Annotated in this window: 53 protein-coding genes and 1 tRNA gene (1 of these 54 running past the window's edge); 26 read left to right on the top strand and 28 right to left on the bottom strand. The window is 57.6% G+C overall.

Translation table 11 applies throughout. The features are described 5' to 3' along the window. Window positions 1-60 carry the 5' end (the start) of an NADP-dependent succinate-semialdehyde dehydrogenase gene (gene gabD, locus ABRP31_RS00270; RefSeq protein WP_349971318.1) on the bottom strand. The gene continues 1,383 nt to the left of window position 1, outside the view, so 60 of the gene's 1,443 nt are visible here — the first part of the coding sequence; its start codon is at window positions 58-60; its stop codon lies beyond the left edge, outside the window. Window positions 61-412: 352 nt separating this feature from the next. Between gabD and ABRP31_RS00265 the strand changes: the two genes are divergently transcribed. Next, window positions 413-489 (top strand) — tRNA-Arg (locus tag ABRP31_RS00265). A gap of 213 nt (window positions 490-702) precedes the next feature. On the opposite strand, the gene ABRP31_RS00260 is transcribed toward ABRP31_RS00265, so the two are convergent. After that, the gene (locus tag ABRP31_RS00260) at window positions 703-1,185 is read right to left on the bottom strand and encodes a hypothetical protein (RefSeq protein ID WP_349971317.1); all 483 of its coding nucleotides are present in this window, start codon (window positions 1,183-1,185) and stop codon (window positions 703-705) included. Between the two features lie 260 nt (window positions 1,186-1,445). On the opposite strand from ABRP31_RS00260, the gene ABRP31_RS00255 reads away from it, so the two are divergent. From ABRP31_RS00255 to ABRP31_RS00195, 13 genes are all read left to right on the top strand, one after another. Then, window positions 1,446-2,582 (top strand): S-type pyocin domain-containing protein, encoded by a 1,137-nt coding sequence (locus ABRP31_RS00255; RefSeq protein WP_349971316.1) that lies wholly within the window; start codon window positions 1,446-1,448, stop codon window positions 2,580-2,582. Between the two features lie 18 nt (window positions 2,583-2,600). Further along, window positions 2,601-2,840 (top strand): pyocin S6 family toxin immunity protein, encoded by a 240-nt coding sequence (locus ABRP31_RS00250; RefSeq protein WP_349971315.1) that lies wholly within the window; start codon window positions 2,601-2,603, stop codon window positions 2,838-2,840. Between the two features lie 370 nt (window positions 2,841-3,210). Next, window positions 3,211-3,450, top strand: a complete 240-nt coding sequence (locus ABRP31_RS00245; protein WP_349971314.1) for a pyocin S6 family toxin immunity protein — start codon at window positions 3,211-3,213, stop codon at window positions 3,448-3,450. A gap of 24 nt (window positions 3,451-3,474) precedes the next feature. Next, window positions 3,475-3,744, top strand: coding sequence for a pyocin S6 family toxin immunity protein (locus tag ABRP31_RS00240; protein ID WP_349971313.1), 270 nt, complete (start codon window positions 3,475-3,477; stop codon window positions 3,742-3,744). Window positions 3,745-4,062: 318 nt separating this feature from the next. Then, window positions 4,063-4,353: a DUF6124 family protein gene (locus ABRP31_RS00235; protein ID WP_349971312.1), complete on the top strand. Its 291-nt coding sequence runs from the start codon at window positions 4,063-4,065 to the stop codon at window positions 4,351-4,353. Between the two features lie 272 nt (window positions 4,354-4,625). Beyond that, a complete protein-coding gene (locus ABRP31_RS00230; protein ID WP_349971311.1) occupies window positions 4,626-5,540 on the top strand; it encodes a LysR substrate-binding domain-containing protein in 915 nt (304 codons plus the stop codon). Between the two features lie 330 nt (window positions 5,541-5,870). Beyond that, window positions 5,871-7,178 (top strand): MFS transporter, encoded by a 1,308-nt coding sequence (locus tag ABRP31_RS00225; protein ID WP_372489298.1) that lies wholly within the window; start codon window positions 5,871-5,873, stop codon window positions 7,176-7,178. Beyond that, window positions 7,175-8,434, top strand: a complete 1,260-nt coding sequence (locus tag ABRP31_RS00220) for an amidohydrolase family protein (protein ID WP_349971308.1) — start codon at window positions 7,175-7,177, stop codon at window positions 8,432-8,434. The genes ABRP31_RS00225 and ABRP31_RS00220 overlap by 4 nt, the downstream gene beginning before the upstream one ends. Before the next feature lie 515 nt (window positions 8,435-8,949). Further along, window positions 8,950-10,302, top strand: a complete 1,353-nt coding sequence (locus ABRP31_RS00215; RefSeq protein WP_349971307.1) for a cytochrome c — start codon at window positions 8,950-8,952, stop codon at window positions 10,300-10,302. Window positions 10,303-10,305: 3 nt separating this feature from the next. Next, window positions 10,306-10,860 (top strand): sugar dehydrogenase complex small subunit, encoded by a 555-nt coding sequence (locus ABRP31_RS00210; RefSeq protein WP_087271711.1) that lies wholly within the window; start codon window positions 10,306-10,308, stop codon window positions 10,858-10,860. After that, entirely contained in the window at window positions 10,857-12,491 is a 1,635-nt protein-coding gene (locus tag ABRP31_RS00205; RefSeq protein ID WP_087271708.1) for a GMC family oxidoreductase, read from the top strand. The genes ABRP31_RS00210 and ABRP31_RS00205 overlap by 4 nt, the downstream gene beginning before the upstream one ends. A gap of 211 nt (window positions 12,492-12,702) precedes the next feature. After that, the gene (locus ABRP31_RS00200; protein ID WP_349971305.1) at window positions 12,703-13,464 is read left to right on the top strand and encodes a hypothetical protein; all 762 of its coding nucleotides are present in this window, start codon (window positions 12,703-12,705) and stop codon (window positions 13,462-13,464) included. A 422-nt stretch (window positions 13,465-13,886) separates the two neighbouring features. Continuing rightward, entirely contained in the window at window positions 13,887-15,233 is a 1,347-nt protein-coding gene (locus ABRP31_RS00195; protein WP_087271701.1) for an MFS transporter, read from the top strand. A 112-nt stretch (window positions 15,234-15,345) separates the two neighbouring features. On the opposite strand, the gene ABRP31_RS00190 is transcribed toward ABRP31_RS00195, so the two are convergent. Next, window positions 15,346-15,852: a GNAT family N-acetyltransferase gene (locus tag ABRP31_RS00190; protein ID WP_349971304.1), complete on the bottom strand. Its 507-nt coding sequence runs from the start codon at window positions 15,850-15,852 to the stop codon at window positions 15,346-15,348. Between the two features lie 346 nt (window positions 15,853-16,198). On the opposite strand from ABRP31_RS00190, the gene ABRP31_RS00185 reads away from it, so the two are divergent. The 5 genes from ABRP31_RS00185 to ABRP31_RS00165 all read left to right on the top strand — a co-directional run bounded on the left by ABRP31_RS00185 (window position 16,199) and on the right by ABRP31_RS00165 (window position 20,757). Then, complete coding sequence (locus ABRP31_RS00185; protein WP_349971303.1) at window positions 16,199-17,596, top strand: hypothetical protein; 1,398 nt, start codon at window positions 16,199-16,201, stop codon at window positions 17,594-17,596. Between the two features lie 12 nt (window positions 17,597-17,608). Beyond that, the gene (locus ABRP31_RS00180) at window positions 17,609-17,980 is read left to right on the top strand and encodes a YcfL family protein (RefSeq protein ID WP_349971302.1); all 372 of its coding nucleotides are present in this window, start codon (window positions 17,609-17,611) and stop codon (window positions 17,978-17,980) included. A 38-nt stretch (window positions 17,981-18,018) separates the two neighbouring features. Continuing rightward, a complete protein-coding gene (gene lpoB, locus ABRP31_RS00175) occupies window positions 18,019-18,606 on the top strand; it encodes a penicillin-binding protein activator LpoB (RefSeq protein ID WP_087271690.1) in 588 nt (195 codons plus the stop codon). A gap of 3 nt (window positions 18,607-18,609) precedes the next feature. After that, window positions 18,610-19,350, top strand: coding sequence for a penicillin-binding protein activator LpoB (locus ABRP31_RS00170; protein ID WP_349971301.1), 741 nt, complete (start codon window positions 18,610-18,612; stop codon window positions 19,348-19,350). Between the two features lie 165 nt (window positions 19,351-19,515). Then, window positions 19,516-20,757, top strand: coding sequence for a nucleoside recognition domain-containing protein (locus ABRP31_RS00165; RefSeq protein ID WP_087271686.1), 1,242 nt, complete (start codon window positions 19,516-19,518; stop codon window positions 20,755-20,757). A 9-nt stretch (window positions 20,758-20,766) separates the two neighbouring features. Here the strand turns inward: ABRP31_RS00165 and ABRP31_RS00160 are convergent, their stop codons facing one another. The 5 genes from ABRP31_RS00160 to ABRP31_RS00140 form a co-directional block, all read right to left on the bottom strand. Further along, window positions 20,767-21,972 (bottom strand): DUF5924 family protein, encoded by a 1,206-nt coding sequence (locus ABRP31_RS00160; RefSeq protein WP_349971300.1) that lies wholly within the window; start codon window positions 21,970-21,972, stop codon window positions 20,767-20,769. A gap of 240 nt (window positions 21,973-22,212) precedes the next feature. Then, on the bottom strand, window positions 22,213-23,604 hold the full coding sequence (locus tag ABRP31_RS00155; RefSeq protein WP_349971299.1) for a pitrilysin family protein: 1,392 nt from the start codon (window positions 23,602-23,604) through the stop codon (window positions 22,213-22,215). A 72-nt stretch (window positions 23,605-23,676) separates the two neighbouring features. Continuing rightward, window positions 23,677-25,329 carry a Na/Pi cotransporter family protein gene (locus ABRP31_RS00150; protein ID WP_087271678.1) on the bottom strand — a complete coding sequence of 551 codons (1,653 nt, stop codon included), beginning with the start codon at window positions 25,327-25,329 and terminating at the stop codon, window positions 23,677-23,679. Between the two features lie 338 nt (window positions 25,330-25,667). Beyond that, window positions 25,668-26,435 (bottom strand): TerC family protein, encoded by a 768-nt coding sequence (locus ABRP31_RS00145; RefSeq protein WP_087271675.1) that lies wholly within the window; start codon window positions 26,433-26,435, stop codon window positions 25,668-25,670. Window positions 26,436-26,522: 87 nt separating this feature from the next. Next, entirely contained in the window at window positions 26,523-27,830 is a 1,308-nt protein-coding gene (locus tag ABRP31_RS00140) for a CitMHS family transporter (RefSeq protein WP_087271672.1), read from the bottom strand. Window positions 27,831-28,159: 329 nt separating this feature from the next. Between ABRP31_RS00140 and ABRP31_RS00135 the strand changes: the two genes are divergently transcribed. Beyond that, a complete protein-coding gene (locus tag ABRP31_RS00135; RefSeq protein WP_349971296.1) occupies window positions 28,160-28,561 on the top strand; it encodes a GFA family protein in 402 nt (133 codons plus the stop codon). A gap of 305 nt (window positions 28,562-28,866) precedes the next feature. Here the strand turns inward: ABRP31_RS00135 and ABRP31_RS00130 are convergent, their stop codons facing one another. From ABRP31_RS00130 to exbB, 6 genes are all read right to left on the bottom strand, one after another. Continuing rightward, the gene (locus tag ABRP31_RS00130; protein ID WP_087271665.1) at window positions 28,867-30,264 is read right to left on the bottom strand and encodes an aminoacyl-tRNA deacylase and HDOD domain-containing protein; all 1,398 of its coding nucleotides are present in this window, start codon (window positions 30,262-30,264) and stop codon (window positions 28,867-28,869) included. Window positions 30,265-30,351: 87 nt separating this feature from the next. Beyond that, complete coding sequence (recG, locus tag ABRP31_RS00125) at window positions 30,352-32,427, bottom strand: ATP-dependent DNA helicase RecG (protein ID WP_087271662.1); 2,076 nt, start codon at window positions 32,425-32,427, stop codon at window positions 30,352-30,354. An 8-nt stretch (window positions 32,428-32,435) separates the two neighbouring features. Beyond that, a complete protein-coding gene (locus tag ABRP31_RS00120) occupies window positions 32,436-33,359 on the bottom strand; it encodes a hydrogen peroxide-inducible genes activator (RefSeq protein WP_027900033.1) in 924 nt (307 codons plus the stop codon). 91 nt (window positions 33,360-33,450) lie between these two features. Then, entirely contained in the window at window positions 33,451-34,194 is a 744-nt protein-coding gene (locus ABRP31_RS00115; protein ID WP_349971295.1) for a TonB family protein, read from the bottom strand. Then, on the bottom strand, window positions 34,191-34,616 hold the full coding sequence (gene exbD, locus ABRP31_RS00110) for a TonB system transport protein ExbD (RefSeq protein ID WP_087271656.1): 426 nt from the start codon (window positions 34,614-34,616) through the stop codon (window positions 34,191-34,193). The genes ABRP31_RS00115 and exbD overlap by 4 nt, the downstream gene beginning before the upstream one ends. A 3-nt stretch (window positions 34,617-34,619) precedes the next feature. Then, entirely contained in the window at window positions 34,620-35,603 is a 984-nt protein-coding gene (exbB, locus tag ABRP31_RS00105) for a tonB-system energizer ExbB (RefSeq protein ID WP_087271653.1), read from the bottom strand. A gap of 215 nt (window positions 35,604-35,818) precedes the next feature. Here exbB and ABRP31_RS00100 point away from each other — a divergent pair, with 215 nt between their 5' ends. After that, complete coding sequence (locus ABRP31_RS00100) at window positions 35,819-36,673, top strand: NAD-dependent epimerase/dehydratase family protein (RefSeq protein WP_349971294.1); 855 nt, start codon at window positions 35,819-35,821, stop codon at window positions 36,671-36,673. A 157-nt stretch (window positions 36,674-36,830) separates the two neighbouring features. Here the strand turns inward: ABRP31_RS00100 and ABRP31_RS00095 are convergent, their stop codons facing one another. The 6 genes from ABRP31_RS00095 to ABRP31_RS00070 form a co-directional block, all read right to left on the bottom strand. Next, complete coding sequence (locus tag ABRP31_RS00095; protein WP_349971293.1) at window positions 36,831-37,565, bottom strand: hypothetical protein; 735 nt, start codon at window positions 37,563-37,565, stop codon at window positions 36,831-36,833. A gap of 58 nt (window positions 37,566-37,623) precedes the next feature. After that, on the bottom strand, window positions 37,624-38,004 hold the full coding sequence (locus tag ABRP31_RS00090) for a RidA family protein (RefSeq protein ID WP_087271644.1): 381 nt from the start codon (window positions 38,002-38,004) through the stop codon (window positions 37,624-37,626). Between the two features lie 24 nt (window positions 38,005-38,028). Next, entirely contained in the window at window positions 38,029-40,134 is a 2,106-nt protein-coding gene (spoT, locus tag ABRP31_RS00085; RefSeq protein WP_087271641.1) for a bifunctional GTP diphosphokinase/guanosine-3',5'-bis pyrophosphate 3'-pyrophosphohydrolase, read from the bottom strand. A 60-nt stretch (window positions 40,135-40,194) separates the two neighbouring features. Then, window positions 40,195-40,458, bottom strand: a complete 264-nt coding sequence (rpoZ, locus tag ABRP31_RS00080; protein ID WP_002551500.1) for a DNA-directed RNA polymerase subunit omega — start codon at window positions 40,456-40,458, stop codon at window positions 40,195-40,197. Window positions 40,459-40,604: 146 nt separating this feature from the next. Beyond that, window positions 40,605-41,225, bottom strand: a complete 621-nt coding sequence (gene gmk, locus ABRP31_RS00075) for a guanylate kinase (RefSeq protein WP_095093001.1) — start codon at window positions 41,223-41,225, stop codon at window positions 40,605-40,607. A gap of 13 nt (window positions 41,226-41,238) precedes the next feature. Continuing rightward, entirely contained in the window at window positions 41,239-42,102 is an 864-nt protein-coding gene (locus tag ABRP31_RS00070) for a YicC/YloC family endoribonuclease (RefSeq protein WP_349971292.1), read from the bottom strand. A 289-nt stretch (window positions 42,103-42,391) separates the two neighbouring features. On the opposite strand from ABRP31_RS00070, the gene rph reads away from it, so the two are divergent. Together rph and ABRP31_RS00060 are read left to right on the top strand one after the other, a co-directional pair. Next, complete coding sequence (gene rph, locus ABRP31_RS00065; RefSeq protein WP_027900043.1) at window positions 42,392-43,114, top strand: ribonuclease PH; 723 nt, start codon at window positions 42,392-42,394, stop codon at window positions 43,112-43,114. Window positions 43,115-43,139: 25 nt separating this feature from the next. After that, window positions 43,140-43,508, top strand: a complete 369-nt coding sequence (locus tag ABRP31_RS00060; protein ID WP_349971291.1) for a DUF4870 domain-containing protein — start codon at window positions 43,140-43,142, stop codon at window positions 43,506-43,508. Between the two features lie 192 nt (window positions 43,509-43,700). Here the strand turns inward: ABRP31_RS00060 and ABRP31_RS00055 are convergent, their stop codons facing one another. Then, window positions 43,701-44,480: an exodeoxyribonuclease III gene (locus ABRP31_RS00055; RefSeq protein WP_087271629.1), complete on the bottom strand. Its 780-nt coding sequence runs from the start codon at window positions 44,478-44,480 to the stop codon at window positions 43,701-43,703. Window positions 44,481-44,562: 82 nt separating this feature from the next. Between ABRP31_RS00055 and pyrE the strand changes: the two genes are divergently transcribed. Then, on the top strand, window positions 44,563-45,204 hold the full coding sequence (gene pyrE / locus ABRP31_RS00050) for an orotate phosphoribosyltransferase (protein WP_087271626.1): 642 nt from the start codon (window positions 44,563-44,565) through the stop codon (window positions 45,202-45,204). Window positions 45,205-45,271: 67 nt separating this feature from the next. After that, a complete protein-coding gene (locus ABRP31_RS00045) occupies window positions 45,272-45,853 on the top strand; it encodes a DUF4124 domain-containing protein (RefSeq protein WP_349971341.1) in 582 nt (193 codons plus the stop codon). Window positions 45,854-45,874: 21 nt separating this feature from the next. On the opposite strand, the gene ABRP31_RS00040 is transcribed toward ABRP31_RS00045, so the two are convergent. The 5 genes from ABRP31_RS00040 to coaBC form a co-directional block, all read right to left on the bottom strand. Continuing rightward, window positions 45,875-48,091, bottom strand: coding sequence for a hypothetical protein (locus ABRP31_RS00040; RefSeq protein ID WP_349971290.1), 2,217 nt, complete (start codon window positions 48,089-48,091; stop codon window positions 45,875-45,877). 696 nt (window positions 48,092-48,787) lie between these two features. Continuing rightward, window positions 48,788-49,693 (bottom strand): acetylglutamate kinase, encoded by a 906-nt coding sequence (argB, locus tag ABRP31_RS00035; RefSeq protein WP_087271620.1) that lies wholly within the window; start codon window positions 49,691-49,693, stop codon window positions 48,788-48,790. Window positions 49,694-49,721: 28 nt separating this feature from the next. After that, the gene (locus ABRP31_RS00030; protein WP_349971289.1) at window positions 49,722-52,319 is read right to left on the bottom strand and encodes a phosphomannomutase/phosphoglucomutase; all 2,598 of its coding nucleotides are present in this window, start codon (window positions 52,317-52,319) and stop codon (window positions 49,722-49,724) included. 98 nt (window positions 52,320-52,417) lie between these two features. Next, on the bottom strand, window positions 52,418-52,873 hold the full coding sequence (gene dut / locus ABRP31_RS00025) for a dUTP diphosphatase (protein WP_349971288.1): 456 nt from the start codon (window positions 52,871-52,873) through the stop codon (window positions 52,418-52,420). A gap of 6 nt (window positions 52,874-52,879) precedes the next feature. Beyond that, window positions 52,880-54,088 (bottom strand): bifunctional phosphopantothenoylcysteine decarboxylase/phosphopantothenate--cysteine ligase CoaBC, encoded by a 1,209-nt coding sequence (coaBC, locus tag ABRP31_RS00020; RefSeq protein ID WP_087271616.1) that lies wholly within the window; start codon window positions 54,086-54,088, stop codon window positions 52,880-52,882. A 133-nt stretch (window positions 54,089-54,221) separates the two neighbouring features. Here coaBC and radC point away from each other — a divergent pair, with 133 nt between their 5' ends. Next, complete coding sequence (gene radC, locus ABRP31_RS00015) at window positions 54,222-54,896, top strand: DNA repair protein RadC (protein WP_087271612.1); 675 nt, start codon at window positions 54,222-54,224, stop codon at window positions 54,894-54,896. Between the two features lie 148 nt (window positions 54,897-55,044). Here radC and ABRP31_RS00010 read toward each other — a convergent pair whose 3' ends face one another. Both ABRP31_RS00010 and rep read right to left on the bottom strand, forming a co-directional pair. Then, on the bottom strand, window positions 55,045-55,617 hold the full coding sequence (locus ABRP31_RS00010; protein WP_349971287.1) for a xanthine phosphoribosyltransferase: 573 nt from the start codon (window positions 55,615-55,617) through the stop codon (window positions 55,045-55,047). Between the two features lie 44 nt (window positions 55,618-55,661). Continuing rightward, window positions 55,662-57,671: a DNA helicase Rep gene (rep, locus tag ABRP31_RS00005; RefSeq protein WP_349971286.1), complete on the bottom strand. Its 2,010-nt coding sequence runs from the start codon at window positions 57,669-57,671 to the stop codon at window positions 55,662-55,664.

Here is a 57,671-nt window from a genome sequence, read left to right as displayed (position 1 = left end):
CAGCCAGGTGCCATTGATATAGGCTTGCTGGCGGAACAACTTGGAATCTTTGAGCTGCATGTCGGCCTCCGCTTTGATATACCGAAAATGCGCCGCACACAGGCGGTGCAAGTTTTTGATCGTTCAAAAGGCGCCTCGAACAAGGCCGCCATCAGGAAATCATTCGCCGGCCCCCGCAACGCAGGGTCACAAAGTGCAGGAAAACCGGACAAGAGCGTTTGAAATCTCAAACGAATCCTAGGGACTGCTAGGTCAAAGGACAATAGGCCGTTCGAAAAAAAGAACGCAATTGCCAACATCCGCCCGATTTTCTGATCAGCGTCGTCCAAATACCTTGAAACGTGCAAAATCAACAACAGCACTCACCAGCATGGACGCCCGCCAACCAGATGAGTATCATGGCGCCCGCATTGCACCAGTAGCTCAGCTGGATAGAGTACTGCCCTCCGAAGGCAGGGGTCGTGGGTTCGAATCCCGCCTGGTGCACCATATTTGATTTCAGGGCTGATTGATGGCCTGAGATTCACTCAAAGCCCGCCTTGTGCGGGCTTTGTTGTTTTTGCTGGAAAGTTTCGCTGAGGCTTGTGCGGAAATCGCACCAATCAGCAATCAGCAATCAGCAATCAGCAATCAGCAATCAGCAATCGCCTTGAATCGTCCTACCGGTCAGTGTCCCGCGGCCAGTGCAATATCTCTGACCGCTCAGCGGTTGATGTACAGGCTGTTCATCTTCATGCCGCCGCGCATTTTCTTGACGCCCGGCTCCATGTCGGCCGGGCATACGCCTTGAAAGCTGCCATTGACGATGGTGCGTTGCGTCTCGGTTTTTCCGTTCAATTCGAACGAAGTGTCGGCCGTCAATATGTACGATTTCGTCAGATCGCCCTTGAACGAGGCGGCCAGCTTCGCGTCTGGGCAGCTGGATATAAAGCTGTAGCCGTCGCCGTTACCGCTTTTTGACTCGATCTTGCATTCCTGTTCGAAGTTGGCCCACAAGTCGTCGTCAATCAGACGGTCCTTTGCCTGGTCGACGCAAATTTCCCAGGAAAACGGCGAGGTGGCCGGTGTCACTTTCCACAAGCCTGAAGCGCGTTGCATACGCTGGGATGATTCATCGGCCGCTACCGGCATTGTGACCGCAAGCGCTATGACTGGAATCGAAAACAGTATCGCGGCGTACTTCATTACGTATCCCTTCTGTAAAACAATAAATTTAACACTGAAATAGAAGCGCGCTGCGCCATTCGTAGATGGCATGCGCTGTTCAAGGCTCTCTAATACTTCACTCGATACTCGACCTTTGGCTGAACTCGGTCAGCATCCAGCCGGATATTGCAGACCGGGCAAGCAAACCTGAAACCTCCAGTTACCGAGCGTTTATTGACCCTCACGAGGCTAATCGGCACCCTGCGCGCCCCGACATTAAGGACAGTCTCGGTCGCGTTATGAGAAAGGACGATCTGAAAAAAGATCCATTCGAAGAGCCATGGTATGCCCAGTATTTTGGGGGCGGCAGCTCTTGGGGTGGACGAGTAAGGCCTGCCCAGCCTCCGGAGCCGGTCTACATCGAAAAAGACTACTGGCCCGCGCCTAAACCCCGCACAGACTTGATCTTCGCCAAGTCGTGTATCGATGCAAATTGGTGCCAGACAGACGCAGGCACCAGCACCGAACCCGCCTCCAATTTCGGCGAGGTCATGGTCGCCGGAGCGATGGCCATACCGGTTACCAACGCGGCTGTTGCAACAAAGGTAGGGGCAGAGCTGGCGCTGGGCCGAGTCACTGGCGGCGGCATCATGCAACGAGGTTTGACCTGGGCAATCCGCGGCGCGAGCCTGCCCGCCAGTGTGTTCATTCTCGGCATGCTCCCGACCAAAATGGGCGACGGCACGCTGTACACCGACGAGCAACTGCGCAACATGACCCGCGCGCCCACTCGCGTGCGCTTTCAGTTTCGTCAGGATGCAGAAGGCGTTTTGCAGGTTTACGGCATTCACACCGGACCGACAGGCGACGATTCGGTCCGCACCGTGCAAGCCGCCTGGAACGCCGACCAAACGGCACTGGAAGCCAAGCTCAACGGCATTACGATTCTCTGGACACCCAAACGCGGCCCGCTGGGCGAAATGCCGCCCCTGATCTACCCCGAAAACAGCGGCGAACAACTGGGCACCATCCTCGTCCACCCGATCCCGGAAAACACCGACAGCCAGATCGAAGGCTTCCCCGGCGAAGACATCACCACCGACGACTGCATCGTGGTGTTCCCGGCGGATACTGGGTTGAAGTCGATGTATGTGGTGTTTGCTCGGCCGGTTGGTGGGGATCATAGCTATCATTCAGCGCCTAAAAGACTGAAGGGCTTTCCGGATGCGATGCCGGTGAAAAAGAAATCAAGCGTCCAAGGCGGTGGGAAAAAACGCTCTCGGTGGAAAGATCGTAAAGGGCGTATTTATGAGTGGGATTATGAGAATGGCAGAGTAGAAATATACGACCGTCAAGGTAAGCACTTAGGAGAATTTGATCCCGACACGGGAGAACGAACGAAAGATGCTGAGGCTGGACGCACGACACCAAAATGACTCAAAAGGAAAAAAATCATGTTCTTGGAAATCACCGGTTTTTTGATAGACGACAGCGAAGACGACTCACTCAAATTTGAACTCGATGTGGACCCCGAGTTTGAGCAGGGAGTCATGAAGGTATTGGGCTGGGAAAGCCTGGAAGCAGAGGCCGATGGTGAACTTCCTTTGACAGCCACGCAGGTCGAAGCGATTGCCGCGTTGATCAAAAAGCCGCTACCGATGGACCTAGACCTTTTCATCGGTGTAAGGCCATAGCGAGGAATGCCGGAAATCTGCTGTGTGGTGAACTACAAAATCGAAGCGTTCGACAACGAGACCAGGTTCTTGGCTTTTGAAGTCGCCGTCCCTAAGGATTGCGATGCACGACTTGCGCGAATCATGAGGTGGTCAGAACCTCAACGAGGCGATGAAGGCTATGACATAAGTGCCGAACAGGCGGCAGCTATTGAAGCTCTCATCGGCAGCCCGTTTTACGATGACAGACATATTTTTCAGCTTACTTGTAATGCTGATTAACGGTGAAATCAGAGAAGACACTGAAAACAGTCGATATCGTCGATATCAGGCAAGAAAATAGGCTCGCCAAAAAACGGTGAAACCTAACCGGACCGGAAGGACAACAGCTATGTTTTTATGGATCTCCGGATTTTTAAAAGATGACGCTGAGGACGATGCGTTGAAATTCGACCTCGTAGTGAAGCCTGAATATGAAAACGCTGTATTGAAGATTCTTGGATGGGAAAGCTTGGAGGAGAGCCATGATGGCGAATGGCTTTTATCTATGGAACAACTGGATCAAGTATTCGCAGCGGTCAACGAACCATTACCAAGCGAACTAGACGTCTTCATCGGCGTTCGAGCGTAACAACTAAGATGTAACGGAGATACGTTGAAGGTCATATTTCTTTGGATCAGTGGCTTTTACTCAGATTCTGATACGGACGAATCTTTAAAATACGGCATGGACGTACCGCCAGAGCTAGAGCAAAGAGTGCTCGATGCAATGGGTTGGGCGTCAATGCAGCATGTCCCGCCGGATGAGCATCTTCTGACAAAAGATCAGGTTGAGGCCGTGATGAAGACACTTGGTGATCCCGTCAGAAATGACTTGGTTTACTACATAGGTCTGAGCGTAAAACACATTCCGCGGCCAAGCTGATTTACGGAATCCCCCTACATCCTCCGTCCACGTCACATCCTTGTCGCTCCCGCCCCACAACCCTAAAGTCCACCCCGTCGACGCAAACGTAGCGACCGGGCTTGGCGGTCCGACAGATATAGGCGAAAAGCAGCGCCCCGACTTAAGATGGCAGGCGCTGTTTTTTCGCGTGTGGCCTGGCTTTATGACGGGTTGCGCGGGGACTCTTTCGGGAGTGCCGGGTTCCTATATCTCCGGTCCGCCAACCTTGTGCAATCCGTCACCCTTTTCTGCTTGGCGGCAGAGATGACGGTTCATCAAGATATAGGAACGCGAACCATGACTACCTTTGACGACTTACACCCAACCAAAACCCTCGGCACCACCACCTTTTCCAACTACGGCCCATCCCGTCAGCCGCTGTTTCGCATCAATCCCGACATCCCCATCGAATCCGCACTGGAGCACGCTTCAAGCTTATTGGCCTGTATCCATGAATTGAGCCTCGACGCCGCGATGGGTGATGCAAGCAAGCAGAGTGTCTGGGCGGTTCATCATTTGAGTGATATGGCGAAGGCGATTCTGGACGATGCGTTGTCTGGGAGTGCTGCACGACATCTGATGGATTGACGCTGGCTAATGGCAGATTTCTCGGTCTGGACAGGTTGACTCGGTAAGCTGCCCATCCTGCGTGCGAAGCTAGTTTCGAACCAGACGGCACGTTGAAGATGCACCGCGTTATCGTTCATCGCAAGCAAGCTCAGGTCCCACAGGTATTTGCGCAAGGTATTGCTGACACAGCGGCCGCTCTCTCAAGGATCAACGAGGCGAATCCTGCTGGAGGTGAAACCTCGGCGTTTTTTTGTTCTGATGGCGGGACTTCACGACTGTCCGGACTCCCCATGCGCATCGAACCCCTGCCGCCGCTGCAAACCCTGATCGCTTTCGAGGCGGCGGTGCGCCATGGCAGTTTTACTCGTGCTGCCACTGAGCTGCATCTGACGCAAAGCGCGATCAGCCGGCAGGTGCAGCAGCTTGAGGAGTTTCTGGGGCGGGCGTTATTTCGGCGTGAGCACAAACGCATTCATTTAACGGTGGCCGGGCAGGTGTATGCCGAGCAGGTGCATCGTGTACTTGCCCAATGCGCTGAAGCGACGGCGCAGGTCATGACCCACAGCGGCGAGCAGGAGCTGACGCTGGCTTGTTCCAGTGGTGTCGCGGCGTTGTGGCTGGGGCCGTTGATGGGGCGTTATGCCGATGAGTTTCCCAATGTGGATGTGCGCCTGCGGGTGGTCGACGGGCTGGATTCGCTGGTGCGGGCGGAGTTCGATCTGGCGGTGTATTTCCTGCGTTCCGGGTCGCCGCCGGGGCTGGACAGTCGGCTGTTGTTTGCTGAGTCGGTGGGGGCGTATTGCGCGCCGGGCTATCTGCAAGGCCAAGTGCTCAAGCCACAAGCGTTGTTCGAACATCGCCTGTTGATGCTTGAGGATGGTCAGCGCCAGTGGCTGTCCTGGACAGACTGGTTTGCTCGCCAGGGTATCGATGCTTCGGCGATTCCTAAACGCCTGACGGTCAACAACTACCCGGTGATGGTGGACCTGGCCATCGAAGGTCGCGGCATTGTGTTGGGGTGGAAGCCGATGATTGACGGGCATCTGAAATCCGGTGCGCTGGTGCCTGCGTGTGACGTCCATGTGGGTGAGATCGGTGGTTATTATTTGCTCAATCCGTCGGGGCAGTTTCCGAGTCGTGCGGCACGGTCTTTTGAGCAGTGGTTGACGGTTCAGAGCTCCGGGGCTGAATACGACGCTTTGTAGGAGCTCACGAGTACCGCGAGGCAGCGATCGCGGTCTGCCTGAAAAACCGCCATCGCGGCCTCGCGGTGCTCGTGCGCTCCTACAGGTTATATGTTTGCTGCGCGACAGCGGGGTGTCAGGGGCGCCGAGCGATATCCTAAAGATCCGCGCCCTCCTGCATGCGCTCAGCGCATGCATATCTTCCCAATGAGCGTTTTCCTGCATTCAATTTCGCGAGTTATTCTCGGGCCTACAAGGGCATAAGACCCTGACGATGTTTCACCCGATTGCTTCTCTGCCCCACTCGTGCGCGGGACCACTCCCTGCGTAATTTGCATGCAGGAGTTCAACGTGAACGCTATAAAAAACACGCCAACCCACAACCAGAAAGCACGCAAAGCCGTCATCGCGACTGTGATCGGCAACGGTCTTGAATGGTTCGACTTCACGGTCTACAGCTTCTTCTCGGTCATCATCGCCAAGGTGTTTTTCCCCACCGACAGCGAACTCACCTCTTATCTACTGGCATTGGCGACTTTCGGCGTAGGCTTTTTCATGCGTCCGGTCGGCGGCATCGTGCTGGGTGTTTATGGTGACAAGCACGGGCGTAAAGCCGCGCTGTCACTGACCATCCTGTTGATGGCGCTGGGTACGCTGATCATTGCGATCACCCCAAGCTACGCGCAAATCGGTTTGATCGCGCCGGTGCTGATCGTCCTCGCACGGCTGCTGCAAGGCTTCTCCGCGGGCGGTGAAATGGGCAGCGCGACGGCGTTTCTGACCGAGCACGCGCCAGACGGCAAGAAAGCGTTTTACTCCAGCTGGATTCAGGCCAGTATCGGCGTCGCCGTGCTGCTGGGCTCCACGCTGGGCGCCATCCTCTCGAACTACCTGACTCAGGCGCAGCTGGAAAGCTGGGGCTGGCGGATCCCGTTCATCATCGGCACGCTGATCGGGCCGGTCGGCTTCTACATTCGTAGCCGCATCGACGAAACCCCGGTCTACAAAGAATCCAAAACCACTGAATCGCCACTGCGGGAAGTGTTCCGTACTTACCCAAGGGAAACCCTGATCAGCTTCTCGCTGGTCGTGCTGTGGACGGTCTGCACCTACGCGATTCTGTTCTACATCCCGTCCTATTCGACCCGGGTTCTGGGCCTGCCAAGCGGCGTGGGTTTCAGCGCCGGGATGATGGGCGGCGCGGTGTTGATCGTGGCCACGCCCATTGTCGGCATGCTGGCTGACAAAACCGGTCGCAGGCCGTGGCTGCTGGGTTCGGCGGCAGCAATTTTCGTCGCGGCTTATCCGATGTTCCTGTTCATCAACCAGATGCCGGGGCTGGCCTCGCTGCTGATTTTTGAAGTGGTGATGGGCCTGCTGATCGCCGGTTATATCGGTTCGATTCTGGCCGCGTTCAGCGAACTGCTGCCGACTCACGTGCTGTCCACCGGCCTGTCCGTGGCCTACAACTTTGCGGTCACGATCTTCGGCGGTTTCGCCACGTTCACTATTACCTGGCTGATCGCCAACACCGGCAGCAATGTCGCGCCAGCCTTCTACATCATGTTCGCGGCAATGGTCAGCGGTTGTGGCGCGTTTCTGTACCGCGACCGCAAGACCACCGCCAATGCCACCTTCAAAGGAGCCGCTCTGCAATGAGTACTCAAAACACTGCACACCTGATCCTGCGCAACGGCCAACTGCTCGACCTGAACAAAGGCGAATTGCTGGGCGGTCTGGAAGTTGTGATCGAGGGTGGACGCATCAGCGCTGTTCGCCCACAAAATGACGCTGCCGAAGCCGATGCCCAAGTCATCGATCTGAATGGCCGCACGCTGATGCCCGGCCTGATCGACTGCCACGTTCACGTGCTGGCCTCCAATGCCAACCTGGGCATGAACGCCCTACAACCCAACGCCATCATCATGTACCGCGCCCTGCCGATTCTTGAAGCGATGCTCAATCGCGGCTTCACCACGGTGCGTGACGCGGGTGGTGCCGACTGGGCGCTGGCTCGCTCTATCGCGCTGGGCCTCGTGCCGGGACCACGTATTTTTGCAGCGGGTAAAGCGCTGTCCCAAACCGGTGGTCACGGCGACATGCGCGCTCGTGGTGAGTTGCTGCTGAGCGAGCCGTGTTCGTGCTGCTTCCGTGCTGGCGCTATCGCCCGCGTCGTGGACGGCGTTGATAACGTGCGTCTGGCCGTGCGTGAAGAACTGCAACAAGGCGCCAACCAGATCAAGATCATGGCTTCGGGCGGCGTGTCTTCACCGACAGACCCGATTGCCAACACGCAGTACAGCGAGGCGGAAATCCGCGCCATCGTTGATGAAGCCGAGGCCGCCAATACTTACGTGATGGCTCACGCTTACACCGCTCGGGCGATTCGTCGCGCTATTGAATGTGGCGTGCGCACCATCGAGCACGGCAACCTGGTTGACGCCGACACCGCAAAACTCATGGCCGAAAAAGGCGCGTTCGCGGTGCCGACTCAGGTCACCTACGAGATGCTTGCCAAGCATGGCGCCGAAGCCGGTCTGCCACCTGATTCCGTGGCCAAGATTGAAGACGTACGGCTGGCCGGTCGCAACGCGCTGAGGCTGTTCGCGGAAGCGGGCGTGGAAATGGGCTACGGTTCGGACCTGCTGGGCGACATGCACCAATACCAAAGCCATGAGCTGCAGATCCGCGCCGAAGTGCTGGGCAACCTCGCTGCCCTGCGCAGCGCGACCACCGTCGCGGCCAAAATCCTGCAGCGCGAAGGCCAACTGGGCTGCATCGCCGAAGGCGCTATCGCCGACCTGCTGGTGGTCGACGGCAACCCGCTGGAGTCCATTGAGTGCCTGGTGGGCCAAGGGGAAAACCTGGCAATGATCATTCAGGAAGGCAGCATCAAGAAGAACACCTTGGTGTAAGTGCTGAAGTGTTTCGAAGCCCGCCTTGTGCGGGCTTTTTTGGTTCTGGAAACGCTGCCTGTGAATCAGACTCCTGGGTCCGTCGAGGCACCGCGTCATCGTTCATTGCAGGCAAGCCTAGCTTCCAATGAGCCCGCGATTTCCCGACCTTTGAAGAAATTCGCACAAACGTTCCAAAGATTGTCTCGGCCAAGTCATACAGTCGTCGTACATCTAGCCCATACGGGCCGGGGCCTGTAGCCGAAATGCCCGATTTAGAGCCTTCGACGATTCAAAATTAGCATGGCACTTTGCCTGCTTTGGATGTTGCAAGATGTTACAGATCGTGAAACATTCCCCCCGTTTTCGTGCGACAACTTGTCGCTAGCGCTGAATCGACGTCTTCCGTGAGCGTCGTTTCCGACCAGGCGCACCACTAGCCTCCGAACCTGAAAAAGCCACGGCTGCAGTTGCCTAAGGTAGACAAATACATGTCTTGTTTTACTCGAGAAAGACAGCGGATCAGAGGTGCCTGTATGGGTCTGCTGACGCTGATGTTGTGCCTGGCGGGTTCCGCCAATGGCCAAGAGCTGGAGGCCAATGCGTCTGCCGGTAAACGTGTGGCGATCGCCTCTGACTGCGTCGCGTGTCACACCACGCCTGGCGGCAAACCATTCGCTGGCGGTTACCCGCTCAATTCGCCAATGGGTGTGATTTATTCGACCAACATCACCCCGTCTAAAACCAACGGTATCGGCAACTACAGCCAAGAGCAGTTCGCTCGTGCGGTGCGCGACGGTGTGACGCCGGATGGCACGCATCTGTACCCCGCGATGCCTTACACCTCGTATTCGAAGATCACCGACAGCGATATCGCCGCGCTTTACGACTACTTCATGCATGAAGTACCGGCTGTGGACACGCCATCGCCGAAAACTGAACTGGCGTTCCCGTTCAACATTCGTGCATCGATGATCGGCTGGAACCTGTTGTTCCACGACACCACACGCTTCACGCCGGACGCCAGCAAATCTGCCGAGGTCAACCGCGGCGATTATCTGGTCAACGCGCTGGCTCACTGCGACACGTGCCACACGCCACGTAACTTCCTGATGGCCGCTGACAATAGCAAGCCACTGGGCGGCGGTGCGTTGGGCGCCTGGTATGCGCCTAACATCAGCTCGGACAAAGTCAGCGGCATCGGCGCCTGGTCCAGCGATGAGATCGTCGCTTATCTGCGCACCGGGCATGTGGAAGGCAAGGCGCAGGCCGCAGGCCCGATGGCTGAAGCGGTCGAGCACAGCCTGCAGTACTTGCCGGATACCGACCTGAAGGCGATTGCGGCCTATCTGAAGCAAACCGCTCCGGTTAATTCGGGTGAGAAGAAAGCCCGCCACGAATTTGGCCAAGCCTCCACCGACGAACTAACTCTGCGTGGCGGCAAACCGGAAGACAATCCGGGCTGGCACGTGTTCAGCGGGACCTGTGCCAACTGCCACCAACCTAATGGTCAGGGCAACAAAGAATATCCATCGCTGTTCAACAACACGGCCACCAGCCGTGCTGACAACCTGGTCGCGACCATCGTCTACGGCGTGCATCGCACCGTCGATGGCGTGGCAGTCGACATGCCTGGTTTTGGTCCCGATGGCTTCTTCACTGATCGTTTGACCGATCAGGAAATTGCCGACGTCAGTAACTATGTCCTGTCGCACTACGGCAACCCGGACCAGAAAGTGACCGCTGCCGATGTCGCCCAAACCCGAGCGGGCGGCCCAACGGCTCCGCTGGCGACCCTGGCCAGGTTCACGATCCCGGCAATCATCCTCGTGGTTCTGCTGATCGGCCTGGTGGTATGGCTGATCGCACGCCGCCGCAAGGAGGTCTGAGCAATGGATACTTCAATGACTGACAAGCAAGCATCGACTCAACCTGAATCGCCGGCTGGCGTCTCGCGCCGTAATTTGCTGCGCGGCTCTGTCGCACTGGGCCTGATGGGTCTGGTGGGCGGCATGCTGCCGTGGCAATCGGTACTGGCTGCAGAGCAGTCGAGCGCCGACTTTATTGCGCTGTCGCAGTTTCTGGTGAGCCGTCCGGTCAATCCGGTATTGGCTGCGCGCTACTACACGGCCCTGGCCAAACGCGCACCGAACTTCGCGGGTAATGCTGCCGCTCTGAAGCAGCTGATTGCCGACAACAACCTCAAGCATGTCGATGAATACCTGAAGCTGGCCAACCCTGACGCGTCCCTCAAGGCGACCGCGACCAGCATCATTGCCGCCTGGTATCTGGGGATCGTTGGCGAAGCCGCCGACGCGGAACTCGTCGCCTTCTCCGAAGCGATGATGTACCTCCCGACCCACGGCACCCTCATCGTCCCAACTTACGGCAGCGGCCCGGCAACCTGGGGTCCCAAGCCAGCAGATACCAAGGATTCCAGAATATGAGCAGCGGTGATTTCGACGCCGATGTGGTGATTATCGGCTCCGGCGTAATGGGCGGCCTGATCGCCAGCGAACTGGCCAAAGCCAAAAAATCAGTGATTGTGCTGGAAGCAGGTCCACGGGTTAACCGACGCGATATCGTCGAGACCTTCCGCAATGCGCCGATCAAACTGTCGCTGGCCAACGCCAAGCTGCAAGGTGCCGGCTCGCCGTATCCAAGCCTGCCGCACGCGCCGTCCACTTATGGCGACTACCTGCAGCAAGTCGGGCCGGTGAAGTACAACACGTCCTACCTTCGCGTTGTCGGCGGCACCACTTGGCACTTCGGTTCGTCGCTGTGGCGCATGCTGCCTAACGACTTCCGTCTCAAGTCCCTGTACGGACGCGGTCGCGACTGGCCCATCAGCTACGACGAACTGGAACCGTTCTACGCTCGCGCCGAAACCGAGCTAGGTGTGTCAGGCGTCGACGGTCAGGATGAAAGCGGTCAGGGTGGCGCTGCATTCCCGCCCCGCTCGATCCCTTACCCGATGGAAGGCCTCAAGCCGAGCTACATGTTCAAGCGTCTCTCTGAACTGCTCAGCAAAGGCGGCTACAACCCGATTCTGGAACCCAACGGACGCGCCACTCGTCCGTACGGCAAGCGTCCGCCGTGTGCAGGCAACAACAACTGCAATCCGGTATGTCCGATTGCCGCCAAGTACGATGGCTCCATGCACATCGACGAGGCCGAGAAGCATGGCGCCAAGGTCATGGATAACTCGGTGGTTTACAAGATAGAGGCCGACGATAGCGGCAAGATCACCTCTATCTGGTACATGAAACCGGACAAATCCAAGCACCAGCTCAAGGCCCGTTACTTCGTGCTGGCGGCCTACGGCATCGAGTCGCCAAAGCTGTTGCTGATGTCCACCTCTGAGAAATATCCGAACGGCATCGCCAACTCCTCCGACCAGGTCGGTCGTAACCTGATGGACCACACCGGCATCAGCATGAACGTGATGACCAAGGAAGACATGTGGCCGGGCGAAGGGCCTACGCAACTGCTGGTTTATCTGAACAGCCGCGACGGTGCATTCCGCAAGGATTACCCGAGCTACAAGATCAAGGTACGTAACACCGTGCCGACCTCGCAGATCACTTCGAACCTGATCGCCAAAGGCGTGCTCGGCTCCAAGCTGGATGAAGGCATTCGTCTGCAATCGGCGCGCTCGCTGAACTGGGCGGTGGACTTCGAAACCTTGCCGCTGCCGGAGAACCGCGTAACGCCGAGCAAGACCAAGTTCGACGCAATTGGCCTGCCAGTTCCGGAGATCTATTACAGCGTGCCGGACTACTGGCATGCCGGTAAGGAAAAGGCGCTGGAGGACTTCAAAAACTTCGCCAAGCTGCTCGACGCGGACATCCTCAGCACCGACGTTGGCTTCCAGAACCGCCAGCACATCATGGGCACCACCATCATGGGCGACGATCCGAAGGATTCGGTTGTCGACCGCGATTGCCGCACCCACGATCACCCGAACCTGTTCATCGCGGGTACCAGCGTCATGGCCTCCTCGTCCAGCGTTAACCCAACGCTGACCGGTGCGGCGCTGAGCCTGCGGATTGCGGATGAGTTGCTGAAAGAGGTTTAAGAACCCTGGCGATTCATCTCTGGATCGCCATACCGTGTAGGAGCTGCCGAGGGCTGCGAGCGCATTTGCTGACTCACCGCGAATCGCGGCCTTCGGCAGCTCCTACAGGGGTCAAACCCAAAATCCGTAACGCTGGCGAAACACTTTCAATCGGTTTAACCTCGCTACTCCCTGGCGCAATGGATGCGCAGCCCACATCAAGGAAGAGTGCATGGATCCCAGCGAGAGCCAGTCTCGGGACAAACTCAATCCATTTGAGCGTCTGAGCGCTCCAACTCAGGACGTGCCTCGAGCGTATAGACGTTATCCCTCCAAGCCTTCGCGGCTTTACCGACGTATCTTTGTGCCGTTGTTGTTCATCGTTGCTGCGGGCTATCTGCTGATGCATTTCAATGACCGTCTGCAAAGCGTTATTCAACAAGTCACTGCCCATCGAAATCCTACGCCCACCTTGCCTGCCAGTTCCAATCCGGTACCCCCGATGTATACGCGTGACGCCTTGGTTGCCCCCAAACCGCTGGCCGACTGCATCAAACCGGACAACATCATTGATGAAGCCGTCGCCACCTGCCGCTTTGGACAATTCCCCCGCACAGCCCGGAATCCAGACGCAAGCGGGATGGTGAGTGCGTCCTACCTGGCGAAGTACCAAAGCGAGCAGCAACAAACCGCACGCACCAAACGCGTCACGGCCTCTAACGTCGAGCGCGGCACTGTCTGGCAATGGGACGGCAAACGCACCTACGCAGCCGAATGGACCGTCAAGGACAACCGCATCGACGGCAGCAGCGTCTGCGCCAACTATCGGCGTGGCTCGATCGAGCACCGCGAATGCCGCAAAGGCGCCAAAGTTTACTTCCGGGAAAAATGCCGCGAATGGGGCAAGCGTCGGGACAAAGACGGCAGCGACGCCAGCCAGGCTATCGAAGAGCGATTTTGTTCTGCCGGTCACGGCTTCAATCCGCTGAGTTAGACGCGCGTTGCGATGGCGCATATGCCGTCATGAATTGCACACATTGCTAGCAATCCATCCCGGCTGTATTTTTTTGACTATTTCTTTCGACATCTTTTGTAACGCTCTGCCCCCTATAAACTGGGGACGACGCGTAATCAGCTGCGTCATCCCGCCACAGGTGGCGCGGTCTAGAGCGGTTGCCATCATCGTCCCCAGATGGGATAAATAAAAAGCAAACGGGCTCGAAAATCTATAAAAAACATAGATTCATGGGTCATTGAAGTCGTATAGCGGCGATCCTGCATCAGATGAAAGTCCACACGTTATGTGTTCGCGCATTTGCCAACAGCGTGTCGGGCAACCCTGCCTTTCAACCTCATTGAGGCCATTCATACGGCGTCACCAAACGCCGTGCTGTACCTAAAAGAAGGACCGGAAAATTGAGCGATCAATCCACTCCGAACACTGCACTCGCCAGATTCTGCGAGAAAACCGGCATCCCCTATCCCATGTTCTGGGGCTTCGTCGGCCTGCTGATCTTCATGATCGGCGATGGCGTCGAGTTGGGTTATCTCTCCCCCTTCCTCAGCGAACGCGGCATGCCTGCCGATGAAATCGCCATGGTCTTCACCATCTACGGTGTCACTGTCGGTATCTCCTCCTGGCTGGCGGGCGCGCTCTCGAACATTTGGGGTCCCAAGCGCGTAATGATTCTTGGCTTGCTGATCTGGAGCGCCTTCGAGGTGCTGTTCCTGATCTACGGCCTGCAAAAACTCAGCTACCCCATGATCCTCCTGACCTACGGCCTGCGTGGCTTCGGCTACCCATTGTTCGCCTACGGTTTTCTGGTCTGGATCGCAGCCGCCACTCCGTCACGCAAAATGGGTATGGCTGTGGGTTGGTTCTGGGTTGCCTATGCAGCCGGTCTGCCGACCCTTGGCTCACTGGTCGCGAGCGTCAGCATCCCGCTGATTGGTGCCATGGCGACGTTCTGGCTGTCTTTCGCACTGGTAGTGGTCGGCGGCGTGATCGGACTGGTGGGCATGCGCGACGCTCACGGCATGAAGCGTCTGGCCCCCGAAGGCGAAAAACCTCTGGTCTCGATGGCCAAGAACATCACCATCATGTGGGAAATGCCCAAAGTGTCGCTTGCCGGTCTGGTGCGCGTGATCAACACCTCGTCGATGTTCGGCTTCCTGGTGATCATGCCGGGCTTCTTCATGCACACCGTAGGCTTCAGCCTCGAAGAATGGCTGCGACTGCTGACCATCGTGTTTGTGTTCAACATCATCGGCAACCTCGCTTCCAGCATCATCAGTACCCGGATCGGTTATCGCAACACGATCCTGTGGCTGGGCGCCGTCGGCAGCACGATCAGCACGCCGCTGTTCTTCTTCATGCCGCAGGCGTTCCCGAATGACTTCCTGATCGCATCCATTTTTGGTGCCCTCTACGGTTTGACGCTGGCCTGTTTCGTGCCGCTTTCGGCACTCGCGCCAGCCCTCGCTCCGCAGAACAAAGCTGCCGCATTGTCTGTCTTGAGCCTTGGCGCAGGTGCTTCGACCTGGGTCGGCCCAGCCGTCGTCGCGATCTTCCAGGACAGCTTCGGTCTGGCTGGCGTGGTCTGGGCATTCACTGGCCTGTACGCCCTGAGCGCAGTCATGACCGCCTTCCTGCGCGACCCGGAACCGGTGTTCGAACCGACGCTGACCAAGACCAAGCGCAAAGTTAAAGTCCGCGCGCCACGTCTTGATTATCGTTGGGCGCATGCGGAGCAGAATAGGTAAGAGTTTTCGCAAACCTTGTGGGAGCAGGGCTTGCCCGCGACACAGTTACCGCGGATTTCAAGCTCACCGCGTCAGCTTTATCGCGGGCGAGCCCTGCTCCCACAAAAGCGACTCAGGCTCTGCGCAGCACATAAAACTTGCTGTCCACCTTCATCACCGGAAAGCTCTCCGGCAACGCTTCTTTCGCCACGTCCACAAACCCGTGTTTTTCGTAAAACCGGTGTGCAGCGAGGAATTTGTCGGTAGTGCCCAGATAAATTTCCTGCACGCCCCGTTGCCACGCCTCTTCAAGCAATGTGCTGAGCAACTGCGCCGCCACCCCAAACTCACGGCCACGAAAGGGCGCTGCGACGAACATTTTGCGCAGGGCTGTTTGCTGTGCGCCGATGTCTTTGAGGCCGATGGTACCGATCACCTGGCCTTCATGCTTGGCAACCCAGAAGTCGCCGTTACCGACCTGATAGAAGTCGGGGATGGCTTGTAGATCCGGTTGGTCTTCGGCGGTTATGGCGATGCCGAATTCTTCACGCTGAATGGGCAGGATGACGTCGATCACGCCCTGGCGGTCGGCGGGCTGGAAACGGCAAATCTGGATATCGCTGGCGATTGAGGCTGGCAAAACAGGGGTCTCCTTGATCTCAACACAACAACTGGAAATCAAGATACTTGCATAGCGGCGTCGTTCGCATAACCCCCTCTTGAATCAGGGTAAAGACACACAGTGATGACCTAAATGTGTGAGGCAATTCTCTTCACCAGCGTAGGAATTGGCCTAAAAACCTGTGAGCCATCAAAAAGCCATTGTCAGCGCTGGAATGCCGCTTATAATCCCGCGCCCTTGGCTGCAAACGACATCCGCTCGCAACAAGGACCTCATGAGTAGCCAACAAACGGCTGCTTACTCAAACGGATTTGTATAGCGGCTGACTCAGTCCCTGCTATCGATTTCAGGGAATGAACACTCCATGTCTTCTCGTGCCTTGACTGCGCTTGCGCTGTTTGCCGCTGTGCAACTGGCGGGCTGCTCTGCCTTCCGTAGCTACGACACCGAACTCAAAGAAACCAACCTGCAGCTTGCCAGTGGCAACGTTGACGGTGCGTTGGGCGTGCTGGAGAAGAACAACACCAGCGCCGACAAGGATCTGCTTTATTACTTCGAGAAGGGCGAACTGCTACGCGCCAAAGGCGACCTGGCTGGCAGTCAGACCGCGTGGCGCAGCGCAGATCAGGTGGTGTATCAGTGGGAAGAGTCGGTCAAGCTCGATACCGACAAGTACCTGGCCCAGTTCGGTAGTTTTCTGGTCAACGACAAGGTCCGTCGTTACGAAGGTTACGACTACGAGAAAGTCATGCTGACCACGCAGATGGCTTTGAACCTGCTGGCGAAGAACGACTTCGAAGGCGCCCGCGTCGAGATCAAGAAGACTCACGAACGTGAAGCAGTAATCGCAGAGCTGCGTGACAAGGAATATCTCAAGAGCGAAGAGGAAGCCGAGACCAAAGGCGTAAAAACCCAGTTCAAGGACCTGCAGGGCTATCCCGTAGCTTCCCTTGACGCCCCAGAAGTCGTGGGTCTGAAAAACAGTTACCAGAGTGCGTTCAGCCATTACCTGTCCGGCTTCGTATACGAAGCCATGGGCGAAAAAGGCCTCGCTGCACCGGGCTATCGCAAAGCAGCCGAGCTGCGCCCGAACACCCCACTGCTGGATGAAGCGCTGCTCAAGCTTGACGACAAGGAAAGCAAAGACGGCTATAGCGAAGTGCTGATCGTGGTGCAGAGCGGCTTTGCTCCAGCCCGTGATTCGGTGCGTATTCCGCTGCCATTGCCAATCAGCGGCAATCTGGTGATTACTCCGCTGTCGTTCCCGGTGATCAAACCCGACACCACCACAGCAGCCTTCACCCAGATCGGCCTCGACGGCCAGCAGATCAACCTGACCAAGCTCAACAGCACCACTGACATGTCCCGCCGCGCCCTGCGCGATGACATGCCGGGGATCATTCTGCGTACCACGGTTCGCGCCATTACTCGCGGCGTCGCACAGAAGCAGATCAATGATGTGAATCCGCTGGCCGGTCTGGCCGTGGGCATCGCCTCAGCCATTACCGAGGGGGCAGACACTCGCACATGGCGCACGCTGCCCGATAACACGCAAGTTGCCCGCCTGCGTCTGCCACAAGGCATGCACACCGTAATCCTGCCTTCCACCACCGGCGGCACTCACGTGCAGGTCAAGGTTGATCAGCGCTATCAAGTCGTCGCCCTGCGGGCAATTGGCAATCAGGTTTACACCGATGGCCTGATGGCTCAGGTAACGCCATCGACTGCGCCACAAGCCATCGCGACCACCAAACAACCCTGACGGAGACCTTCCATGCGTATCAAGATTCTTGGCGTGCTTGCTCTGGCCCTGCTCGCCGGATGCGCCACCCCACCGCCACCTGCGCCTGGCAGTGCCGCCAGCAAAGTGGTGTCGATGGGCAACATGAAAAACATTGAGGTGGGCGCCATGCGCGTCGCCCGTGAAAACGGTTTCCTGACCGTCAATGTGCAGCTCAATAACACCAGCAGTTACAACAAGCAGATGTACTACCGCTTCGCCTGGCTGGGGAACGATGGTTTCCCGGTGTCCGACGCCGAGAGCTGGAAGAGCACGACGCTGTACGGCAATCAGACCAGCTACCTGCCGGCGATTGCACCGACGCCGAAAGCCACTGACTTTCGCCTCGAAGTGAAGACGCCTTGATCCGCCTCCCATATTGCTCAGTTGAAGAGAACTACCGCATGTTTATCCGCTTTTGCTCCATCGCCGCTGTCGCCCTGCTGGCTACAGGTTGCGCCAACAACTCGCCATCGCTGGGCAGCAAGAACATCAGCTACGGCGACACTAAAGCTGTTGAAACCGTCACCAACGAATTCGGCTCCACCGACCTGCAAATGATCGCCGAGTCCATGACCCGCTCCCTGGCTCAATCCGGGATCCTGCAAGGTCGTCCGGTTGTTCAGGTCTACGACGTGAAGAACAAGACCAGCGAGTACATTGATACCCGCGAAATCACCACGTCGATCAAAACCCAGTTGATGAAGTCCGGCACTGCCCGCTTCGCCAGCGATAACACCGAAATGCAGAGCCAGGTCGACCAGCTCAAGTTGCAGAACCAGAGCGGCCTGTACAAGAAATCGACGGTCAGCAAGACGGGCAACATGATCGCTGCCAAATACCGTCTCGAAGGCTCGATCAGTTCCATCGTCAAGCGCAGTGCTGATTACAAAGACGTCTTCTACAAATTCAGCCTGCAACTGATCGATGTAGAAAGCGGTCTGGCCGAATGGATGGACGAGAAAGAAATCCGCAAAACCACGGAGCGTTAAACAATGCGTGCATGGATGGGTATCGTCGGCCTGATGTGCGCCTTTGGCGTTCAGGCTGCACCGAAAATCGCGGTGACGGATTTGGCTTTTCAGGAACGTGTGGAGGCTTATATCCACACCGTTTCGGCAAAGAGCAACATGCAAGCTAGCTACTACAATGCCAGCGGGTCATCCAGCTACGAAGAGTACGAGGCGCGCTACAGCTACATCGAGCAGAGCGAGCTGCGCAAATTCAGCGGTGACATCAAGGGCGAGATTCTCAAGTCCGGCATGTTCCAGCTGGTGCAGGGAACACCGTACACCGCCAAATCCAAAGAAGACGTTTATGACGTCATCAAGCGCATCAAGAACGGCAGCTTCAAGGGCGCGGATTACGTGTTGTTCGGCACCGTATCGGATATCGACTTTCAGCAGGACATCGGTGAGCTGGCGAACACCAACAGCTATTCGGCGATTCTTGGCCTGACGCTGGTGGCCGATTTCAGCTTGATCAACACCCGCACCTTTGAAATCACCTCGGCATTCACTGCGATGGGTGAAGGTCAGGACACCAAGCTGGTAAACAGCCGCGACATCAAGGTTTCACTGAATCGTCCCCGCGTGGTGCGCGATGTGTCCAAGTCCATTGGTGTAGATGTTGCCCGCCAACTGCGCGAGCAGCTGCGTGGCGAAGTGGAATACACCGGGCAGCCACTGCCACAAAACAACCTGCCAAGGGATGAAGCGCCGAAGATTCTGCGCTAACACATCAAGCGGACACGCTCTATGCAGGCGCTACCGAAGGCGGCGAGTCAGGAAAATCCTTTCGCAGCCTTCGGCAGCACCTACAAAAGAGTAAGGCGACGTCGCAAGGGTTTGTTGTTTGCCCCCGCACCGCTATCATCGCGGCATCTTGCGGGGGACTTGTGAATGCTTAACGCTCTATGGCTCGGTTTTTTCCTGATTGCAGCAATCTCCGCATTCGGCCAGTGGCTGATTGGTGGTAACGCTGGAATTTTTGCGGCCATGGTTGAAAGTATCTTCGCCATGGCCAAGCTGTCGGTTGAAGTCATGGTGCTGCTGTTCGGCACGCTGACGCTGTGGCTGGGTTTTCTGCGGATTGCGGAGAAAGCCGGAATCGTCGATTGGCTGGCAAAAGTCCTGGGGCCGTTGTTCCTGCGCTTGATGCCGGAAGTGCCTGCGGGTCACCCTGCCCTTGGCCTGATCACGCTGAACTTCGCCGCCAACGCGTTGGGCCTGGATAACGCGGCAACGCCTATCGGCCTCAAGGCCATGCGCTCCCTGCAGGAACTCAATCCTAGCCAGACTGCCGCCAGTAACGCACAGATTCTGTTTCTGGTACTCAACGCCTCTTCGCTAACCCTGCTACCCGTCTCGATTTTCATGTATCGCGCGCAGCAAGGCGCAGTCGACCCCACCCTGGTGTTCTTGCCGATCCTGCTGGCCACCAGTGCCTCAACGCTGGTGGGCTTATTGTCCGTGGCGTTCATGCAGCGCCTGCGACTGTGGGACCCGGTCGTGCTGGCCTACTTGATTCCCGGCGCATTGATCCTCGGCGGCTTCATGGCATTGCTGGCAACGATGTCGGCGGCAGCTTTGGCGGGTCTCTCTTCCATCCTCGGCAATCTGACACTGTTCGGCCTGATCATCCTGTTTCTGGTGATCGGTGCGCTGCGTAAGGTGCAGGTCTATGAAGCGTTCGTTGAAGGCGCGAAGGAAGGTTTTGACGTCGCCAAAGGCTTGCTGCCGTATCTGGTGGCCATGCTCTGTGCCGTCGGTGTGCTGCGAGCCTCGGGCGCTTTGGACCTGGGCCTGGAAGGCATTCGGCATCTGGTTCAGTGGTTGGGGCTGGATACACGCTTTGTCGATGCGTTACCCACTGCGATGGTCAAGCCGTTCTCGGGCAGCGCCGCCCGGGCACTGCTTATCGAGACCATGCAAACCCAAGGTGTGGACAGCTTTGCAGCACTGGCTGCCGCGACGATTCAGGGCAGTACCGAAACCACCTTCTATGTACTGGCGGTGTACTTCGGTGCCGTCGGCATTCAGCGCGCACGTCACGCTGTAGGCTGCGCGCTGTTGGCCGAACTTGCCGGCGTGATCGCTGCAATCATGGTCACTTACTGGTTCTTCGGCGCAACTGCGCAGTAAGCGTCAGGGTTACTGAGCGGCGGGCTCGGCATTATCAGGTTTGGCATCAGGCTCGGCCGCCTCAGGCTGAGCCTTTTCAGGCTCTTTTGCCTCGGGCTCTGAACGCTGCGGCGCAGGCTCATCAGCCGCACTGTTGCGGTCATCGCCACCCGGTTTGAGACGGATTATCCGGCCAGAAGGTCGAGTGACAGGCGCCTGATCAGTCTCGGTCACTTCGAAACGCAGCACGCCGATCATCTGCCCGTCTTCGGTCAGCACCCTCACCTGCCACTTACCTACAGCGTCCTGTGGGAAATTGCGTTTGTGGGTCCACGCTCGGTAGCCTTCTTTGCGGCCACCATGAATATCCAGCGCAATCCGGTCGACTTCTTTGCCGTTGTGCCGCCACACGTGGTAAATCCGCTCATCCAGACCACGCGGCGCATTGATCGCGGTGTAGGCATACAGACCACTGGTGCGCACCTGTTTAGCGCTGACCTCAGTGACACTGTCGGTTGGGGTGCGGTTCTTGTTATCAAAATCAGTACTGACCGCCACTTCGGTGAGCCACAGCGTCGCGGGCGGTACCCAGGAGCGCAGCAACCAGCCAGCGCCGCCAATCATCAAAATCGTGACCACCACCCCTACTCCGCGCCGCCAACTGGTGACCGGAAAACTCGATATCAGGCTGGGGAATGACAGCAGCATCGCGATGCCCAGCGACAGCTTGTAACTCTCCGCGGTGGTCAGGTGCAGGATGATCGGCAGCGCAGTGAGCAACGCCGCGAACAGCGTCAGCGTGTGCAAGGCCATGAACAGCCAGCGCCGCGGAGCGAGCCATTTGTAGTACAACGGATCAATGATGGAAATCAGCCCCGCCGCACCCAGCATCCCGGTAAAAATCGCCTGGGCGCTGTTCCACGTGGTGGTGATGAAGAAGAACGGCAGAACGAAGAACAGACTTTCCTGGTGAATCATCTGCGTGCCGTAACGCAATATTCCTTCGGGAATCTTGCGTTTGAACACTTTGGTGAACAGCACCATGGCGCTGCCTTCGACCATCAGCCACAGCCAGCTAAGCAGCATCACCACAGCAATCCAGGTAGCCAGACCTTCCTGACGGTCCACCAGAATGAAGCTGGCAATACCGGAAATGAAACCACCCGCCGCAATGAGCCCCGGATAACGCTTCATCAGTTCAACGATGCGGACGATCAGGGATTTCCATTGAGGCATTTCAGCGATTCACTTGGTGGTAGGGGAAAAGGGTCAGCAGGATAACAGCGCTGCCAGCGAATTCATTGTTCGGTGTTCTGATACCGCGATCTCGGAAGCTGCGCTGGCGGCACGGCTAATACAAAACCCTGTAGGAGTGAGCTTGCTCGCGATAGCAATTCATCAATCAGAACAACTTTGCCTGATTAAACATTATCGCGAGCAAGCTCACTCCTACAGGTCCAATGTTTGCCGCGAGACTCAAGTGTCCACAACGCGCCGACGATAAGCACTTACTCGCCATCCCACCAGCAGCACCAGAAAACCCAACACGGCCGTTGTCAGCCAGAACAAACCGTCATAACTCAGCAACGACTGCTCGGTCCGCCAGTAGCTTTTCTGTTTGAGCAATTCGCGCAGCGCACGGTTGGCGTTGTCGAGGCTGACGGCCTTGTAACGCTTACCCGGATCAGCGAAGCGGCCATTCTCGTAGTCGTTGAGCGCGCCCCAGTAATAATCCGCCAATGCACTGTTGCCCTGCACCGCCCAGGCCTGCTTGGCGATGGTGGCTTGTTTGACACGGGCAAAGGCTGCCGGGTCCAGGCCGTCAGTCTGTAACCGCTCAAGCATTGCGCGAACATATTCCTTCGCTTGATCGACGTCGTCGCGCTCAAGGTCAGCATTCAGGCTCATGAAGCCGCTGCCACCGAAAACCTCACGGTCGACCCATGGCCCGTATGACAAACCATGCTTGAGGCGCAAATCACTATAGAGCGCCCATTCCAGATAGTCGCTGACCAACTCCAGCGTTTCATCGTGCTGATCGTCGAGCAACGGCTCCTTGAAAATCAGGTGCAGCCGCGCCGCATCCCCCAACGCTCCCCGAATCAGCGTGCGGTCTTTTTCAGCGTTGTCATTGGCCTCCGCCAAAGGAGGATGCTCGATAGGATCAAGCGCATCCAGCTCACCAAAAGTACGTTCGAGATAGCCGGGTAGCAGCCGATCCAGATCGCCAACCATGACCAGTGTCATGTTGTTGGGCGCGTACCAGCTACTGAATACCTCTTGCACCTGCTCCAGCGTGATGTGATCGACCTGAGGGCGCTCGGCGCACTTGAGGCCCATCTCCACAGCCAACTGACTGCTGGCGCTGTGACCCAGGTCCTTACGGTCCAGCCAGCGTTGCAAATGAGAGTAGTGACCGCCGTCCTCGCGCTCGACGATACGTTTGACGGTGTCGAGGTCGGCCTGATCGAAGTGAGTTTTGGTCATCACGTCCATTAACAGGTCCAGCACCTTGCGCTGATTCTGGGCCGGGGCCTCGATCACAAATGTGGTGTCAGTGTTGCTGGTGAACGCGTTCCAGTCACCGCCCAGCGCCTGCATGCGCTCTTCCAGGCCACCTTCACCCGCATCATCGATACCGCTGAACAGCAAATGCTCCAGCAAGTGCGGCAGCTCTTTGTCTTCACAGGGAAAATCATCGAAACCAATGCCGACCACCAAACGAATGGCCACATGACCTTTTTCATAGCCGGGCTTGAGCAGCAGTTGCAAACCGTTGGGCAGCAAATAGCCCTCGACCTGAAAACGGTCGAGAGCAGAGGAAGGCAGTGCGATCAAAAACAGACAAGCGAACAGCAGGCAACGCATAAAACATTGCTTCCTTGCGGGCCAGTATGTCTAACAGACTTCGGTGTGCCCGGTACGTTCACACCGTGTCCCTTATGCTGGCTGCTCGGGCTCGCTTTCGCTGGACAGCGCACCGGTGTCGGCGGTTTCCAGCACAGCATAGGCGCTGCTGCAAAACAGTGAGTTGAGACGCTTCATATCGGCAATCAGCTCCAGGTGCAGCGAGCTGGTTTCAAGGCTCTGCACCACTTTGCGTTGCAGGCGACTGACGTGGGCGTGCGCCAGACGCCGCTCCTGAGCGCGGAAGCGACGCTTCTCACGTAACAACTGACGAGCGCTTTCCGGATCACTGCTGAGGAACACCGACAGGCCCAGACGCAAGTTGGACAGCAACTGCGACTGCAGGCCCGCCAGCTCTTCCAGCCCGACCTCGGAGAACGAGCGCCGCTGTGAGGTTTTCTGCTGCTGGATTTTGCGCAGCATGCGCTCGATCAATCCGGCAGCCAGTTCGAGGTTGATGGTCAGCTCGATGATTTCCGCCCAGCGTCGATTGTCCTGCTCGCCGAGATCCTCGCGGGGCATCTGCGCCAGATACAGCTTGATCGCGCTGTACAGCGCTTCGACGTCATCGTTGAGGCGACGCATTTCCTGAGTCATCGAGGTTTGCGTACCGCGCAATACTTCCAGCATCGAGCCGAGCATGCCCTCGATCAAGTCACCCATACGCAGGGTTTCGCGCACCGCATTAGCCAGCGCCAGACTTGGCGTAGACAGTGCAGTCAGGTCCAGATGGCGTGGCGTGGCCAGCCCGTTGACCTCGGGACGCTCCGGCAAAATAACTGAACACAGCCGAGCCATAGGGCCGACGGTGGGGAGCATGATCAGGCAGCGGGCTGTGTTGTAGATCAGGTGGAAGCCAATAACCATGTCTTGGGGGCTGAAGCCCAGGCTGTCGATCCAGTGCACCAGCGGATCAAGTACCGGAATCACCAATAACAGGCCAAACAGTTTGTAGAGCAAGCTGCCCAACGCCACTTGGCGACCGGCAACGTTCTGCATGCTGGTGCTCAGGAAAGCCAGCATGCCACTGCCGATGTTGGCCCCTATTACCAGGCCGATCGCGACCGGCAGACTGATGATTTCAGCGCCAGCCAGCGTCGCAGTCAGCAGCACGGCGGCAAGACTGGAGTAGGAAATCATCGCGAACAACGCGCCCACCAACGCATCGAGCAACAAATCGCCGGTCAGCGAAGCGAATAGCACCTTCACGCCCGCGTTCTGGGTGATCGGTGCGGCGGCGGCGACGATCAATTGCAGCGCCAGCACAATCAGCCCCAGGCCGATTGCAACGCGCCCCATCTGACCAAGACGGGTCTGTTTGCGCGACAGGAAGAACACCACGCCCAGGAAAATGAGCAGTGGCGACAGCCAGGACAAATCGAACGTCAGGATGCGCGACATCAAGGCCGTGCCGACATCAGCACCCAGCATGATTGCCAGGGCAGGCGTCAGTGCCATCAGGCCCTGGCCGACAAATGAAGTCACCAGCATGGCGGTGGCGTTGCTGCTCTGTACAACCGCGGTCACCAGAATACCGGCGATGAATGCCAGCGGACGCTTGGACATGTTCTGGCTAATAACCTGGCGCAACTGCGCGCCGTACACGCGCAAGATGCCGGTACGAACAATGTGAGTGCCCCAGATCAGCAAGGCCACGGCCGAAAGCAAATCGAGCAGGGTCAGCATACGGAAAGCCCCCTGTGGTGTGCCCATGCGGGCAAGAAATTGAAGGTGCAGCGAATGACGCGCGTAATGGGCCTTACTAACCTTTAGTCGGCCTTTGGCTTAAATGCCAGCATTGCATGGCATTAGCCCCATTGAAACAAATCTGTAATAAATCAGCCATATACATTTCCCTGACACCACACTGCCGCGCAGCAGATATTGGACCTGTAGCACCACGCGGCCGCGATAGCGGTGTATCCGACAGACCGCCATCGCTCCCTCGCGTTGCTCATAAGCCTACAAATACTGCAAAAAAAAGGGGCGCATCAGTGCGCCCCTTTTTTCAGCGACACACCGGCTTACTGGCCCGGAACGTCCTTACGCAGTTTTACAGGCTCGCTTTGGGCCTTCTTCTTCGCATGCGCGATGCGCATTTTGATGTTGATGGCTTCAACAGCAAGCGAGAACGCCATGGCGAAGTACACGTAGCCTTTAGGCACATGCACATCAAACGCTTCGGCGATCAAGACGGTACCGACGACGATCAGGAACGACAGCGCCAGCATCTTCAGCGATGGGTGCTTCTCGATGAAGTCGCTGATGGTGCCTGCACACAGCATCATCACCAGTACGGCAACCACGATGGCAGCAACCATGACCGGCACGTGGGAAACCATGCCGACAGCGGTAATGACCGAATCCAGCGAGAACACGATGTCGATGATCGCGATCTGAATGATGGTGTAGATGAACTTGCCACCCTTGCCACCCGGTTCTTCTGCCGATTCTTCTTCGCCTTCCAGACCGTGGTAGATCTCTTGCGAGCTTTTCCACAGCAGGAACAGACCACCGAAGAACAGGATCAGGTCGCGCCCCGAAATACCCTGGCCCATTACAACGAACAGGTCAGCAGTGAGGCGCATGACCCACGTGATCGACAGCAGCAACAGGATGCGCGTGACCATGGCCAGCGCCAGGCCGAAAATCCGGGTGCGCGCCTGCATGTGCTTAGGCATGCGGCTGACCAGGATCGAGATCATGATGATGTTGTCGATGCCCAGGACGATTTCCAGGGCAGTCAGGGTAAAGAAAGCAATCCATATTTCAGGACTGGTCAGCCATTCCATTTTGTAATCCTTTGAGCGTTTAAACTTTTGCGGCCCAGGCCCGACGGTGAAGACCGGGACATGGGCCGCAAAACAAGTGAGCCGACTTTATAGACTGCTGTAGAAAGGAAAGATCCCCATCAGCAAAGCGGCAACCATTATGCACAGGCAAACCAGAACTGCCCACTTCAAGGTGAAGCGCTGGTGATCGCCGAACTCGATACCGGCCAGAGCTACCAGCAAGTAAGTCGAAGGAACCAGCGGGCTGAGCAGGTGAACCGGCTGACCGACGATGGAGGCACGAGCCATTTCCACCGGCGAAATACCGTAGTGAGCAGCCGCTTCAGTCAGTACCGGCAACACGCCAAAGTAGAACGCGTCGTTGGACATGAAGAAGGTGAACGGCATGCTGACCAGTGCAGTAATGACCGCAAGGTAAGGGCCCATTGCGTCCGGAATCACTGCCAACAGGCTCTTGGACATGGCATCAACCATCCCAGTGCCGGTCAGAATGCCGGTGAAGATACCCGCAGCGAAGATCAAACCAACCACTGACAGCACGCTACCGGCGTGAGCCGCGACACGGTCTTTCTGATCCTGCATGTTCGGGTAGTTGATGATCATCGCGATACTGAACGCGATCATGAACAGCACTGGCAGCGGCAACAGGCTCATGATCAACGAGATCATCAGCACCAGAGTCAGTGCACCGTTGAACCAGATCATCTTCGGACGGCGGGCATCCGGGAACTGCGAAACGCTGATTTCGCTGTGATCGGCTTCATCGCCCTGCAGATGCAATTCGCCCAAGCGAGCGCGCTCACGTTTGCCGTAGAAGTAGGCGATCAGCAGCAGTGCAACCACACCGGCGAACATGGCCGGAATCATCGGTACGAAAATATCGGATGCTTCCACATGCAACGCACTGGCTGCGCGAGCGGTCGGCCCACCCCATGGGGTCATGTTCATGATGCCGCCCGCCAGAATGATCAGGCCGGCCATGATCCGTGGGCTCATACCGATGCGGCTGTACAGCGGCAGCATGGCCGCGACGCAGATCATGTAAGTCGTTGCGCCGTCACCATCCAGAGAAACCACCAGTGCCAGCACCGCAGTGCCCACCGAAACTTTCATCGGGTCGCCTTTGACCCACCTCAGAATCTGACGTACGGCCGGGTCGAACAGACCGGAGTCGATCATCAACGCGAAGTACAAAATGGCGAACATCAGCATGACGCCAGTCGGCGCAAGCTTGGTGATGCCGGCGAGCATCATCGGGCCGATTTCAGTCGCGAAACCGCCGAAGATAGCAAACAGGATCGGGACCAGAATCAGAGCAATCAGCGCGGAAAGACGCTTGCTCATGATCAGGTACATGAAAGCAATGACCATGGCAAAGCCAAGGAAGGTCAACATAGTAAATACTCCAGGCGGTACGCGATTGGCTAAGGCGAAAGGCTAATCAGCTCAAAAAGAGCGGCGCAGGGAGTGGGGGCGAAAGCGGGGAATGCAGCAGGGCACTAGAGCACATCAGGGTCACCATTTGTTGTTGTTAACTGGGCCTTTGTACGTCGTGAAACGCACATGTGGCTGACCGGTCTGTTGCCGGCGGTGGGTGGATGCTAATCGGCCAAGCTTTCATTCAGCTTTCGCCGCTGAAACCTTTGAGCGACCAAGACTAAAGACGAATGTGTAACGAAGAGGTCAGAAGCTTTACCAGCCATTGCACAACGAGGGGGACAGAAATGGGCCAGATCACTACCGGCGGCTGCCATTGCGGCAACCTGCGCTATCAGTTCGATGCGCCACTGCGGGACATCGCTCACTGCCATTGCTCAATCTGCCGACGCACGTCGGGCGGGATTGTAATGACCTGGATTTCGATACCGGTCACTTCATTCGAATGGACCGAAGGCAGCCCGACCACCTACGACTCCGGCCCGACCTGCGTCCGCTACTTCTGCAATAACTGCGGTGCCCAACTGGCGTTGCTCTCGCGCAACAGCCCACAAGACATCGACGTGACTGTCGCCACCTTCGACCACCCGGAGCTGGCACCCGCCGACCGGCATATCTGGACGGAAAACCGCCTGCCGTGGCTGCATCTGGATGAGCAGTTGCCGGGGGAGGCAGAGGAGACTGTTTAAACGCAAGCGATTGTGGGAGCAGAGCTTGCTCGCGACAAGGGCACTGCGATCTAAAGTAAAACGCGTCCAGCCTTATCGCGGGCAAGCCTCGCTCCCACAGGTTTTGCGCAAGACTCAATATTGGAGCGATGACGCGGGACCGGCCGGAGGGCGAATCGCCTGCCGTGGCTGCACAGGGATCTGACACACCACAGCGTGTAAGGTGGATGTTAACTGTAGGAGCGCTTGCCCGCGATTGCGTCAGGTCAGTCGACGAAGATGTCAGCTGACTGTCCGAATCGCGGGCAAGCGCGCTCCTACAGGGATCAGCTAGAAAACTGCGAAGCCAGTTCCCGCAGCAGCACTTCAGCTTCGAGTACTTTGCGTACCGACTCTTCGGCCTTCTCGCGGGTAAGGCTCAAGCGGGCGAACAGTTCATCCGGAATCTCTTCCTTGGGGCCCGAACCGATGCCGTTCTGGCGCAACAGACGTACCGAGAGATAAACCAGGTTCGCATAGGCGCTGTGTTCGCCGTCATAAGTCGGGTCGTGCTGAAAGCGCAGGGCTGTGCATAACTCATCCGGCATATCCCAGTAGCGCATAAGCCAGGAACCCATCTGCTCACGGCTGATGCCCAGCAAATGTTGCTCCACATAGCTGTGGTGCAGATGCGGGTTGACCTCCAGTTGACGGCAGATCAACGAGAAATGCGGCGGAAATACGTGGGCCAGCAGCAGATAACCAAAGTTGTGCAGCAACCCGGCCAGATAAGTCAGGCCCGCTTCAGGGCGCTGTGCACGAGGCATCGCACGGGTAAGACCTTCGATAACCGCAGCTGTGTAAATCGACTGCTGCCAATAAGGCGTGGTCTGCTGCGGGTGATCCTTGGGCAGGCTGAGTGTCTTGCCCAAGGCCAGACCCAAGGCCAGATTGATGACCAGATCAAAACCCAAAACGCGCACGATGGCGTCTTCGACCGAGCGAATCTTGCCGGTAGACGCGTAGTAAGGCGATGCCGCCCAGCTCACCACCTGTGCCGCCAGCGCCGGATCGGTCTCGACCACGCCAGTGATGTCATCAATGGTCGCATCGGGGTCGACACGCAGCTTGATGATCTTCTGCGCGGTTTCGGCCAGTGGCGGAATTTCCAGGGTCGCTTCCAGACGCTGCTGGATGCGGCGCGCCGTAAAGGCTTGCATGGCCTGGGTGATTTCTTCGCGATCATCATCAGGACGATCAAGATTGGGATGAATCGTGCTCAGCAGCTCACCGAAATGGGCAGCGCTGGCCTTGCTCAACATGGTCTTGAAGTCTTCGCTGCTGATTTCCAGCAGGATGCCGGGCTCACCCGAGCCAATCAGCACTGACGGTTCTTGCAGCAAACGATCGTCATACAGGCACGGCGAGCTGGTCAGGGCAGGCAAGCCCGGCAGCACTTGCAGGCTGTGCTTGGCCAGCATCTTCAACATTCGCGAGTGAGGAACGGCCACCAGTTTGCGACCGGTCAGCTCGGTAATGCGGCTGAGGTCCAGCAATTGGCTTTGCGGGAACAGGATCAGAAGTGCACCAACGGCATCTTCGACCAGAACCGCCTGGACTCTACGTGCTGCTGGCAGCTGCGGGGAGTCATCAACCTCGCGGTAGCTGATCGCTAGTTTGCCAAGCAACTGCCGAATGACGGACGGGGCGTGAGGCGCTTCATCGACGTGGGCAACTTCTGTCATGACGGGTATCCAATTTCCTACAGTCGCTGAAGTATAACCAGCTTGGGTGTTTCCGGTGTGATGCGATCATCAAAGCGACGATTTGCATCACACCTGACCGTATTGCTGGCCGTGACGTAACCAGCGTTCCAGCAGCGGGCTGACATGTTGCGGCCAGCGCTCAATCAGCGCCTGAGCCGCGTCGCGCACGGCGGGCAACAGGTCTGCGTCGCGCATCAGGTCGGCCACTTTGAATTGCAACAGGCCGGTTTGCCGAGTACCGAGCATCTCGCCAGGGCCGCGCAATTCCAGATCCTTCTCGGCAATCACGAAGCCATCGTTGGTTTCACGCATGATGCCCAAACGCTGGCGGCCTATTTGCGAAAGCGGCGGATGATAAAGCAGCACGCAATGGCTGACAGCACTGCCTCGCCCAACCCGGCCGCGCAGCTGGTGCAGTTGAGCAAGGCCCAGTCGTTCGGGGTTCTCGATGATCATAAGACTGGCATTGGGCACGTCCACGCCCACCTCGATCACGGTGGTCGCCACCAGTAATTGCAGCGCACCCTGCTTGAACTCGGCCATGACGGCAGCTTTTTCAGCAGGCTTCATGCGTCCATGGATCAAACCAACCCGGAATTCACCCAAGGCGCTGGTCAGCTCTTCGAAGGAGGTTTCCGCCGCCTGACACGTCAGTTCTTCGGACTCCTCGATCAACGTGCAGACCCAATACGTCTGCCGACCTTCGGCACAGGCCGCACGTACCCGCTCAATCACTTCGATACGCCGAGTGTCGACCACCAGCACGGTATTGACCGGAGTACGTCCGGGCGGCAGCTCATCGAGGATCGAAGTGTCCAGATCCGCGTAGGCACTCATCGCCAGCGTGCGTGGAATCGGTGTGGCGGTCATGATCAGTTGGTGCGGACACATCAGGCCGCCCACACCTTTTTTTCGCAGCGCCAGACGTTGCTGCACACCAAAACGGTGTTGCTCGTCGATGATTACCAGCGCGAGATTCTTGAATTGCACTTCGTCTTGAAACAACGCATGGGTGCCGACCACCATCGGCGTGCCGCCTGCGATCTGCTCCAGAGACGAGACTCGCGCCTTACCCTTGAGCTTGCCCGCCAGCCAGGCGGTTTCAATACCCAGCGGTTCCAGCCAGCGCTTGAAGTTGATGTAGTGCTGCTCGGCAAGAATCTCGGTCGGCGCCATCAATGCGACCTGATAACCGGCCTCCAGCGCCTGCAACGCGGCCAATGCAGCCACCACGGTTTTACCCGCACCGACATCCCCCTGAATCAAACGCAGCATTGGCTCCGGCTGACTCAAGTCGTAGGCAACTTCCTTACCCACACGCTGCTGAGCACCCGTGGGCGCAAAGCCAAGATTGGCGAGAAACTGTTTCGGCAACTTTTTAGCCAACGGCAACGCCGGAGCACGTTGCGAACGCAGGCTTTCCCGCAACCGTTGCTGAGACAGTTGATGGGTCAGCAACTCCTCAAATGCCAGGCGGTGCTGGGCCCAGTGATGACCAAGGGCAAGTTCTTCAACATCGGCGTCTGCAGGCGGGTGATGCAGGTAACGGATCGCGTCATCCAGCGGCGCAAGTTGATAGTCCCGGGCGAGTTCTTCAGGCAGCCAGTCGGGCAGGCTTTTTGGCCCGAGCATGGTCAACGTTTGCTGGCTTAACTGGCGCAAGCGTTGCTGGGTCAGGCCTTCAGTCGTAGGGTAGATCGGCGTGAGCGTTTGTTCGACAGGCGCAGGCTCGCTGCCGGTCAGCGCACGGTATTCCGGGTGATAGATCTCAAGACCTGAAGCACCGGGCCGCGCCTCTCCGAAACAACGGATGTGGGTGCCGCGCTTGAGTGCGTCTTTCTGCGCGTTACTGAAGTGATAAAACCTCAGGCTCAGGCTTCCGGTGCCGTCGTTCAGACGCACCAGCAGGCTGCGTCGTTTGCCCATCACCACATCAGCGCCGCTGACTGTCCCCTCAATCACCGCGTCCTGACCGGGACGCAACTGGCCGATAGGCACGACACGGGTCCGGTCCTGATAACGCAGCGGCAAGTGAAACAATACGTCCTGCAGATTTTCCAGACCGACCTTGGCGAGCTTCTCGGCCATGGCCTCGCCGACACCCTTCAGCGCGGTGACCGAGACTTGAGACAACTCGCTCATCGGGCCACTCAGCTCGCTTGGGTTTTCGGACGTGCCACAGAGCACAGACGCACGGAGTCAGCGAGGATCTCAATCGCCTTGGGCCGCGGGAAGCTGGCGCGCCAGGCGATCGCTACGGTACGGAACGGCACCGGCGGCGTCAGCGGACGCACTTCAATCACGCCAGGCGCGTAGTGATGGCTGTCTACTGCGGACATCGGCAGGATCGAAATACCAAGACCAGACGCAACCATATGGCGAATGGTTTCCAGCGAGCTGGATTCCACCGTGGTGTGTTTGGCACCTTCGCTACCCTTGGTCAGGGTCGGGCAAGCCTCAAGCACCTGATCACGGAAGCAATGACCTTCGCCCAGCAGCAACAGGCTCTTGTCGTTGAGCGCCGAGGCGTCGATGGTTTCTTTCTGGGTCCACGGGTGATCAGCAGGCATCAGGACGTAGAACGGCTCGTCATAAAGCTGCATGGTCAGCACGTCGGCTTCGTTGAACGGCAGCGCGATGATGATCGCGTCCAGCTCACCGTTACGCAGTTTGTCGCGCAGCACGTGAGTGAAATTCTCTTCGATGTACAACGGCATTTGCGGGGCGACCCGGTGCAGTTGCGGAATCAGATGCGGGAACAGGTAAGGGCCTACGGTATAGATTGCACCGACCTTGAGTGGCGCAGTCAGCTGGTTTTTACCAGCCTGGGCCAACTCACGGATACCTTGGGCTTGTTCCAGAACCTTTTGTGCTTGAGCGACGATGCCTTCACCGACTGGCGTCAGACGCACAGCACTCTTGCTGCGCTCGAAGATAAGCACACCAAGTTCATCTTCAAGCTTTTTGACGCCCACCGATAAAGTCGGCTGGCTGACGTGACAGCGTTCGGCAGCGTGGCCGAAATGCTGTTCCTGAGCGAGGGTAACGATGTAGCGCAATTCTGTGAGAGTCATAACGTGCGTCCATGAAGTTGCGGCCCCAGCATAGCGGCTGCAATCGATAGACGCACGTTATCAAGTGACTGCGTTGTATCAAAATTGCGACTTAACGCTTATCCAGGGAATAAACGAACGGAGCCAGAATCTCGATAGTGCCGTTGTTCAACGTTTCCGCAGGAGGTTTCGGCAATGGCTGGGCACGACGGATCATCTCCATGGTGGCCCGGTCAAGCGCCGGACTGCCTGAACTGCTGGCGATCGAGTACGAAAGAACGTTGCCATCCGCATCGACCACAAAGCGCATACGGGCGACCCCTTGCGTACCACTGCGACGAGCTTGCTCCGGATACTTTTTGTACTTCGCCAGATGCTTCAGCAAATCGCTCTGCCACGTAGGTAACGCATTGCTCGGCGGCGCAGGCTGACTGGGCGGAGTTGGCGCAGCCGATTTCTCGACCTTGGCTGTCGTCGGCGGTGTATCGACCGGCTTCTCGTCGGCGGGCAAATCCTTCGGCGGCTCAGGCTTTTTCACCGGCTTTGGCGGCTGCGGCTTGGGCTTTGGCTTGACCACAGGCTTGGGCACGGCGATTTCTGCTTTCTCAACTTCAGCCACCTTGGGAATGATTTCTTCCTCGGGTGCTGGAGGCTGGGGCGGCTGAACCACTTGCGGCGGTGGTGGCGGCGCCGGTTCTGGCTCGGGTGCCAGCTCAACCATCATGGCCGCCGGAGGCAGCTCGATAGCTTCGGATGCAGGCCAACGAAGCGCGACTACAATCGCGATGGCATGCACGGCCAGCACCAACAACAGACTACCGCTATAGCGCGTCAGTTTTTGGCGCGTACTGATCATTTCTTACCAACCGTCTCTAGACCGACCAGACCGACTTTGAGGTAGCCCGCAGAACGTAAGGCGTTCATGACTTCCATCAGGTCGCCGTAATCCACGCCTTTATCCGCCTGGAAGAAAATCGTGGTGTCCTTCTTGCCCTTGGTCCTGGCATCAAGAACCTGACCCAGTTGCTCACGAGCAACCTTGTCGTCGCCCAGATACACGCTCTGGTCAGCCTTGACGCTAAGGAAGACCGGTTTCTCGGGCCTTGGCTGCGGTTTGGCGGTAGAAGCAGGCAGGTCGACTTTGATATCCACCGTCGCCAACGGCGCTGCCACCATGAAGATGATCAACAGTACCAACATGACGTCGATGAACGGCGTGACGTTGATTTCGTGGTTTTCGGCGAGATCGTCGTCGCCTTCTTTCAGATGCATGCCCAAGGTTTAGCCCACCTTGACCATGTGCGGCGATTGAGTACGGTCAGCGGTCGGCTGGTGATCAAGATCACGGCTGACCAACAACAGAACCTGTGCCGAGGCATCGGAAACCTGAGCTTTGTAACCGGCGATGGAGCGGGCGAAGACGTTGTAGATAACGACCGCTGGAATCGCAGCAACCAGACCCAATGCGGTAGCCAGCAGGGCTTCGGCGATACCCGGTGCAACAACAGCGAGGTTGGTGGTCTGGGTTTTGGCGATACCGATGAAGCTGTTCATGATGCCCCACACGGTACCGAACAGACCTACGAACGGCGCGGTCGAACCGATGGTCGCGAGAACTCCGGTACCCATGCTCATGTTACGACCGCAGGCGGCAACCAGACGCTCAAGACGGAAGCTCACGCGCTCTTTGATACCTTCACGTTCGCGGCTGTTCACCGACAAACGCATCTCTTCCATGGCGTCATGCACCAGAAGATTGGCTAGCGTGCCTTCTTTGGCTGCGCTCTCGCTGGCTTCGGACAGGGTACGAGCCTTTTTCAGATTGGCGATTTCGGTGCGCAGACGACGCTTGGCGCCCAGCAATTCGAAACCCTTGGCGATCCAGATAGTCCAGGTAATGATCGATGCGATCGCTAGACCGATCATTACGGCCTTAACGATGATGTCAGCATTCTGGTACATGCCCCAAGGCGACAGGTCGTGGGACATGCCGAGGCTGTTATCCTCTGGCTCGACAATCGCAGGGCCTTCGACGGGTGCTGCGCCGTCCTGAGCAACCGGTGCAGTGGTTTCCGCCGACGGCGCAGTGGTCGTAGCCGGAGCGGTCACTGGAGCAGGGGAAGCGGCTGGATTGGTTGGAGCAGCCTGACCAGCGAAAGCTGCAGGCGCAAGCATCAGGCTCAGCAGCAGCGCTGCAATACCACGCCATGCACGCGACAGGCTGGGTAGCTGGGTTGGCGAAGCGGGGGAGGTAGTACGTGTCATGCTGGCCGGACCTGAGTAAAGAAAATGTGGGTCGCTCTGCTACGTCGCGCTATGCGTTCGACGCCTGGAAGAGAACAAACGGGCCGGTATTATTGCAAGTAATTCTTGTTAACAAAAGTAATAGAGTATCTTTTTTTCCATCATAAGCATCTGACTGGTCAGCTTTGACCCATGTTTCAGGCCGTCTGGCCCGCATTGTTTGTAGGGAGTCCAACATGTCTACACCTTCTGTCCTGATCGCTGGCTGCGGCGATATCGGAAGCCGTCTGGCCACGCAGTTGCTGTCTCTGGGCTGGGTCGTGCATGGCTTGCGCCGCACCATTTCCTTGCTGCCCGAAGGCGTGAATGGCGTGGCTGGCGACTTGTTCAGCTCGACGATTCCCACTACTTGGCCCGCTACAGCCATCGATTATCTGGTGTATTGCGCCACGCCCACCGAGCGCGATGAGGCGGGCTATCGCGCCGCCTATGTTGAAGGCCAGCAGCGGGTGCTTCACTGGCTGAACGAGCGTGGTCAGCAACCGAAGCGGGTGATCTTTGTATCCAGCAGCGGTGTTTATGGCCAGCAAAACGGAGAGTGGGTGGACGAAACATCGCCAACCGAAGCCGACACCTTCTCAGGCAAGATCATGCTTGAGGCCGAGCAGGTCGCGCTGAACAGCGGCTTCCCAGCCACCATCGTGCGCTTGACCGGCATTTACGGCCCCGGCCGCAATGATCTGTCGAACCGGGTGCGCCAGGGTTACAGCGTGACAATCGACCCGCCGTTATATGGCAACCGGATACACGCCGACGACGCCGCGGGATTGCTCGCTTTGCTACTGAAGTCAGACGCTCAGGGTGTCGCGCTCGAGAATTGCTACATCGGGGTGGACGACGCGCCTGCCCCCCTGGCCGAAGTTGTGCAATGGATACGCGAATATCTGGGCGTGACGCATTGGGCCGAGGGTGCCGCCGTGCGCCGGGCGGGCAGTAAACGATGCCGCAATGCGAGAGCCAAAGCATTGGGCTGGGTGCCGAGGTATCCGACTTACAAGGAAGGGTATGAGGCGTTGCTGGGGTCTGATTGAACGGCGATTCTTGTAGGAGCTCACGAGCACCGCGAGGCAGCGATGGCGTCCTGTCTGATACACCGTTATCGCGGCCTCGCGGTGCTCGTGCGCTCCTACAGGTTCAATGTTTGCCTCATGACAGCGCATTGCCTGAGACAAAAAACCGTGCAGCCGATCAATTCAACTCAAGCAACCAGCGGCGCGGGCCTGGGCGTAGCTCTGGCATCTGGTCTGCTTCTGCCACATTGACGGCCTGGAAAATCTCCAGCTGCTTCCCTTTGCGAGAGAAAATCCACGGATTGCCCTGTTCGTTCTTCTCCAGCCACATGCTGTCGTACTCGCCGCTCATAGCTGCGCAATCGCCAGCCAGGCACAACGCGTAGCGGTCATTGTCCGGCAAGCCCTGAATGCTGCCATCTGGCTTGAACTGCACGGTGTTGCCCTGACCGTCGCCGCTGACGATGGTCCATTTGCCGCCCATGTAGGCGTTGTACAACGCAGCTTCGAAGCTGGCACCGGTCGGCGCACCTTCGGCAGCAGGGGTTTTCGGCTGCTCGAATCGTTGCTCCGGGCCTGATTCACTGGCGGCCTGGATTAACTGATCACCCTTGACCTGCAAGTCTTCGACGAAGTTGTAGTAATCAATGCGCAGCTTGCCATTGGCAGCGCTGGTGATTTTACCTTCGCCCACTTCAAAGCCATTGGAGTACAGAGCCTGGCTGGTTTTGGTGTCGAGCTGCCATTCCAGGTTCGGACCGTTGGCAAGCAAAGCCTGACGCAGGTTGTCGCCTTTCACGGCAGCTTCGATCGCCGCCTGATTGATCCACGTGCCATCTGGGTTGCGGTCAGCGTGGCTGGCACAGCCGCTCAAAAAAACGGCAGTCAGCGAGAGGGCAAGCGCAAAGCGCATAGCAGGTCCTTCCTTAATCAGCTGCGGCGGGGAGCCAAGGGCTAACCCCGCGAGAGTTTTATTCGATGACGAGAATCGCGTCCATCTCGACCTGCGAACCACGCGGCAATGCGGCAACACCAATAGCGGCGCGGGCCGGGTATGGCTGCTCGAAGTATTTGCCCATGATTTCGTTGACCGTGGCGAAGTTGCCCAGATCGGTGAGGAAGATGTTCAGCTTGACGATATCCTTGAACGAACCGCCCGCAGCTTCTGCAACCGACTTCAGATTTTCAAAGACCTGGACGACCTGGGCTTCGATGCCTTCAACCAGTTCCATGGTTTTAGGATCAAGTGGAATTTGCCCGGACATGTAGACGGTATTGCCAGCTTTGATCGCCTGAGAGTAAGGGCCGATGGCCGCAGGGGCTTTGTCGCTGGTGATTACGGTCTTGGTCATGAAGAACTCCTGTTGAGTGATTGGCTACGCACGCATGCGGGTAATTCGAATGACCCCGGCCAAGGCGCGCAGTTTTCGGATAACGCGGGCCAGATGCACACGGTCGTGCACGCTAACCACCAGCTGGACGACGCTGATACGACCATCGCGCTCGTCCATGCTGATTTTCTCGATATTGCCGTCGGCCGCATTGACGCTGCTGGCCAGCAAGGCGATCAAGCCGCGTTGATGCTCCAGCTCGACGCGCAACTCGACGTTGAATTCGCCCGTAACGTCCTTGGCCCAGGACAGCTGGATGCACTTTTCCGGGTTATGGCGGATTTCACTGATATTGCGGCAGTTGTCCAGATGCACAACCATGCCTTTGCCTGCCGAAAGATGACCCACGATCGGGTCGCCCGGGATCGGCGTGCAGCACTTGGCGTAACTGAGCACCAGACCTTCGGTGCCGCGAATTGCCAGCGGGCCCTCAGTGCTTGGCAGTTGCTCGCCTTCGCCCAGCAGTCGACGAGCGACCACATAGGCCATGCGATTGCCCAGACCGATATCTTCGAGGAGGTCTTCGATGACCTCGACCCGGTATTCGGCCAGCACTAGCTGTACGCGCTCGGCGGAGATTTTTTCCAGGCTGCTTTCGAAGCCGTTCAACACCTTGTTGAGCAGACGCTCGCCCAGACTGATCGACTCGGAACGACGCTGCAGTTTGAGCGCATGACGAATGTGTGTCCGTGCCTTGCCAGTGACCACAAAGTTCAGCCACGCCGGATTCGGACGTGCACCCGGTGCGCTGACAATCTCTACCGTCGAACCACTTTGCAGCGGCTCGGATAGCGGTGCCAGACGACGATTAATCCGACATGCGATGCAGCTATTGCCTACATCGGTGTGCACCGCATAAGCAAAGTCGACCGCCGTGGAGCCTTTAGGCAGCTCCATGATCCGGCCTTTAGGCGTGAAGACGTAAACCTCGTCCGGGAACAGGTCAATCTTGACGCTTTCGATGAATTCCAGGGAGTTGCCAGCACGTTGCTGCATTTCCAGCACGCCTTTGACCCACTGACGTGCGCGGGCGTGAGTGCCCTTGGGCACTTCGTCATCCGAAGATTTGTACAGCCAGTGCGCCGCGATCCCGTTGTTGGCCATCTCTTCCATCTCGCGGGTGCGGATCTGGATTTCAATGGGCACGCCATGCATGCCGAACAGCGTGGTGTGCAACGACTGGTAGCCGTTGGCCTTGGGGATCGCGATGTAATCCTTGAAGCGGCCGGGCAGGGGCTTGTACAGATTATGAACAGCACCCAGCACGCGGTAGCAGGTGTCGACCTTGTCGACGATGATGCGGAACGCGTAGACATCCATGATTTCATTGAAGGCACGGCGCTTGCCGCGCATCTTCTTGTAGATGCCGTACAGGTGTTTCTGCCGTCCGCTGACTTCGCCTTCGATTTCATCAACCGCCAGGCAATGGCTCAGGGACTCTTCGATCTTGTTGACCAGCTCTTTGCGATTGCCCCGGGCGCGCTTGACCGCCTGGCCAATTCGCGAGGAACGCATCGGGTACATGGCCTTGAAGCCGAGGTCTTCGAATTCGATGCGAATGCTATGCATGCCAAGCCGATTGGCGATGGGTGCATAGATTTCCAGGGTTTCCTTGGCGATGCGCCGACGTTTTTCTCCGGACAGCACTTCAAGCGTACGCATGTTGTGCAGGCGGTCGGCGAGCTTGACCAGAATGACGCGGATGTCGCGCGCCATGGCCATGGCCATTTTCTGGAAGTTTTCAGCCTGGGCTTCGGCCTTGGTCTCGAAATTCATCTGGGTCAGTTTGCTGACCCCGTCGACCAATTCAGCCACGGTCTCGCCAAACTGGGCGCAAAGCGCTTCTTTGGCGATGCCGGTGTCTTCGATGACGTCGTGCAGCATGGCAGCCATCAGGCTCTGATGGTCCATGTGCATGTCTGCGAGGATGTTCGCCACCGCAAGAGGATGCGTGACGTAAGCTTCACCGCTACGACGGCGTTGGCCGTCGTGGGCTTGTTCGGCGTAGAAATACGCGCGGCGGACCAGGTTTACCTGTTCCTTGCCGAGATAGGTCGAAATGCGATCGGCGAGGGCGTCTATGCTCGGCAAGGCGCTACCCCCTGCCAATGACTTTTACCCTGCGCCGTACTACGTCGACACGGCATAGGCTTAGACGGCCTCGTTGGACTCGTCTTCGAACGCCGCGAACAATGGTTCATCTTCAACGATTTCAGCTTCTGCGATTACAGCGTAATCCATCAAGCCAGCGGCGATTTCGCGCAGCGCCATAACGGTAGGCTTGTCATTTTCCCACGCCAGCTTTGGTTCTTTGCCGCCGGTTGCCAGTTGACGGGCACGCTTTGTAGAGAGCATGACCAGCTCAAAGCGGTTATCCACGTGTTCTAGGCAGTCTTCAACGGTTACGCGGGCCATGGGTATTCCTCGTAGCAAATGCGGATGCGCGATGCCCGGATGGGCGAGCGGACTCGGTAGTTTACAAGCTGCAAGCACAAAGCTTCAAGCGCCAAGCCACGAGCGGTCTTATTTAGCCCATGCTCAAGACGCTTGATGTCCTGTTTTCAGGCCAGCAACTGCTCAAGCAGACCACTGAAACGCTGCTGCTGATGGGTCTGAGTCAAGAGGTTGGCCCGGAAAATCGCTTTCAGATCTTCCAGCGCGGAGGCGAAATCATCGTTGATCACGATGTAATCGTATTCGGCGTAATGGCTCATTTCGCTGACCGCTTCACGCATCCGGCCCTCAATGATCTCGTCGCTGTCCGTACCACGATTGGTCAGGCGCTGACGCAATGCCTGCTGGGTCGGCGGCAAAATGAAGATCGAGCGCGCATCAGGCATGACCTTGCGCACCTGCTCGGCACCCTGCCAGTCGATTTCCAGAATCAGGTCATGACCGTCGTCCAGCGTCTGCTGCAAGTGGCTCTGAGAAGTGCCGTACATATTGCCGAAAACTTCCGCCTGCTCAAGGAAGTCACCGTGCTCGATCATGCGTACAAATTCAGCGCGATCAACAAAGTGATAGTTCACGCCGTCGACTTCCCCCGGACGCATGGCCCGGGTGGTGTGCGAAACGGAAACCCGAATCTGTGGCTGCGCGTTGACCAGAGCGTTGACCAGGCTGGTCTTGCCCGCGCCAGACGGAGCGGAAACGATGTACAGGGTGCCAGTGCTATGTGTCATGTGGGAATTAGCCTTACTCAATATTCTGTACTTGTTCGCGCATCTGCTCGATCAACACTTTGAGGTTGACCGCAGCCTGAGTGCTACGCGGGTCGAAAGCTTTGGAGCCCAAGGTATTGGCCTCGCGGTTGAGTTCCTGCATCAGGAAATCCAGACGGCGTCCGGCCTGACCGCCAGCCTTGAGCACGCGACGCACTTCAGTGACGTGAGTGCTGAGGCGATCCAGTTCTTCGGCGACGTCGCTTTTTTGCGCCAGCAGCACCATTTCCTGCTCCAGACGCTGCGGATCAAGCTCTGCCTTCATGTCGGCAAAACGATCCAGCACTTTCTGGCGCTGGGTTGCCAGCATCTGCGGCACCAATGTTTTCAGCGTAGCGACTTCAGTGGTGATCGAATCCAGGCGCTCATTAAGAAGCTTGGCCAGATCCGCGCCCTCACGACCGCGACCGTTTTTTAGCTCAGCCAACGCTTCGTTGAACAGCGTCAGGGCTTCCTTGTTCAAGGCTTGCGGGTCGCTGGCATCACCTACCAGCACGCCCGGCCAGGCCAGAACTTCCAGCGGATTCAAGGCGGCGGGTTGCTTGATCAGGCTCGCGACGATTTCAGCCGCGGCGACCAGTTGCCCAGCGCGCTCACGATCGACCTGCAATGGCTTGCCGGCCGTTTCTTCGACAAAACGCAATGTGCATTCCACTTTGCCGCGTGACAAACCCTGACGCAGCGCTTCTCGGATCGCACTTTCCAGGTCACGAAAAGACTCCGGCAGACGCAGGTGCGGCTCCAGATAGCGATGATTGACCGAGCGTAGTTCCCAGCTCAGGGTGCCCTGAGTGCTGGCCCGTTCGACCCGGGCGAAAGCCGTCATGCTGTGGACCATGGGGAAATACCTCTGTAATCCGATGAACAGAACATGCCGCGGTCATCGATGACTGGATGTCACGGAAAAACGACAGTCTGTAAAGGCGCAGGATTGTAGCGCAGTGCGGCCGATGCTCCCAATCCACTAATGCGACAAGCGATGCATGGCATTTACTCACGCCCGCAAACACCCGAATCAGAGCCTTGGCGGGCAAATGGATTGACCCGCTCTGGTTTTAGATGTGCCCAGCGCCGACTTGCGCCTCTATAATGCTCGGCAGTTTTCCGTCTCAGTACAGGTATCCCAGATGAAACGTCCAAGTGGTCGCGCCGCCGATCAGCTCCGCTCGATCCGCATCACCCGCAACTACACCAAGCACGCCGAGGGTTCTGTGCTGGTCGAGTTTGGTGACACCAAAGTGATCTGCACGGTCAGCGTCGAGAATGGCGTACCTCGCTTCCTCAAAGGTCAGGGTCAAGGCTGGCTGACCGCTGAATACGGCATGCTGCCGCGCGCCACCGGCGAACGTAACCAACGTGAAGCCAGCCGTGGCAAACAAGGCGGCCGCACCTTGGAAATCCAGCGTCTGATCGGTCGTTCCCTGCGCGCCGCGCTGGACATGTCCAAGCTGGGCGACGTGACGCTGTATGTCGATTGCGATGTGATTCAGGCCGACGGCGGCACCCGCACAGCGTCCATCACGGGCGCCATGGTTGCCTTGGTTGATGCGCTGAAAGTGATCAAGAAACGCGGCGGCCTCAAAGGCGGCGACCCGCTCAAGCAAATGATCGCAGCTGTTTCGGTTGGTATGTATCAGGGCGAGCCGGTTCTTGACCTGGACTACCTTGAAGACTCCGCTGCCGAGACTGACCTCAACGTGGTGATGACCAGCTCAGGCGGTTTCATTGAGGTTCAGGGCACTGCAGAAGGTGCTCCGTTCCAGCCTGAAGAGCTCAACGCCATGCTGGCTTTGGCTCAAAAAGGCATGACCGAACTGTTTGAACTGCAGACCGCCGCACTGGCCGATTGATAAAAGCAGCTAGCAGGAGACGCAAATGAGTGACAGCCAACCGCCTGTTCAGGCACCCAGTTCAGAAGTACGCCAGTGGGCGATGTTCTGTCACTTTGCTGCGTTTCTCGGCATGATTTTCCCGTTTGGCAACTTGCTGGGCCCGCTGATTCTCTGGCAGCTCAAGAAGGATTCCGATCCATTCATTGATGCTCAGGGCAAGGAAGCGCTGAATTTTCAGATCACGGTTTCGGTAGCCATGGTCGCGTGCTTCTTTCTGATGCTGCTGCTCATTGGCTTTGCGCTGATCGGCCTGGTTGCCGTAGGCGCTCTGGTGCTGACCATCATTGCTGGCATCAAGGCCAACGAAGGCGTGGCGTACCGGTATCCGTTTACGTGGCGGTTGATCAAATAGGATTTATATCTGTAGGAGTGCCCCCGCACCGCGAAGGCTCAGGCTTGCCGCGTTCAAAGGTAGGAGGCAACTTGTTGGCGAGAGGGTTTGACGCGACTCCCCAGACACGCCGCCTCGCGAACAGGCGCAGCCCAACAAACAATAGCCACAAAAAAGCCGACACGAAGTCGGCTTTTTTGTGGGCGATGGATACTAGATCGTTAACGTCCAGTCGTAATCCACCACCAGCGGCGCGTGTTGCGAGAAGCGGGGCTGACGCGGCAGGCGTGCACTACGCACGAAGCGACGCAGGCCCGGTGTCAGCAACTGATAGTCAAAGCGCCAGCCAAGATTGAGCATCTCTGCCTGCTCGCTATCGGGCCACCAGCTGTACTGATCACCTTCACGGCTGACTTCACGCAGGGCATCAACGTAGCCCATGGTGCCGACAATCTCGTCCATCCAGGCACGCTCAGGTGCGAGGAAGCCAGGAGATTGCTGGCTGTCACGCCAGTTCTTGATGTCGAGCTTCTGTTGCGCCACATACAACGAGCCGCAATAGATGTACTCACGACGCTTGCGTCGCTGCTTGTCCAGGTATTTGCCGAAGTCATCCATGAGCTTGAATTTCTGATTCAAGTCTTCATCGCCGTTCATTCCCGAAGGAAGCAGCAAGGTGGCAATACTGAGTTTGTCGAAATCTGCTTGCAGGTAACGCCCGTAGCGGTCGGCTGTTTCAAAGCCAAGCCCACTGATTACCGCCTTCGGTTGCAACCGCGAGTAAAGCGCCACGCCACCTTGGGCCGGAACTTCAGCTTCGCACGCATAAAGGAAATAGCCATCCAGCTGATAGGCTGGGTCGTCCAGTTCGAAGGCGGATGCGCGGGTGTCCTGAAGGCAGATGACGTCGGCATTCTGAGCTTGCAGCCAACTGAGCAAACCGCGCTCGACTGCCGCCTGAATGCCATTTACGTTCACACTGATGATCCGCATAAATGGCCCCAAAAATCACGTGCGTGTATGATACCCGAGCTCTACCTAATTAGCTAAATCCGTGGTATTCGGGGCTTTTTTCATGCAGGCGTATCAGCGCGATTTCATTCGTTTTGCCATCGACCGTGGGGTTTTGCGGTTCGGTGAGTTCACTCTCAAGTCCGGTCGCACCAGCCCGTACTTCTTCAATGCCGGGTTGTTCAACAGCGGTTCGGCCCTTGCGCAACTAGGTCGTTTCTACGCCGCAGCCGTGGTTGAGAGCGGTATTTCCTTCGACGTACTGTTTGGCCCAGCCTATAAGGGGATTCCTCTGGCGGCCGCAACAGCCGTGGCTTTGGCTGAACACCACGGGCGCGATTTGCCTTGGTGTTTCAACCGCAAGGAAGCCAAGGCTCACGGCGAGGGCGGTAGCCTGGTCGGCGCACCATTGACCGGCAATGTGCTGATCATCGATGACGTAATCACCGCAGGCACCGCGATCCGCGAAGTCATGCAAATCATCAAAGGCCAGGAAGCGACCGCGGCGGGCGTGCTGATTGCACTTAACCGTCAGGAGCGTGGCAATGGTGAGCTTTCGGCGATTCAGGAAGTCGAGCGCGACTTCGGGATCCCGGTGGTCAGCATCGTATCGCTGAATCAGGTGCTGGAATTCCTCGCTGATGACCCGCAACTCAAGCAGCATTTGCCTGCCGTTGAGGCTTATCGGGCGCAGTTCGGCATCTAAGGAGATTCATGCTCGCCGATATTCGGATTGAGACATCAAGGAGATGTGAATGACCAGGCCAGGCCTCATTTGCTTGCTGCTGTCCTTTGCCATCAGTCCGTTTGCAGCGACGCATGCCGCCGACGCCCCGCAACCGCTTTATCGCTATGTCGATAGCAGGGGCGTAACCGTCCTTGATCGCCAAGGCGTGCCACCTGAATACGTTGCCAAGGGCTATGAAGTACTCAATGCCCAAGGCCGCGTAGTACAGGTGGTGCCGCCAGCACCCACTGCCGATGAAATCCACCAGGCCCAAGCGAAGAAAGCCCAGGCCAGCGCCGACGCGCAGTTGCTCAACCTTTACAGCAATGTCGAGGATGTCGATCGCGCCAAGGCACGTAAGCTTTCCGAGCTGGACGCCTTGATTGCCTTGGCGCAAGGCAACCTCAAGGGTCTGGACACTCAGCAGGCATCTTTGCAAGGGCAGGCGGCGGACCTTGAACGGGCAGGTAAACCGGTGCCTCAATCACTGATCGACCAGATGAGTGATCTTCGCGACCAGCAAAACAACCTCGACCTGAACATCCAGCGCTATCAACAGGCTCGCGCTCAGGCTGACGCAGCATTTACTCAGGATCGCGTTCGCATCGAGCGGCTAACCGCGCCTTAAGCTGACGGGGGCTAAAGCTCTCTATGCGAGTCCCGCTGCAGCCTCCTCAAGCGCCGGGCCGTATGGATGCCCCGACGCCGTATTAATGAGGTAGGTCCTGACCGAACCATCGGCCGCAGGGAAGTCCCGTACGGGCACGTCTGATACGCCCAGAATCAACGCCGCCAATCGGTCACCAACAGCGACAGGCCGCCATGTATCTGGATTCGCGGCAGACTCCAGACCGTTGATATAGGCAAACTCCCCTGGCCTGCCCAATGTTTGCCCGACCGCCTCGTGAAGCTTGTAAGCCGCTCTGACCAACAAGGCAGACACTCCGACGCCATGTCCCCATCTGAACCAGAAACCGCCGAACGGATTCAAGCCTTTCAAATAAGCAGCGCCCGAGCCGGAAACAAAGGTGCGGGTCATCGCACTCAATGCGGGGAGCGTCGAACCGACGGCAGGTCCTCCTGCTTTCATCACCAACACCACAAACCCCTTGGCAAATTTGAAAGCAGGCGCCAACAGGATCAGGCCGACATCAATCACGCAGGTCAGGGTTGGCGACTCATCGTTGGCCACGGCATTAAAGCAACTGAGGCCTGGAACAAATGCGGCGAGAATGCGCAGCACCGGCGGATAGTTAGCACTCACAAACTCGGAGCCCGTCTGGTGTCTGCGCGCTTCACGTTCCAATTCTTTATCGAAAAACAGATGCTTGAGAGCAATACCCTCAGCGAGACTTCTCAACCGAGGAGAGGAAAGAGGGCACGCCGCAGGCCCAGAATCAGGCTTGCTCGGCAGGGCATGGCCGATGTGGTGGGGCAAGACGCGGCTTAGCTGACTGGATCGCGGGTATTGCGGCTGATCGTATGCCGCCCAGTCCAGCGGTACCTCGACCGCCGTTCGCTGGACTTGATGGCCAACCCTTCCAACCAGCCCACCATCGGGCAGAAGAGGCAGATCAGTGCGCCGCTGCAACAGGCCCAGCAGCGGAAAAACTTCATACGTGAACGTGCTGTTCTCGCCGGTGCAGACAAGGATGAAACCCGCTCGACCTCGCTTCAGCTCGCGATCCCGCGAACTCTCTTTATTGAGGGCAACGCCCGTTTCCCGCTCAAGCACATAAACATCCACCCTGCCATTCTCGATGGCTTGCCGGTCTGAGAAAGGCAGCTCCGCGAGCAGAAATTCGATCAGGCACGCGTAAGCATTTTGCGCATCGTGACTGTAGGTATCGAAGGCATCCTTATAGATGGCCTCAACATCAATATCCTTGAGCCGTTCGATCTGCGGGGCGAGCACCTGCGCCCACTCTTTCTGACTCGTTTGCAAATGGGGTTCAAATTTGTCGACCCCGTCCCTCATGAACCCTGCGAGAAAAAGATCGAAGAGGTAAAACCGGCCGGGACGAACAGCCGGCGAGGGGTTTCTCAAAGCGTATTCAAACCGTTTTCCCAGTGTCGTTGGCCGCATCACGAGTTGAGCGAGTACGTCCGCGTCACTTCCGAGCAGCTCATTAAACTTGCTTAAACCGATCTCCAGCCTGTCCGGTACTTTGCGCAACAGCGTGCCGATCGCAGTCTCGACCTTGTGCTGAGCCGCATCGAGAGCCGTCATTGCTGTGTGCAAGTCCGCCACGGAGTAATCCGCCCCGGCTTTTAGGGGCAAAACGTTATTGGCGACACTCCACTGGAGCGCTGGAGCAATACGCGTCTGAACAAGAAGGCGCTTTTCACCGTCGTCCGCCGAGCCACTCAGCTTGATCGGTATATTCAGCAATTGCTCGTAGCTCAGCGCCTGTGACGAACCAGGATAAAGCGCCTCAGCCAAGGCAACGCCGTGGGCAAAGTTAACCCAGACGCCGGAACAGTAACGCAACGTTCGGGGCGTGCCCTTGACCGCCAGTTCGGGCACAACGGGCGCAAGAATACACGCTGCCAGACGGGCTGACGGCCTGCAGCGTTCCCCCTGGATGTTGCAGATGTTCCACGTCAGGAACGTTTCGAATTCCTCCTGAATCTCGGTCAGCGGTCGCCCCCAGTTTGCTGGCTTGCCATATTCATAGCCGGCGATGAAACCGGGCTTGCGTGATTGCTCAGGCTCGAGCTCAAGCATCAATGCCTTCCACACCAGCTGCCTGATGATCAGGGGGTCAGCGCTTTGGCCGTCAGCCGCACCGTACCAGCCCAATGCCGTGTTTATCCGAAGGCCCACGGCCTGCCCTTGCTCTGATTCCAGCATTTCAGACAGCATTTGCTTGAGCTGCTGATCAGAAGGCGTCAAGTCTGCGCTGCCCGCCAGAAGTCGCCAGGACAACAGCTGCAGCAAGCTGGTCAGCTCGAACGAAACTGCGGCCACGCCACTGCTTTGAGCCTCAAGCACCGGCAGCGCCTCCAGCCGAATGGCCGCACGTTGCTCCCGCACGAAGGCATCAACGGTTGTCTGTATCAGCCCAAGCTGGACCGGATTGAGCAGCGGCAACAAGGCATTCACCCCGTACCTCCGATGGGGCTGGACCTCTGGTACCGGGTTTGTCGATGACGAAGCTAAGTTAACGGAGGTATTCATTGAGAGATTGTTCTCGATATGAGGAAAGTCTCCCGACGTTCTCCAATCGCGAACAAAGGTTATGCAGGGCTTTTCAACGGCTGTGTAGCGGTATTTCGTAATGTTGGGTCAGGGGTTTCTTTGACAGGCTTTCATCTTCCCTGCTGACCTTGTAAATACCGGCCGGACTTTCTGCGCGGCTGTGGGGCTGACCCGATCTGTAGGAGCCATCGGAGTTTACGACGGTCGCGATTGCGGTGTATCAGATAGACCGCAATCGGCGCCGTCGTAAACTCCGACAACTCCTACGGCTCTGGGTAATGTCAGCGATGTTTTTATAACGACGCCCATAAAAAAGCCCCACCGGAGACCGGCAGGGCTTTCATGAAACGTTGTGCTTGATCAGTGACGCTTGCGATTGCTGATCAGAGTACCCACACCCGTGTCGGTGAAGATTTCCAGCAGCACGGCATTCGGTACACGACCGTCAATGATGTGCGAAGTGGTCACGCCGCCTTGCACAGCTTCCAGCGCGCATTTGATCTTGGGCAGCATGCCGCCGTAGATCGTGCCGTCGGCAATCAGGCCGCTGACTTGCTCGGTGGTCAAGCCGGTCAGTACCTGGCCTTGTTTGTCCATCAGGCCGGCGATGTTGGTCAGCAGCATCAGCTTTTCAGCCTTGAGGGCTTCAGCGACTTTGCCTGCCACCAGGTCGGCGTTGATGTTGTAGGACTCGCCGTCTGCGCCCACGCCAATAGGCGCGATGACCGGAATGAAATCACCTTTTACCAGCATGTTCAGCAGGTCGGTGTTGATCCCGACCACTTCGCCGACATGCCCGATATCGATGATTTCAGGCTTGGTCATTTCCGGCGTCTGACGGGTAACGGTCAGGCGCTTGGCGCGGATCAGCTCAGCGTCTTTACCGGTCAGGCCGATAGCACTGCCACCATGACGGTTGATCAGATTGACGATGTCCTTGTTGACCTGGCCGCCCAGAACCATTTCCACCACATCCATGGTCTGCGCGTCAGTGACCCGCATACCATCGATGAAGTGGCTCTCGATCGACAACCGCTTGAGCAGATCACCGATCTGAGGTCCCCCGCCGTGAACCACCACCGGGTTGATGCCAACAGCCTTCATCAACACGATGTCGCGCGCAAAGCCGGTTTTCAGCTCGTCGCTCTCCATGGCGTTACCGCCGTACTTGATCACCAGCGTCTTGCCAACAAAACGGCGAATGTATGGCAGCGCTTCGGACAATACTTTGGCGACGTTGGCGGCGGAATCACGTTCGAGGGTCATTCAAGGCTCCAGTCAAAGGAAAAAACAATCAGAACGGAAGTTGAAGGTCCGGCGCAACCTTTTTCAGTTCGGCGTGGAACACATCCTTGATGCGTTGCAGCTCAGCATCGGTTTCGGCTTCGAAACGCAGCACCAGTACCGGTGTTGTGTTGGAAGCGCGAACCAGACCCCAGCCCTTCGGATAGTCCACTCGCACGCCGTCAATGGTGGTCAGCTTGGCATCGCCCCACTGAGCATCTTTCTCCAGAGCTTCTATGATGCTGAACTTGGTGGTATCAGTCACTTTGATGTTGATTTCAGGCGTCGAAATGTCGTTCGGGAAGGTCTCGAACAGGTCTTCAGCCGATTGCGACTCCTGACTGAGAATTTCCAGCAGGCGCGCAGCACTGTAGATGCCGTCGTCAAAACCAAACCAACGCTCTTTGAAGAAGATGTGGCCGCTCATTTCGCCCGCGAGCAGCGCGCCGCTTTTCTTCATTTCTTTCTTGATCAACGAATGACCGGTCTTCCACATTACCGGGCGACCGCCATGTTCCTGAATCAAAGGCGTCAGGCGACGGGTGCATTTGACGTCGAAAATGATGTCGGCACCCGGGTTACGCTTGAGCACGTCCAGCGCGAACAGCATCAACAGGCGGTCTGGGTAGACCACATTGCCTTTGTTGGTGACAACGCCAACACGGTCGCCATCGCCATCGAACGCCAGGCCAAGATCAGCGCCGGTTTCTTTAACCTTGGCGATCAGGTCCTGAAGGTTTTCCAGCTTGCCCGGGTCCGGGTGATGGTTAGGGAAGTTGCCGTCGACTTCAGCGAACAGCGAAATCACTTCACAACCCAACGCTTCGATGAGTTGTGGGGCGATGACACCGGCGGCGCCGTTGCCACAGTCCACAACCACTTTCAGCTTGCGGGCCATGACGATGTCTTCTTTGATCTGCTTGAAGTAGCGATCAAGAATGTCGACCTTGGTGATGCTGCCTTTGGCAGAAGTCAGATTGCCCGTCTTGATACGCTCGTGCAGCGCCTGGATCTGTTCGTTGGCAAGGGTATCGCCAGCGATAACGATCTTGAAACCGTTGTAATCCTTGGGGTTGTGGCTGCCGGTCAGCATCACACCGGTCTTGCCCGCCAACACGTTGGCGGCGTAATACAAGGCGGGCGTTGGCACCAGGCCAACATCACTGACGTGACAGCCACTGTCGTGCAGGCCTTGAATCAGTTGTTGTACCAACTCCGGGCCGGAGAGGCGTCCATCGCGGCCAACACTGACGTTGGGCTCGTTCTGCGCCAGGCTCTCGGAGCCAATGGCGCGACCGATCCAATACGCCGTTTCAGCGCTGAGGGTGTCACCCACGATGCCGCGGATGTCATAGGCGCGGAAAATATCGTCAGGGAATTTCGGTGCCACGGATGCTGGACTGCTCATAACTGGGGGGTGCTCCGATCTCAGGAAGTCCTGGTTTTCGTCGAGGATGTCGATATCGAGAATGTCGGTATCTTGAAACAGCGGATCGGTCCAGCCGTCACCATTGGCAACGCGTGAAGCCGATGCTGAAGCACTACGTGTCTTTAAGTCGGTCATCTTGAAGCCAGCAATCGAACCTGACTCATCCTTCTTATCAACGATTTCCGTTACCGGTTCTTGAAGGGAAGGTGAAAAACAGGCAAGACGTCTAGCCAGCCCGTTGAGGACCGGCAGGCTCAAACCGAAGGGTTTGACGGCTTTTCCGCTGGAGAGTTCTTGAAGCAGCTGATCCAGTTGTCGGACATCAGCGCAAATGAGCCGTTGTAGAGCCCTCTCGTTGAGGTAAAGCCCCAGAAAAATACCGCCTAGAGCGATTAATACGGCAAGCGTCAGTAATAGCCACGGAGGGGAAGAATCCAGCGCAGGACCAGGTGTGAACTCTAGCTTCCAGTTCGCATAACCCGTATCGAGCCGCTGCGGCCTGGCGCCATCGGCTTCGCCGCGTTGCAGCAAAACCTGCTCGGGACCATTGCCAAACTGCTGAATCAAACGTATCCGCCCGGTCGACTCGGGCATGGCGGGGAGCGCGTTGAGCAAGCGTTGGAGATCGAAAGCGAGTAACAGCGTGCCGCTGGCAGGCGCGGTCGGGGCCGAGCGCAAAGGCGCGGCGCTGTAGATCATCCAGCGCTCGCCGACGGCACGCGCCTCAGGCACAGGGTCCTCGCCGCGGGTGGCTTTGTTGAGCATGTCCAGCGTGGAAAAACTCACAGGCAACGCACCCCGGTTGCCGATATCCGACATACCCAAGGGGTTGAGGCGAGCGCCCAGAACGCCGTCGCGGAACCGCAAACGGTTTTGTGCTTCGTCGATGAGAGAAGGATCACCGCTTTGCAATGCCTGGAGCAGTGCGGGGTCCCGGGCGGCGGCCTGAGTCTCGACGCCGATTTGCTTGAGCGCCTGCCCCACGGCCGAGGCCTGACTGCCGCCCCAGGCCTGCTCAAGGTGCTCGCGCCCTTGCGGATTGCTGGTCAGAGCGAGATAGACCAGAGCACCGGCAATGATCAGGCCGATCAGCGCAGGGAAAACACCAGGAAACAGCGCGGACAGACTCGGCGCCGGAGGCTGGGTATCGGATGTTGCATGCTGTTGGCTGCCTTGCACCTGAACGCTCCCCGGTCATTCATCCTGAAGCTGGGACAGTCACTCACTCATGCCGCAACAGCCTCAGGCTGTCGGGCATCGAGCTATCGGCTCAAAGGTCAGTGGCTACCTGAGTGACCGAAACCGCCAGCACCGCGTTGGCTTTCGTGGAACTCTTCAACCAGTTCGAAATGCGCCTGCACCACCGGTACCAGCACCAGTTGGGCAATGCGCTCGCCAATGGAAATATTGAAAGCAGTCTGCCCGCGATTCCAGCAGGAGACCATCAGTTCGCCCTGGTAATCGGAGTCGATCAGACCCACGAGATTGCCCAGTACGATGCCATGTTTGTGACCTAGACCGGAGCGCGGCAAGATCAACGCCGCCAAGCCCGGATCGCCGATGTAGATCGACAGACCGGTCGGGATCAACAGCGTCTGGCCTGGCTCGAGAACAGTGTCCTCCTTGAGCATGGCGCGCAGGTCGAGCCCGGCGGAACCGACGGTGGCGTAAGCCGGCAAAGGAAATTCGCTGCCAATGCGAGGGTCGAGGATCTTGGCTTGTAGAGCGTGCATTCGTAATTAAACCTGGTTCATTCGTTCGGCGATAAAAGTGATCAGCTGGCGGGCGATCTTGCCCTTGCTGGTCTGGGCGAAGAGCGTTGCGTGCAGTGCGCGGTCGATCACGCTGCAGGCGTTTTCTTCGCTATTGAAGCCGATGCTGGGGTTGGCAACATCGTTGGCGACAATCAGATCAAGGTTTTTGTCCTTGAGCTTGCGTGCAGCATAGTCGAGCAAGTGTTCAGTTTCAGCGGCAAAGCCAACACTGAACGGACGATCCGGACGGGTAGCGATGGTCGCCAGAATGTCCGGGTTACGCACCATCTGCAGCAACAGGCCGTCGCCCGTGGACGGGTCTTTCTTGAGTTTATGCGGGGCAACCACTTCTGGACGATAGTCCGCGACCGCTGCGGAAGCGATGAAAAGGTCGCACGGGATGGCGGCCTCGCAGGCAGCCAGCATGTCCCGGGCGCTGACAACGTCGATGCGCGATACGCGATCCGGCGTCGGCAGGTTGACCGGGCCGGTGATTAGCGTGACGCGAGCACCGGCCTCAATCGCGGCCTCGGCCAGGGCAAAGCCCATTTTGCCGGAGCTGTGATTGGTGATGTAACGCACCGGGTCGATGTTTTCCTGCGTCGGACCCGCCGTGATCAACACATGCTTGCCGGTCAGGGACAGACGCTGGAAGCAATCGGCCGCGGACTGCGCCAGATCATCAGGTTCAAGCATGCGCCCGAAACCGACATCGCCGCAGGCCTGACTGCCAGAAGCAGGGCCGAAAATGCGGAAGTCGCGCTCTTCCAGCAAACGAACGTTAGCCTGCACGGAAGCATCGCGCCACATCGCCTGATTCATCGCCGGAGCCACCGCCACAATGGCGTCAGTGGCCAGAACGATCGTGGTCAACAGATCGTTGGCAATGCCTTGTGCCAAGCGCGCAATAAGGTCTGCGGTGCCGGGCGCAACAAGAATCAGGTCGGCCCACTTGGCCAGTTCGATATGCCCCATCGCGGCTTCTGCGGCCGGATCAAGTAAATCCAGATGAACCGGGTGCCCGGAAAGGGCCTGCATGGTCAGTGGAGTGATGAACTCAGCGCCACCTCGGGTCATGACGACACGCACTTCAGCACCCTGGTCACGCAAGCGTCTAACCAGTTCTGCGCTCTTGTAGGCCGCGATACCGCCGCCAACGCCAAGAACGATGCGTTTCCGATACAGCCGCTGCATAGGCCTGCCTTTTAGTCGAGAGATACGCGGCGGCGATGGACGTTTCCCCAGGCCGATCGCCGCGCAAAAAAGATGGGCTAAGATAGCACAGCGACCGTGCTGGAACAGCGGCGCCAACACACATGGAGGTGGTATGAGTATTCGCAACTGGCCTGTGGCCGAACGCCCGCGTGAGCGGCTGCTGGAGCTGGGTTCGGCAAGTCTGTCCGACGCCGAGCTGCTGGCTATTTTCCTGCGCACCGGTGTGGCCGGAAAAAGCGCTGTAGACCTGGCTCGTCACCTGTTGAATCAATTCGGCGGGCTGCGACCGTTACTGGATGCTGACCTGACCGAATTCAGCTCACACCTGGGCCTGGGTCCGGCCAAATTCGCGCAGTTGCAGGCGGTCATGGAAATGGCTCGTCGGCATATGGCGGAGAGCCTGAAACGCGATTCAGCAATGGAAAGCCCGGAGCAGGTACGCAATTACCTCAAAGCGCTGTTACGTCATGAACCCCATGAGGTATTTGGCTGCCTGTTTCTGGATAACAAGCACCGCGTGCAGGCTTTCGAAATACTGTTCCACGGCTCGATAAACAGCGCTCACGTGCATCCCCGGCAAGTGGTCAAACGCGCCATGGCCCACAACTCGGCCAGCCTGATCCTCTGTCACAACCATCCTTCAGGCGTGACCGACGCCAGCCAGGCCGACATCGACCTGACCAAACGTCTTCGCGACGCCTTGTGGCTGATCGACGTGAAGGTGCTGGATCACTTGATTATTGGTGACGGTGATCCGCTGTCGATGGCGGAGTGCGGGTTGATGTAGACGAGACAAAGCGGCATTCCCCCTGTAGGAGTGAGCTTGCTCGCGATGGTCTTTCAATCAAATATCCCGTGACTGACAGACCGCTATCGCGAGCAAGCTCACTCCTACAGGGATGCATTCAATTCATTGAGTTGGGTGGTTGAATCAATCACTCAACAAACGTCACAACCCCATCCGCCAGGGATTTGACCCGCGCCAGAGACTCAACGCGATAGCCCTGCGCGTCCAGTTCAGCACGACCGCCCTGGAAGGACTTCTCGATCACGATGCCCAGCCCGGCAACGGTGGCGCCTGCTTGCTTGATGATCGAAATCAGCGCTTGGGACGCCTTTCCGTTGGCCAAGAAGTCATCAATGATCAGCACGTTATCGCTGCTGTTCAGGTGACGGGGCGAGATGGCAACGGTGCTCTCCGTCTGCTTGGTGAACGAATACACCGTGGCCAGCAGCAGGTTTTCGGTCAGGGTCAGCGACTGATGCTTACGGGCGAAAATCACCGGCACGCCCAGCTTCAAACCGGTCATCACCGCAGGCGCAATACCCGAAGCTTCGATAGTAACAATCTTGGTGACGCCGGAATCCGCGAACAACGCCGCGAATTCGTCGCCAATCTGCTGCATCAGCACGGGGTCGATCTGGTGATTGAGAAACGCATCGACCTTCAATACCTGATCGGAAAGTACGATGCCTTCTGCGCGAATCTTCTGATGCAATGCTTCCACGTCGCTTCCTCGGGTGCGCGAATCTGCGCAATCAATAGTCGGAATTATTTTTTCAGCATCGCGCGGATGTCCGCCAATGCGGTATTGCCGCGCACCGCCTTCACTTCGGTCGGGGTGTCGTCGTTGCCTTCCCAGGCCAGATCGTCGGGCGGCAGTTCATCAAGGAAACGGCTTGGCGAGCAGTCGATGATTTCACCGTACTGCTTACGCTTTGCAGCAAAGGTGAATGCCAGGGTCTGGCGCGCACGGGTGATGCCCACGTAAGCCAGACGACGCTCTTCCTCGATGGTATCGGCTTCGATACTGGAGCGGTGAGGGAGAATTTCTTCTTCCATGCCCATGATGAACACGTAGGGAAATTCCAGGCCTTTGGAGGCGTGGAGCGTCATCATCTGCACGCCTTCCGCGCCATCCTCTTCTTCCTGCTGACGCTCGAGCATGTCGCGCAGGACCAGCTTGCCGATGGCTTCCTCAATGGTCATTTCACCTTCTTCGTCTTTTTCGAGGGTGTTTTTCAACGCCTCGATCAAGAACCAGACGTTGCCCATGCGGTAATCGGCGGCCTTGTCACTGGAGCTGTTCTGACGCAGCCAGTTTTCGTAATCGATGTCCATGACCATGCTGCGCAACGCAGCAATGGGATCGTTCTGCGCGCACTGCTGACGCACGCCGTCCATCCAGCGCTTGAAGCGCTGCAAGCGGTCGGTGTAACGGCTGTCCAGATGCTCGCCCAAGCCGATTTCATCGGTGGCGGCGTACATCGAAATTTTCCGCTCGGTGGCGTAGTTGCCGAGTTTCTCCAGCGTCGTGGAGCCGATTTCCCGGCGCGGCACGTTGATCACCCGCAGGAAAGCGTTGTCGTCATCCGGGTTAACCAGCAAACGGAAATAGGCCATCAGGTCTTTCACTTCCTGACGGCCAAAGAAGCTGTTACCGCCGGACAGGCGATACGGCACTTGGTGATGCTGCAACTTCAGCTCAATCAACTTGGCCTGATAGTTACCGCGATAGAGGATCGCAAAGTCGCTGTAAGGTCGATCAGTACGCAAATGCAGGCTGAGAATTTCCACAGCGACGCGCTCGGCCTCGGCGTCTTCATTGCGGCAACGAATCACGCGAATTTCATCGCCGTGCCCCATCTCACTCCACAGCTGCTTTTCGAACTCATGAGGGTTGTTGGAGATGAGCACGTTGGCGCAGCGCAAAATCCGGCTGGTCGAGCGGTAGTTCTGCTCGAGCATGACCACCTTCAGCGACGGATAGTCTTCCTTGAGCAGCATCAGGTTTTCCGGACGCGCGCCACGCCAGGCATAGATCGACTGGTCGTCGTCACCCACTACAGTGAACTGGTTACGCATGCCGATCAGCAGTTTTACCAGCAGGTATTGGCTGGCGTTGGTGTCCTGATATTCGTCCACCAACAGATAGCGGACTTTGTTCTGCCACTTTTCCAGAATGTCAGCGTGTTCCTGGAACAGCTTTACCGGGAGCAGAATCAGATCATCGAAGTCCACCGCGTTGTACGCCTTGAGCGTGCGCTGATAGTGGGTGTAAACGATGGCCGCAGTCTGTTCCTTGGGGTTGCGGGCGTTTTCCAATGCTTCAGCGGGCAGGATCAGGTCGTTTTTCCAGGAGCCGATCATGTTTTTGATCTCGTCGACGCCGTCGTCGCCCGAGTATTCCTTCTGCATGATGTCGGTCATCAGGGCTTTGACGTCGGTCTCGTCGAAGATCGAGAAGCCCGGCTTGTAGTCCAGCCGCACGTGCTCCTTACGGATCACGTTCAGCCCCAGGTTATGGAAGGTCGACACGGTCAGGCCGCGACCTTCACCCGCGCGCAGCAACGTACCGACCCGCTCCTTCATCTCGCGGGCGGCCTTGTTGGTAAAGGTCATGGCGACGATGTATTGGGCGCGGATGCCGCAATTCTGGATCAGGTGGGCGATCTTGCGGGTGATCACGCTGGTCTTGCCGGAGCCTGCACCGGCGAGCACCAAAAGAGGGCCGCCGACGTAGTTCACGGCTTCTTGTTGCCGAGGATTGAGTCGGGACAT

The organism is Pseudomonas caspiana, from assembly GCF_040224095.2.
In the GTDB taxonomy this organism is placed as follows: Bacteria; Pseudomonadota; Gammaproteobacteria; order Pseudomonadales; family Pseudomonadaceae; genus Aquipseudomonas; species Aquipseudomonas caspiana.
This window is presented reverse-complemented; position numbering and strand designations above follow the sequence as displayed.

Bases quoted from the DNA above. Each gene is read 5' to 3' on its own strand.
- ABRP31_RS00260 (WP_349971317.1), bottom strand. From the start codon at position 1,185: ATGAAGTACGCCGCGATACTGTTTTCGATTCCAGTCATAGCGCTTGCG.
- ABRP31_RS00255 (WP_349971316.1), top strand. From the start codon at position 1,446: ATGAGAAAGGACGATCTGAAAAAAGATCCATTCGAAGAGCCATGGTAT.
- ABRP31_RS00250 (WP_349971315.1), top strand. From the start codon at position 2,601: ATGTTCTTGGAAATCACCGGTTTTTTGATAGACGACAGCGAAGACGAC.
- ABRP31_RS00245 (WP_349971314.1), top strand. From the start codon at position 3,211: ATGTTTTTATGGATCTCCGGATTTTTAAAAGATGACGCTGAGGACGAT.
- ABRP31_RS00235 (WP_349971312.1), top strand. From the start codon at position 4,063: ATGACTACCTTTGACGACTTACACCCAACCAAAACCCTCGGCACCACC.
- ABRP31_RS00230 (WP_349971311.1), top strand. From the start codon at position 4,626: ATGCGCATCGAACCCCTGCCGCCGCTGCAAACCCTGATCGCTTTCGAG.
- ABRP31_RS00220 (WP_349971308.1), top strand. From the start codon at position 7,175: ATGAGTACTCAAAACACTGCACACCTGATCCTGCGCAACGGCCAACTG.
- ABRP31_RS00215 (WP_349971307.1), top strand. From the start codon at position 8,950: ATGGGTCTGCTGACGCTGATGTTGTGCCTGGCGGGTTCCGCCAATGGC.
- ABRP31_RS00210 (WP_087271711.1), top strand. From the start codon at position 10,306: ATGGATACTTCAATGACTGACAAGCAAGCATCGACTCAACCTGAATCG.
- ABRP31_RS00205 (WP_087271708.1), top strand. From the start codon at position 10,857: ATGAGCAGCGGTGATTTCGACGCCGATGTGGTGATTATCGGCTCCGGC.
- ABRP31_RS00200 (WP_349971305.1), top strand. From the start codon at position 12,703: ATGGATCCCAGCGAGAGCCAGTCTCGGGACAAACTCAATCCATTTGAG.
- ABRP31_RS00185 (WP_349971303.1), top strand. From the start codon at position 16,199: ATGTCTTCTCGTGCCTTGACTGCGCTTGCGCTGTTTGCCGCTGTGCAA.
- ABRP31_RS00180 (WP_349971302.1), top strand. From the start codon at position 17,609: ATGCGTATCAAGATTCTTGGCGTGCTTGCTCTGGCCCTGCTCGCCGGA.
- lpoB (WP_087271690.1), top strand. From the start codon at position 18,019: ATGTTTATCCGCTTTTGCTCCATCGCCGCTGTCGCCCTGCTGGCTACA.
- ABRP31_RS00170 (WP_349971301.1), top strand. From the start codon at position 18,610: ATGCGTGCATGGATGGGTATCGTCGGCCTGATGTGCGCCTTTGGCGTT.
- ABRP31_RS00165 (WP_087271686.1), top strand. From the start codon at position 19,516: ATGCTTAACGCTCTATGGCTCGGTTTTTTCCTGATTGCAGCAATCTCC.
- ABRP31_RS00160 (WP_349971300.1), bottom strand. From the start codon at position 21,972: ATGCCTCAATGGAAATCCCTGATCGTCCGCATCGTTGAACTGATGAAG.
- ABRP31_RS00155 (WP_349971299.1), bottom strand. From the start codon at position 23,604: ATGCGTTGCCTGCTGTTCGCTTGTCTGTTTTTGATCGCACTGCCTTCC.
- ABRP31_RS00150 (WP_087271678.1), bottom strand. From the start codon at position 25,329: ATGCTGACCCTGCTCGATTTGCTTTCGGCCGTGGCCTTGCTGATCTGG.
- ABRP31_RS00145 (WP_087271675.1), bottom strand. From the start codon at position 26,435: ATGGAATGGCTGACCAGTCCTGAAATATGGATTGCTTTCTTTACCCTG.
- ABRP31_RS00140 (WP_087271672.1), bottom strand. From the start codon at position 27,830: ATGTTGACCTTCCTTGGCTTTGCCATGGTCATTGCTTTCATGTACCTG.
- ABRP31_RS00135 (WP_349971296.1), top strand. From the start codon at position 28,160: ATGGGCCAGATCACTACCGGCGGCTGCCATTGCGGCAACCTGCGCTAT.
- ABRP31_RS00130 (WP_087271665.1), bottom strand. From the start codon at position 30,264: ATGACAGAAGTTGCCCACGTCGATGAAGCGCCTCACGCCCCGTCCGTC.
- recG (WP_087271662.1), bottom strand. From the start codon at position 32,427: ATGAGCGAGTTGTCTCAAGTCTCGGTCACCGCGCTGAAGGGTGTCGGC.
- ABRP31_RS00120 (WP_027900033.1), bottom strand. From the start codon at position 33,359: ATGACTCTCACAGAATTGCGCTACATCGTTACCCTCGCTCAGGAACAG.
- ABRP31_RS00115 (WP_349971295.1), bottom strand. From the start codon at position 34,194: ATGATCAGTACGCGCCAAAAACTGACGCGCTATAGCGGTAGTCTGTTG.
- exbB (WP_087271653.1), bottom strand. From the start codon at position 35,603: ATGACACGTACTACCTCCCCCGCTTCGCCAACCCAGCTACCCAGCCTG.
- ABRP31_RS00100 (WP_349971294.1), top strand. From the start codon at position 35,819: ATGTCTACACCTTCTGTCCTGATCGCTGGCTGCGGCGATATCGGAAGC.
- ABRP31_RS00095 (WP_349971293.1), bottom strand. From the start codon at position 37,565: ATGCGCTTTGCGCTTGCCCTCTCGCTGACTGCCGTTTTTTTGAGCGGC.
- ABRP31_RS00090 (WP_087271644.1), bottom strand. From the start codon at position 38,004: ATGACCAAGACCGTAATCACCAGCGACAAAGCCCCTGCGGCCATCGGC.
- rpoZ (WP_002551500.1), bottom strand. From the start codon at position 40,458: ATGGCCCGCGTAACCGTTGAAGACTGCCTAGAACACGTGGATAACCGC.
- gmk (WP_095093001.1), bottom strand. From the start codon at position 41,225: ATGACACATAGCACTGGCACCCTGTACATCGTTTCCGCTCCGTCTGGC.
- ABRP31_RS00070 (WP_349971292.1), bottom strand. From the start codon at position 42,102: ATGGTCCACAGCATGACGGCTTTCGCCCGGGTCGAACGGGCCAGCACT.
- rph (WP_027900043.1), top strand. From the start codon at position 42,392: ATGAAACGTCCAAGTGGTCGCGCCGCCGATCAGCTCCGCTCGATCCGC.
- ABRP31_RS00060 (WP_349971291.1), top strand. From the start codon at position 43,140: ATGAGTGACAGCCAACCGCCTGTTCAGGCACCCAGTTCAGAAGTACGC.
- ABRP31_RS00055 (WP_087271629.1), bottom strand. From the start codon at position 44,480: ATGCGGATCATCAGTGTGAACGTAAATGGCATTCAGGCGGCAGTCGAG.
- pyrE (WP_087271626.1), top strand. From the start codon at position 44,563: ATGCAGGCGTATCAGCGCGATTTCATTCGTTTTGCCATCGACCGTGGG.
- ABRP31_RS00040 (WP_349971290.1), bottom strand. From the start codon at position 48,091: ATGCTGTCTGAAATGCTGGAATCAGAGCAAGGGCAGGCCGTGGGCCTT.
- argB (WP_087271620.1), bottom strand. From the start codon at position 49,693: ATGACCCTCGAACGTGATTCCGCCGCCAACGTCGCCAAAGTATTGTCC.
- dut (WP_349971288.1), bottom strand. From the start codon at position 52,873: ATGCACGCTCTACAAGCCAAGATCCTCGACCCTCGCATTGGCAGCGAA.
- coaBC (WP_087271616.1), bottom strand. From the start codon at position 54,088: ATGCAGCGGCTGTATCGGAAACGCATCGTTCTTGGCGTTGGCGGCGGT.
- radC (WP_087271612.1), top strand. From the start codon at position 54,222: ATGAGTATTCGCAACTGGCCTGTGGCCGAACGCCCGCGTGAGCGGCTG.
- rep (WP_349971286.1), bottom strand. From the start codon at position 57,671: ATGTCCCGACTCAATCCTCGGCAACAAGAAGCCGTGAACTACGTCGGC.